Genomic DNA, 45,327 nt, shown 5'->3' on the forward strand with positions numbered 1-45,327 from the left:
CAGGCGGTAGAGCGGTGTGCCGTCGACGTATTTGTGAACGAGCGCAAAGGCCAGCGTCGAAGCCGTGGCGATGCTGCCCGGCAAGGGTTGCGCGGGCATCGGCACGGTCACGACCGGCGTGTTGATGCCGGTGCGCTCACAATGGCGGCAAGCATACTTGAACCGCACATTCTGCAGGACCTTCGCCTTCACCTCGATATGAAGTTGCTCGGTAACGGCCTCGCCCATGCGATGCATCTGGTGACGGCAGCAGGGACAAGCCTTCTGGTCGTCGGGAAGGTCATACTCGACGCGCTCGCGCGGCAGGTTTTCCGGCAAGGCCTTGCGGCCGCGCTTCTTTCCCGTCGCCCCTTCGCTCGCCGGCAAGCCCGTGTCCGGCAGGACAACGACATCGCCATCTTCGCTGTCGGCGGCGTCCTCCTCCGCGGCCTGTTCGGCTTCATTGAAGAGACGGTCAATGTGCTTTTCGCTCTTCGGCGCAAAACGATGCAGCCGCGCAAGCGCCAGCTCTTCCTCGAGTTTGACGACGCGTTCGGCGAGTTGATCATCCTCGCCGGGCGAGCCTTGGATGCAATCATCGAGTTCGGGCAATCTCATCCCAATGTGACCGTCAGCTTGACTGAGAGTCCTTACCCTTCGCCTGAGGCTGCTCTGGGTGCCACCCAGGTCGACGTGGTCGTGACCTCCTCCTCCCGGTTTACCGGCGGCGCGTTCGAACTGACGCTGTGGAAAGACACTCTGGCTGTCGTTCTTGCCTCAAATCATTCTCTCGCAAGCCGTTCCGTGATCGAGTGGCACGAGTTGCACCAAGAGACGTTGCTGGTGCGCAGGGGCGAAGCATTTCAGCTCGCCGACGCTGTCGGACGCGGCGTGCAGCTTCCTCCAATCGTCGAACATCACGTCAGTGCCGGCATCCTTTTGCGCCTTGTCGGCAACGGGCTTGGAGTCGCTCTGATCCATGATCGAGATGCCGACAGTGTTCCTCACGATGCGGTCTGTCGCAAGCTGCGGCTCGGCGGCAAACCAATCCAGATCTCCAGTTTGGCCCGTTGGCGCCCCGACAACGCCAATCCTGCCCTGCCGACCTTCATCTCATTCCTGCGTGATCGGTATTCGTGCTGACAGTCATCCGACCGGCATAACCCGAACAGTCACCCGGCTTCAGAGTGTGTTGGGTCTGGCGAACGCACTGTAAGTTGTCATGGCTCAGCGATTGGCGCTTCAGCTTTGCCGGATCGGCAACTATCTGTCCGGTCTCGCGAGCCGAGAAATTCAACATAGGCGACCAGATCGCGATGAACGGCCGCGGCAGTTCATCCGTGATCTTGACCGGACGGTCATCGGGAATGGCGGAGTGTTTCAGCTTTGTCGTGACGAGTCGTTTGGCGCCGCACCCATTCAGCACCAAGGCTTTCGGCGATGCGTACCAGATCATTGAGCGCCGAGCGGATTTGCGGCCAAGGAAATTCGGAGCATTCCTTCCAGGCTTCGCCCTCGCGCAACAAGGCATCGAGCTTGCCCGCCACACCGGCGAGAGTCGTAGCGGGGGTGGTTGAGAAGGCTTCCAGAAGATGCTTTGTCTGGTCGCCAGCTTCGCGCTCGGCTCTGAGCGCAGCAATGTAACCGGTCTTCTCGGCAGCCAAATCCCAGCGTGCCTGATGCGCAGCAAAGTCAGCTTCGGCCTTTCCTCGGAGAGCGGCGGTATCCGGCCCGTTGCCGAGCACCTGATCGAGCGCCTCGATCGAATAGACCGTCAGTTCGTCCCCATCCGGCAGGCGGACGTCCACACAAGGAAAGCCGACGCTCTCGACAAGCTTTGTTTCCAGCCGCTGCTGCTTCCGACATAGCCGCTCGGCCTGTTTATGGGATCTCACCCATTCCTGCCAAAGCGCCAGTGCTGGGTCAGAACGCACCTTAGTCCTTCCGACGTCGCCTCCGGACGCGTTACCTTCAAGCGTCCACGCGGTAGTAGCCACCACTGTTCCTGCAAGCATTCGCCTGCGGGTGACGAATGGCAGACTCATGATATTGTCGGAATCAGTCACGATCCGAGCTCCTCAAAAGCTTAGGGTTGGGGTCAGGCCGGGTAAGGTGTTGCACCACTTTATTCGGCCGTTTCACACAGGCTCGTTCTGCCACCGGTCGAATATCGTCTGGGGCTGAGCGAGCGCAGCATCCACTCTACGGTCTTAAACGAAACCGTCGGCATGGTCAAGACTTTTAGCATCAAATGATGCGTTAGGTATAACAATGATAACGAGTGAGCAGTTGCGAGCAGCCCGCGCACTTTTGCAATGGGATCAAAAAGTCCTCGCAGCCAAGTCAAAAGTGTCCGTCGCGACCATTAAGCGGCTTGAGCCACTCGCTGGCATGTTGAAGGCCAACCAGGTGACGATCGAAGCACTGAAGCGCGCATTGGAGGCCGGTGGCGTCGAATTCATTCCCGAAAATGGCGGCGGGCCTGGCGTTCGGCTGGCGCGCCCTCTTCAAGTCAAATGACTTGCAGCAAACGGGGCAGCAAAGCATTCGTTCATCCATCTCCGGCCTATTGTCTTCGATGATAGTTGCGTGCGTCGAAGCCGAATTGGCGAGCACGCATGCGATGGCTGAGGTCAGAACCAGCCGACGGCCCGGCCGACCAGTTGGCTGGCACGTTTCCGGCCCCTGCCCACGCTCGACCGCCACGGACCGACCAGCCAAATGCTGGCCGTCGTATCGTAGACCGGCAGGCACCCTCTTCTTCAATCTAATCGAAAAAGGACCGACGAGGCTCGTTACCGTTGATCTTGCTGATGCGGAGCGGCTCGCTGCCGACAAGTTCGGCAGCTGAGGCCGAAATTGGCAGACCCACGGCAGCGGATTCTGGACCTTCTCCGCCGCTCTGCGTTTCAGCGCGATTGTTCAGCGTAATGACGTTTCTAGCCCGGGCCAGGCAGTCAGGCTGCTTGTTGTGATAACGGGCCCGAATTCCCTGACAGGACGGACCTGTCGCTGCAACCTCGTGCCGAAGGGAGGTTCGATAGAGACGCTGCGGGCGCCCGAAGGAATCATGGACATGCAGGTGCTCCACGGTCGGCGCCATAGCACGCCGTTGCTCGGGGAAGTTCAGGCCGCGATAGGTGGATTCAATATATGCGTCACTGAAATCGATAAGAAGTTCGCAACACGTTGGATTTTCGGCGACACGCAGACGTTACAGCCCGCCTTTATGTACGCCGCAACGGCTCAGATCTGTCTGGGTTCGGTCCACTCGGCGCCCGAGAGGCGAAGATCTCGGGATCGAGGCGCTTGGGCCATTGCTCGCCAGACAGAGCGATCCGATCCATGTCATACTGTCAAAGGCAAGACACTAGCAATTGGGGGCGGCGGCAGATGAAAGAAGAGAACGACGTTCAAAAGTTGGTGCGCACCCTGCGTGCTCGAGCACCTGATGACGCGGCGGAATTGCTTGTCCGAGAGTCTCCTGAGTTCATCCGCGACACACTAAAATTGTTGCCGGACAGGCACGCCCGTAAAGTGGCGGAGCATTTGCCGCCGCATATGCGGCCTGTCAAGCCTGATGCCGGTGGTAAGGGCGTCGCGAGCCCTGAGACGCTCATCGAGCTCATGGACCCGATTCCCGCCAGCGTTCCTGTCGGCACGACGGTAGCCGCTGCAGTGGAGGCCGTCAGACGCACCGAGGTGCCGACCGAGCTCACTTATCTCTATGTCACGGAGGGCGGCGATAAGCTGGTTGGCCTGGTGGTCCTGCGCGATCTGATGCTGAGCGAACCGGACGCGACGGTCGATCAGATCATGCTGCCCAGGCCATTCACCATTAATGTCGATCTCTCTTTGAGCGACGCATGCAGGGCAGCGGTACGCCGTCACTACCCTGTCTATCCCGTGGTGGACGCAAAGAGCCGGCTGCTCGGGCAGGTCCGCGGCTGGCGGCTGTTCGAGCAGCAAATCATCGAGATTTCCGCCCAGTCTGGTCAGATGGTGGGTGTCCAGAAGGAGGAGCGTTCTTTTACGCCGCTGTTTTCAGCCTTCCTGAGGCGTCATCCGTGGCTGCAACTGAACCTGCTGACGGCCTTCATGGCGGCTTTCGTGGTCAGTTCATTCACAGGCACGATCGAGAAGATCGTCGCCTTGGCAGCGTTCCTCCCGGTCTTGGCCGGGCAGAGCGGAAACACCGGCTGCCAGGCACTGGCTATGACGCTGCGTGGCCTTGCCCTGGGCGACGTGGACAAACGACCGAAGCTGCATCTGGTGATGAGGGAGGGCGCGCTCGGGATCGCCAACGGCGTGCTCGTCGGTCTTGTGGCGGCTGCGGCGATGTGGTTCTACGCCTCGAGGCAACCGGAGTCGGCGGCCCAGGCGCCCATGCTGGCACTTGTGATCCTGCTCGCCATGTCCGGATCGTGTCTCATGTCCGGAATCTCCGGCGTGCTGATCCCGCTGGGCCTGCGCCGGGTCGGCGCGGATCCGGCGGTCGCTTCGGCGATCTTCCTCACCACCGTGACCGACATCGTAGGCATGGGCCTGATGCTGGGGCTGGCCACCATGCTCGTGCTGTAGCAAGGCGCCTCCGGTGACGCATCCATGGGGAGATGGGTTCCTATAAGCTGACCTCGTCGCGTTCAACGAAATAGCAAGAGCCGTTCCGCGTCGCGTAGACGTGGTGAGAAGCGCCTCGTGGCAGCTCTCCGATCCCTTGCGCAGTGCCACGGAAGACCCTTGGATGAGCTGCGGGGTGAACTTGATGGCTCATTCAGTGACCAGATACGCGCAGAATCGCGCAAACAATATTAATCTTGCCGGCCGTGCGATCCACGACTGGTGATGATTTGAGTTAGTCGCCTGTCGTTCCGAATACTTCACTTGTTCCTGCAACGGTGAGATGATTTTCTATAACCAGCGCAGCCGCAATACGAATAACCCCGATGGTTTGTTGCGCGGCTGCAACAGCTGTTGAAAACTCGGACCATTTCGTCAAAGTTCAGTCGCCTTTTTTCTTGTGGTCGTGCTAAGTCCTTGGCACTGGTCGGGTTTGGGGTGGGTTCTCGGCATGCAATCTTCGTTTCGAACGATCTTCGGCTGCGCCGCGGCGCTGCTTTGTACCGGCGTATTGCCGGCCGGCGCACAAGGTCTTTTTACGGCCTATGACGATGCGTTTTCGGCCCGCATCGCCAGTCCGGCCGACAACGGAACGCTCGCCCAGTTCGTCACGGTTGCCGTCAACGCCGGGCAGTACGATCAGGCGATCTCCTCAATCGAGCAGTATCTGATCAAATATCCCCGCGATGCGCGCGCCCGGCTTGCGGCCAGCCGGTTGTACTATCATGTCGGCTCCTATGAATTGGCCCGCCGGCAAGTGCAGTACGGCATCGAAGTCGGGGGCCTGACCGCAAGTGAGCAGCAGGAAGCTGCTCGCCTGCTCGCCCGCATCGATCGCGCATTGCGCGGCGTCACCTGGGAACTCGCCCTGACCGGCGGCGTGTTCAGCGCATTTACCGATTTTGAGCCCGGCGGGGCGCAAGATGATGACAGCTTCGTCTCGCCCTATGGGCGGGCGGAAGGCTTTGTCCGGTGGGACCTTGGCACGCCAAGCGCCGACGCTCTCGTCCTTTCGGGGTCGTTGACGGCGACACAGCGTTTTTTCACGGAAGACCTGTCGGTTCCGGGTAGCGAGGAGACCTTCATCCACGGCAACGCCGCGATCACCTGGGACAAGGGGCTGCCCAACAGTGGGATCGATTCGCTGCGCCTGCTGCTTTCCGCCTTCACGGTTACAGATCGTTTCGACAGCGATATCCAGGAAACCGGCATCGGCGTCAGTGGGCGCTTTCTTGTGCGCCCGACAGTCGAGACGACGCTCTTCGCCGGTGGCGGCTACATCGATCTAAGCGCCTCGCAAGGCATTTTCGCCGATAGCAGGGTTTTCTATGAGGCAGGCGGCAGCTACCGCTTCCGCAATGGCCAGGCGCTCGGACTGCGCTTTGTCGGCTCGAATGACTTCGCCTCCGGATCTGAAATCGGCCGCAGCTACACGGGCGAGGTCCGCTATGGCGGCCTGTTGATGAACGTACCGGATCTTTTCGCATGGTCGCACCAGGTCGCCTTCTCGGCCGGCCATAGCGACGCTCCCGATCTGTCCATCGGCATCGGCACAAGTATCAAGAGCGACTTCTGGCGCATTGCCTCGGAAAGCGATTTTCAGCTTACGGAGGCGCAGAAGATCAGCGTCGATCTCGCCTATCGCGAAACCAACTTCGACATCGCCAACCGCGACCGAAAATCGTTCGAAATGCTCATGAGCTACACGTTGACGCTCAATTGAAAGAGGCCGCGATGAGGACCCCGTACCGTCAGATCGCCATTTTTATCGGCTGCCTTGCCTTTGCGGCACCATCCGCCGCTGAAACGGTCGGGTCGATGACGGCCTACCAGACCAACATCGTCCGCAACAACGGCGGGACAATGGACGTCGGTGCCGGCGTCGAGCTCGGCGACCAGCTGCGCAGCGATCCCACCGGTCTTGGAATGCTGGTGTTCCGGGACGAATCGAGCGCCAAGATTGGTCCGAACACCAGCCTGACGATCGATGAATTCGTCTACAATCCGGGCTCCGGATCGGGAAAGATCGACATCGGGATGAACAGCGGCCTGGCCCGTTTTTATGGCGGCCAGGTTTCAAAAGGCGGTGTCATGCAGGTTGCGACGCCGCACATGGTGCTCGGGGCCAGAGGCGGCATCATCGAAGTGCTGGTGGCAGATGGCCAGACCGTGGGCATTCTGCGCGCCGGCCGCATGACCTGCACGATCAATGGCAAACGGGTGGTCATCACAAACCCGGGCTTCGCCTGCACATCGGAAGATGGCAAGCTGCTGACCGGCTACGGCGGAATCGACACCTTCCCGATACTGGACAGCATCGACCGGATAGCCGGCACTGGCCTGCCGGGCGAACCGGGTCCGGGATTGGACGTCAGCGCCCTTTGTGCGTTGGCACTCGGTGGCTCGCTCAAAGTCTGCGATTCCACCGACGGGGCATTGCCAGGGGTGGTCATGGAGTTCCCCGACACACCAACGCCGCCTGTGGGTGGCGGCGTGGATGAGGGTGGTTGTGAGGGTGAGGGTTGCTGCTACGACTGCAATTAAGCCCGCCGGAACGACATGAGCCTCTTGGTCGGTTGGCACTGGGCTGATTGGCGGCAAGCTGGCAGGCGCAAAGTATCCGGCCTTGTGGTCGTGCTCCTGCTGCTCGCTTGCCATTTGGCTTTCGATGGGCCGCTGTCGCGCCTGCGCGAACGCACGTACGACTTCTACGAGTTTCTCGCCCCACGCCAGGCGACGAGCAATCCTGTCGTGATCGTCTCGATAGACGACGCCAGCCTGAAGGCACATGGGCGATGGCCCTGGAACCGTGGCCTTTTGGCCGATCTGGTCGATGGCATCACCAAGTCCGGCGCCGCGGTGGTCGGGCTTGCGCTGGTACTGCCCGAGGCCGACACCTCGCCTGAGGGCATCGCCGGAGACAAGCGCCTGGCAGCGGCGCTGGCCAAAAATCGAACGGCGCTTGCTGTCAGCCTGGGCAATGAGGCGACGGTTTCAGAAGCAGAGCCCAAATCCGGCTGGTCGATCGTTGGGCAAGTACCTGACACACTTCCGGGCTTCACCGGCCTGACCGGCTCGCTTGCCGAATTCTCCAACGCCGCCGCGGGCCTCGGCGTAATCCGCACCTTGCCCGATCCCGACGGCGTACTGCGCCATGTGCCGCTGCTTTGGCTTCGCAATACCGCTCAAGGCGTGCAGCTGTGGCCGTCCTTCGCGCTCGAGCTCCTGCGCCTTTACGCCGGACAGGACGGCTACATAGCCCGGATGAATGCCGCCGGGTTTGACGCACTCAGGATGGCTGGCGCCATCGTGCCGCTCGAGCCGGAGGGGAGTATCCGCCTCTGGGAAACCGCAACGGATACGCCGCGCATATCTGCCAGCACTATCCTTTCGGGCGGCAGTGACCCGCGGCTGCGGGACGCCATCGCCATTGTCGATCTGTCGGCGGTGGGACTGACGCAGTACCTGCCTACCCCGACGCGTCCAGCGCGACCAGGCGCCGACATCCACGCCGATGCAATCGGCCAGTTGCTTGCCGGGCGCTACCTTGAAGAGCCAACGCATGCGCGCATGTTGGAGCGGCTCTGGTTTGTCCTCAGTGCCGTCATCTTCATCGCGCTTTCCGGAGTGCTCGCCGGGCGTGTCGTGCTTGGTGCCCTGGCTCTCGCGCTGGTGGCAGCCACGCCGTTCGTGTTCGGCGCTCTTGAATACAGTATGCAGGGTAAACTCTATGACCCGCTGCAGCCGGCGCTTGCGACGATCCTGATAGCCAGCTTCGAAGGCTATGTCCTCTACAGGCGCAGCGAGCAGCGCCGGTCCACCCTGGCACGGCAGTTCTCCCAGTATCTGTCGCCTTCAGTGGTGCAGCGCCTCGCAAGTTCGGACACCGAAGCGATCCTGTCGGGCGAGAAGCGCGAGATCACCATCCTGCTCAGCGACATACGCGGCTTCACGACGATGAGCGAACAACTCGATACCCAGGAAATCGCAAGGGTGGTCAACCACTTCCTCGGCATTGCGACCGATGAGATCCTCAAGCGCGACGGCACCATCGACAAGTTCATGGGCGATGCGGTGCTTGCCTTCTGGAACGCACCGCTTGATCAGCCGGATCATCGCGAGCGCGCGCTCGACGCGGGCCTTGCCCTGATCGAACGGGTGAAGCGCGAAGACGCCGCATTCACCGCGGATGGCCATCCCTCCATCCAAATCGGCGTCGCCATCGAGACCGGCATCTGTTCGGTGGGCAATTTCGGCTCCGAACGGCGCTTCGACTACACCGCGATCGGCTCGCCGGTGAACCGCACGGCACGCCTCGAGTCGACGACCAAGAAGCTGGGCATCCCCCTGGTGCTTGGTCCCGGCTTTGCGGCAGGAGCATCGATGCCGGTCGTCCAGGCGGGCGCCTTTGAGCTCCAGGGTTTCAAGGGCGAGGTGCCGGTTTTCACCATTCCGGAGCTGCAAGCTGCTCACCAAAGTATGAGCCGCGAAGTAGAAAGCCAACGTGGTGAGCAATCTGGCGCCCCTGCCGTGGTGGTTGGTTCGCCGCCATCCGTGCAAATGGCACCGCCTGATCTTGCACCCCGAACTCGAAGCACACGCTGACCGGATCCAGCGGATCGCAGGGGTGCCGACCTGCTTTGTGAACTAATACTGCTGGGGAGGCCTAGGTGTCATCAGACGGCCCTTTAATTGCGGGTGGCTGTCAATCCGGATCAGCGCGACAGCCGATGAGACGCGGATAGACGGCGAAGGGATCTGTCGAGGTAACCCAGGCAATGATTGTCGAGGCCGCCGAGTTTTCGAGCGAGAAGATAGGCCGTGTTATCCAGTTCACCACGAATGGCAGCACGGCTTCGTTGAGTTAGCCGGCGCCATCATGTGGAGGCAGCGCGTGGTACAGATTGTTTATTTCGGGATGTTCCCAAGAGCATCCAGCCGTAGCACTCCCCGAGCTGCCCTAACGAGAGAGTTCGCTGGGCCGGGATTATGGCCGTTATTAACCTGACGCAATCGAATTCAGCTGGCGCTGGCCTCGTCGGGCGCGTGGGCGGTCTATCGACATCAATCGGTCGCCGCGGATGTTGGGATGCGCATGCGTCGGCGCACGTAGCGTCGATACGCCTTGGGCATGTGGGCGTTGACAATGACATGGCCGGACGTGTTTCAGACGCCGAGCAATTCCAAGGACTGACCACCAGAACCGAACCTCCCGACGGATTTTCGCGAGCTGCATTCCTCCATCCCCTCCTTATCAAAACCGCCGCTCGCGAATTCGCTGGCGAGTATATCTCCGGTATGATATACATATATCACTCATGAGGATATACAAAATGCCGCTCTTCATTCGCGATCCCGACGTCGACGCCATGGCCGTCGAGCTACAGCACATTACCAACGCGCGCAGCAAGACCGAGGCCGTCAGAACCGCCTTGCGCCATGAGATCGAGCGCAACCGCGGCAGCGTCCCGCTGCGCGAGAGACTTGCCAAAGTCAAGGAAATGGCGCGGCGGATCGGGCCGGCCAACCCTGATTTCGATATGAAGAAATTCACCGACCAAATGTGGAGCGACGACTGATGTTCGTCGATGCCTCGGTGATCGTTGCCATCCTGAACGAGGAACCTGGCGCGGAAGAACTGGAAAAGCGGCTCGCGGCCGCGACCAAGCCGCTGTATATCTCCCCGCTCGTCCGGTTCGAGGCAGTCCAGGGTCTCGCGCGAGCGTCGGCCGAAGCCATCAAAAAGAACGCCAAGCCCACGGCCAACATGCTGGCGCAAGCCCGTGATACCGTCGACGCCTTTTTGATCGAGATCGCCGGCAAGGAAATCATGATATCCGGCGACATCGGCGACCGGGCGATCGAAGCCAGCATGAAATACGGCAAAGCAGTCGGGCACAAAGCCGATCTCAATTTCGGCGATTGTTTTGCCTACGCTTGCGCGAAGGCTCATCGGGTTGCCCTGCTTTACAAGGGCAATGACTTTTCACAAACTGATCTGGCGTAAGGCTTTCCTGGCCTTGCATCGCGGCGCGAGAGCCGATGGGCCCTTTTGCCTGCTTTGGGCGAATCGTCGTCTTGTTAAACGCAATATTACGAGGAACGTTCGCTGCAGCACTGGTTTTCTTCGGCACGATCACCGTCCAGGCACAGCGGGCAGACGGCATCTTCTGGGTGCTGCGATCGGGTGCGCCATGCCGCGATCTGCCAGGGGGCGATACGGCCCACGCACCACCTGCTACAATCGCTTCGTTCGATGGCGGAAAGCAGGTGTGTGGGACCGCCTCATGCATGGCATCACCAAAGCCCATGATGCAACGGTGCAGATGATCGATACCTCCATTGTTCGCGTCCATCAGCAAGGCGCGACAGCAAAAAGATCCTATGGGCTGGTGGATAGCGACCTGCCGTCGGCAGAATGGCGTTGCTAGACCCACTCATTCTGGAGACGACAATGCAACAGGTTGCAAATCGGCCGGAACCGGCCGCTATCCGCATTGATCTTGGCGCGATCTTTGTTTCGATGGAACTGTCTCGATCAAGTTGGCTGATCACTTCACTGTCGCCGGGTGGCTGGGAGAAGATGTCCAAGCATTCTCTGCGGGGCGGGCACGTTGCGGGACTCCTGGAGCTGTTTGCGACGCTCCAGGAAAAGGCTCGGGCACGAACCGGCGAGCGCTTCCGGATTATTGTCATTCAGGAAGCTGGACTAGACGGCTTCTGGATCCATCGGGTGCTTCAGGGCGAAGCGATCGAGAGCCACGTGGTCGACGCCGCCTCGATCCTGGTGTCACGGCGGCGCCGACGGGCGAAGACCGATAAGATCGACGGCGAGACCCTGGTACGGACCTTGCTGGCCTACAAGCGTGGCGAGCCGCGGGTCTGCTCCATGGTCAGGCCGCCGACCCCCGAGGAAGAGGATCGCCGCCGACTCTGCCGGGAGCGCAAGACGCTGATCGCCGAGCGGGTGGAGCACGTCAACCGGATCAAGGGGCTGCTGTTCGCCCAGGGCGTCGGTGACTATGAGCCGCTGCGTCGCGACCGACGCGCCAGGCTCAAGGATCTGCAAACGGGTGATGGTCGCGCCTTACCTTTCCACCTGAAGGCACAGGTTGTGCGTGAGCTCGACCGGCTTGAGCTGATCCTGGAGCAGTTGCAAAAGGTCGAGGCGGCGCGCGACGATCTGCTGTTGGATCGGGCCAAGGCGAACGACCCGGCGCCGGTGGTGAGACTGCTGCAGCTGAAGGGGGTGGGCGCTGAGTTCGCCAACGTACTCTGGTCTGAAGGTCTTTATCGTCATTTCGACAATCGAAGGCAGCTTGCGGCCTATGCCGGGCTTGCGCCAACGCCCTGGCAGAGCGGTTCTGTCGATCATGAGCAAGGCGTCTCAAAAGCGGGCAATCCGCGGCTGAGAGGAACGATGGTGCAGATGGCCTGGCTGTGGCTGCGACACCAACCAGACTCGGCCCTCAGCCAGTGGTTCAAACAGCGGGTCGAGCGCCACGGTGGGCGGCTGCGTAAGCCGCTAATCGTCGCCTTGGCACGTAAACTGCTGGTCGCACTGTGGCAGTATGCGACCGCCGGAGTGGTGATGGAGGGCGCCATCATAAAGCCGACCTGATCTGAAGCCAACCAAACCTCTTTCGCCATCTGACGGGGCCTGATCAGCCCCGGCGGATCCAGGTGGACGAACCGGCCTGGCATATGGTCTCAACAACCGCCCCTAAGAATGGTCACGTCCTCCTGAGCCTAGCCGCCGTATGCGGGATAAGGGTGCAGCCGCCCTGGGGCGGCGACCGTATGTGAGTTTCAACCGAGCCAGAAATGCTCGTATTGGAAACAGGCTCAACCTCGGATCCGTAGCAACTCCAGGAGATAATCCATGAAGCCGTAAGCCGTACACAATCCGGTTGACCCGAGTCCGCCCATGTGAGGGGGATCGAGATTATTGTCTCGGTCGTTCCCGATGCGGGCTGACGACCAAAATCCATGCTCTTGTCGACGCCGAAGGCAGGCCGATCAAGCTGACGCTCACGGCAGGTCAAATGAGTGACATTGCCTACGCAGCGGACTTGATCAAGGATTTGCCCGAGGGTGCCATGCTGCTCGCCGACAAGGGCTATGATGCCAACGCCTTGCGCAATGCCGTCACCGAGCAAAAGGCATGGGCCAACATCCCGCCCAAGGCCAACCGCAAGGACCCGATGTGCTTCAGCCCCTTTCTCTACAAGGCCCGCAACCTCGTCGAACGTTCTTCAACAAGGCCAAGCAGTTCCGTCGCATCGCAACTCGATATGACAAGCTGGCAGAAAACTACCTTGCTGCCCTGAAACTCGTGTCAACTCGCATCTGGCTACGCGGTGATGAGTCTACGTCCTAGCGTTTTGCGTGCCCTGCCCGGTTGTCATTCGCCGCGCATGGTCGCCTGGAACGTCGGCAGGTGCTTCTTCTGCGCCTCGAGCATTTTCTCGCGATAGACGCCATAGATGACGTCGGTGTCGTGCAGCGTGACGCCGGCAATTGTCGGCGAGGCAAAAACCGGCAGTTCGATGCCGCGTTTCGAAAGCGCCTCGGCGGTGCGGGCGATCAGCTCATGCGCCAGGATCATGGCAAGCACGGTCGACGAACCGGAGACCGGCCGGCTCCAGCCCTCGACCGGCACGATGGCATCCTCGATCGGCGAGCAGGTGTCGATGACAAGGTCGGCGGCATCGGCAAGCCGTTTGCCGGAAGAGTGCGTCGCCGGCTTGTCGAGATTGTTCTTGCTAGTTATCGCAACGACGAAGATGCCGCGTTTTTTCGCATAAAGCGCGGTGTCGATGCCGGACGAATTGCGGCCGCTGTGGCCAAAGATGATGATCGAATCGCCTTTGTTCAGCGGCTGGTGGTCAAGGAATTTCTCGGCGTATTTCTCGGTCCGCTCCAGCCACAGAAGTTCGCGCACGCCGCCGGCGCCGAGCACGTTATGCCACATGACACGCGGGTCGGTCAGCGGATTGAAGCCGACATAGCTGCCGTAGCGCGGAAACACTTCCTGGACCGGCAACACCGAGTGGCCCGAGCCGTAAAGATGAACCAACCCGCCGCTCTCGAGCGTGTCGGCAAAGCGGCTGGCCGCCTCGCCAAAGGCTTCGGCATTGGCTTTCGAGGCCTGCTCAATGAGGGCGGCAAGGCGGGGTATGTAAAGGTCGGACACGTCGGTACTCCTATTATGTGTCGGCTTGGGTATGGCTCAGTTTCTTGCGTTTGGCAGGGCGCGACCGGCGCGCAGCGTCGAGCGGATTTCGTAGCGGTCGCCACGCATGACGGACACGGTGAATTCGAATGGGCCACGCTCGTCGGTGGTGATGCGCTCGACCACGAAAGCGGGACTTCCCGCCGGCAGATCGAGCAACTCGGCATCCGCCGCCCCGACAGCGCCGACACGGTAGTTTTCGCGCGCCGCGACCGGCACGATGCCGTAGTGGCGTTCCAGCGCTTCATAAAGCGATCCCTGCAGCAGGCCGGCATCGAGAAAGCCGGGCACGCGCGCGGCCGAGAGCTGCGCCGTCTGGATGCCGATCGGCTCGTTGTTGCCGAGCCTGAGCCGCCGGATGCGCACCACCGGGTCGCCCTCCTCGATCTCCAGCGCTCCGGCCGCCGCTGTATTGGCTGTGGTCAGGCTGCAGTCGAGCAAGCGAGAGCCAGCGACCACGCCCATGTTGCCCATTTCCTGCGTGAAGCTGGTGAGTTCGCGGGTGCCGGCGACCAGCGTGGTGGAGCGCACGAAGGTGCCGCGGCCATGTTCGCGCCTGAGCAGCCCGTGCTCCTCAAGATTGCGCAGTGCGTGACGCAGCGTGATACGGCTCACCCCGAACAGCGCGCACAGTCTGTCTTCGGCCGGAATCTGGTCGCCGGTCGCCCACTCGCCACTCTTGACGATGGCGCGGATGGCCTCTTCCACCTGATACCACAGCGGCTCGGGCCTTCGGCGGTCGGGTTGCTGAAAGCTCGGCTCGCTCATCTTATCTGCCTCCACTGCGCTCCGGCGAGGCCGGCCAGCGAGGCGCCGACGAGACCGGCGCGGGAACCGAATTCGCCTGAGCGCAGAACGATGTCGCGCAGATGCGGCGGCAGCTGACGCCGCAATGCCGAAAGCAGCGGCGGCCCTATCACGTCCAGCGCATCGGCAAGGCCGCCGGAAATCAGGATCGCCTGCGGATCGAGCAGCGCGACCGCACCCGCAAGGGCAGTGCCCAGCCGGCGCGCCGGCAGCTCCAACGTGTCAAGTGCGGCCGTCTTACCAGCCCGGGCGGCCTCGACCAACCTGCCGCCATTGGCCAACCCGATCTGGCGCGCCGCGGCATCGAACGCACGCCCGGAAGCGAAGCGCTCCAGCCAGCCGCTACGGTCCTCGCCTTCATCCTTGACGTCGGCGCACGCCCAGCCGAATGAGCAAGCGCCGCCACATGCGCCGGCAACGATGCGGTTATTGACGAGAACGGCGGAGCCGATACCGGTGCCGATCGCCAGCAGGATGGCATCGGACAGGCCCTTTGCGGCACCTTCGATCGCTTCGGCCAGCATGGCGATCTGTGCGTCATTGCCAACGGCAACGCGCAGACGAGGAAACAAGGCCGCGATGTCGACACCGTCGAGATAGGGCAGGTTCGGAATCCAGCGGCAGACCGAGCCTTCGACAAGCCCCGGCACCGCCAGGCCGAGTGCCTCGACCGGGCCTGCCTCGGCTCGCAAGGCACCGATACGGGCGACAAAGGCATCAAGGCTTGCCGGCGCAGGCTCGCGGCTCAGCATCTCCAGCCAGCGAACATCGCCGGTATGGATTGCGGCGCGCAAATTGGTGCCGCCAAGATCGATGGCCAGAACGCGTGTCATCGAGAGCGGCTCCGATTGGCAGCCGGCGCGAACAGCCCGCTGCCGGCATGCCAGGACTGCGATCCGGCTGCAAAACCCTGCGCGTAGCGCGTACCGCGCAGGCAGCCGCGCAGCCGATAGAGTGCGCTGTAATAATCGACATAGGGGAAACTGCTCAGGCCACGTGCCAGTTCGTATTCCTGCACCGCCTCGCTCCAGGCGTCGAAGCCGCTGCTGACGTCGACGAGATGTTCGGCGCGAAAGCCTTCGTCGTCCTCCCAGTTCTCGCCAAACAACAGCAGTTGCGGCGAGTGCGCGGCATGGACGCGCTTCAGCGTCGGCAGTGCCGCAAAGAAAATGCCGGTCTGCGTCAGTCGGGCCGCGGCGCGATGGTCCTTGTGCCAGCTGCCATGCCAGTGGGTGATGACGATTTCGGGCTTCAACTCGCGGACAACGTCGCAAACTTCGAGCGCCGTCTCGTCGTCGCAAGGCAAGAAGGCATCGTGCAGCCCGAGACTGCGCATGGTAACGCCGAGCCTGGCTGCGGCCTTTGCGGCTTCCTGCTCCTTCTGGACGCAATAGTGCTCGGGGATGAGGCTTGGATGGCCCTGCTCGCCCATGCTGAGATGCAGGAAGGTGACTGCGGCACCGCCTTGGGCTGCCACGGCCGCCAGCGGACCCGCAATCACCTCGGCGTCGAAGGCATGCGCCCCGACGACCAGGATCGAGCGCGCGGCATAGACCTTGTCCTCGATCATTTCGCGCCTCCCCCGGAGCCGACGCCTTCGCGAATCTGGCGGGCAAGCAGACAGTACATGATCAGGATGGGCGCCATGGAGATGGCAAGCGAGGCGAACACCAGGCCCCATTCCGTGCGGAACTGGCCGACAAACACGCTGATGGCCAACGGCACGGTCTTGTAGCGGTCGTCGAAAATGAAGATCAGCGGGAAGAAGAAGTCGTTCCAGACGGCGATAGCGGTGAAGATGGCAACGATTGATATAGCTGGCTTCACCATCGGCAGCACGATCTGGAACAGGATGCGCACCTCGCCGGCCCCGTCCATGCGCGCCGCCTCGTCAAGCTCGGACGGCAGGACCCGCATGAAGTTTGCGAAGATGAAGACGGCGAAGGGAATGCGGATCGCCGAATAAACGAGGATCAGGCCAGTCAGCGAGTCGAGGAGGCCAAGGTTGCGCATCAGCGTGAACAGCTCGACCGAGGCAAGCCGGATCGGCAGCATGATGCCGGCCAGGAACAGGCCAAGCATGATGCCATTCCAGCCCAGCCGATAACGGCTCAGCGGATAGGCGGCCATTGCCGATACAACAATCGTCAGGAGCACCGCGCCGGCGGTGACGATCAGGCTGTTGACGAAATTCTGGCCGAGATCGGCGCGCATCCAGGCCGCGGCGAAATTGTCGAATGCCCAGCTTTTCGGCAGGCCAAGCCTGTTGTCGTAGATTTCCGCCGTGGTCTTGAAACAGGAGACGACGAGAATGTAGAGCGGCACCAGCACCGCTGCAGTCCACACGACCAGCGCCGTCCAGCCGGGCAGCCGTGCAAGCTGTTGAGGGATGGCGAACATGCTCACAGTTGCACCGTGCGACGGTCGAAGAAGCGCAACATCAAAAGCGTGCCGACGCTGAGGATCAGGAACAGCAGCGTGCCGAGCGCCAACGCCAGGCCTATATCCGTGATACCGACGGCGCCTTCGGCGCCGAAAGCGAGGCGGTAGAAATAGGTCACCAGCGTGTCTGTGGAATAGCTTGGATTGCCCTGCACGCCTTGCATGACATAGACGATGTCGAACTGGTTGAAGGTGTTGATGAACGACAGCGTCGTCAACGTGCCGATGGCCGGCATCAGCAAAGGCAGGGCAACCGAGACCAGCATGCGGCCGCTGCCGGCGCCGTCCAGCCTGGCAGCCTCGAATATATGGGACGAAATCTGCCTGAGGCCGGCGGTGTAGATCAGCACCGGCAGGCCCATCCAGTTCCAGGCGTCGACGGCGATCAGCATCACTAGTGCCGTGTGGCTGTTGCCGAGAACGGTCAGGCTGCCTTGATGCAGACCAGAGCCGTTGAGCATCCATTCGATGGTGCCGCCGGGCGCCAGCAGCAGCCGCCACAGGGCACCGACGATGACGGGGCTCAGCACCGCCGGGAAGAAGAATACCGACTGGAAGAAGGCCGCCCCCTTTTCGCGCAGAAACAGCAGCCAGGCAAACAGCAGACCAAGGCCGTTCTGGAACAGCATGATGCCGAAGAACCAGGCGACGTTGTGCCAGAGCGCCCCGTAGAGCCGTCCACCGCTCGGGAAAACGAACAGCCGGGTAAAATTCGACAGGCCGGCGAACTCCAGCATGCGCAGGCCCCTCCAGACGAAGAAGCTGCCCCACAGCGACATCACCAGGGGATAAAGGACGAACAGCGCATAAACGGCCAGTGCCGGCACGATGAACAGCACGGCCATGCGCTGCTGGGTGCGTTGAAGGCTGCTTTTGCGGCGACGGGCGATCATGTGCTGTTTCGCGCAGGGTGTGAAGGCCTACTGCTTCGGCTTGAACCAGCTGCTGACGCCGGCCTGCATATCCGCCGCCAGCTTCTGCGGCGTAATGTTGCCTTCGACCATGTCGATGATCTCGGACTGGAGGATCGAGGAGGCCGTCGGCGTCTGCCAGCGGAAGCCGACAAGCGTCAGATAGGGTGTGGAATTCTTCGACATCTCCATCATCGTGGCGAGTACCGGATCTTTCACGGTAACGTCGGTACGGGCCGGCGGCCAGCCCAACTCGTCGGCGAAGAGCTGCGCGAACTCGGCCGAAGCCATGAAGTTGAGCACCTTGATCGCAGCTTCCTTGTTGGTGCTTTCAGAGACGAGACCATAGGAGCCGTCCGAAAAGGCCGAGGTGTAGAGCTTGGTGGCAGGATCGTCGGCGGGGAACGGGAAAATCGAGAATTTCAGCTTCGGGTTCTGCGCCTTGAAGCTGCCGTTCTCGAACGAGCCGCCGAAGAACATGGCCGCCTTGCCGCCGATGAATTGCTGTGTGGAAGTGGTGTAATCGACACCGGCAAAGCCGTCGGAGAAATAAGGCTTCAAGTCGGCATAGCGTTTCAGGGCAGCCACGTAGCGCGGATCCTCGAAGGTCGCTTTGCCGCTCATCATTTCGTCGTAGAAGCCCGGGCCATAGATGGTCGGACCGACAACACCCACGCCGATCTCCAGCGCCCAGGCGGAGCCGTTGGCACCGCCAGCGGCGATTGGCGTCATCCCCGCCCCCTTCAGCTTCTCGCAGACGGCGACGAAATCGTTGTAGGTCTTGGGAATCTCGATGCCCTGGGCGGCGAAGATGTCTTGATTGTAGAAGACACCCATCATCGGCACCGAATAGGGCACGCCATAGATCTTACCGTCGGCAACGCCACGAGCGCCGCCGAGCGCGCTATCGGGCATGTTCTTCAGCTCCGGCACGCTGTCGTCGAGCGGGTCGAGATAGCCACCCTCGATGAATGGTTGCAGTTCGCCGTAAGCCTTGAGCTGAGCGATATCAGGCCCGCGGCCGCCACGCAGCGCCGTACTCAGCCGGTTCTGGTAGTCGGCGTCGGGGGTGAACTGGATGTTGACCTTGATGCCGGGAGTCTTGGCCTCGAAGGCGTCGAAGATGCGGCGCATCGCAGCCTCGTCCTCGGTGCGCCAGCTCCACAGGGTCACGGTGTCGTCGGCCTTGGCCGGCAGTGCGGTGAAGACCGCAGTGCAGACTGCGGCAAAGCCGCCGATCAGGCCGAGTGCGGCGCGTCGATGAATTGAAAGCATGCTCAGTCTCCCATTCTTGTCGATATTGTCATCCCCACGGCGGTTCAAAAGCCGCAAGGCCGTCATAGCTTTTCTCATGTCATTATAACGACATGACTTCGACTGCAAGTGCCTTGCAGTATGTTCGGGCATGGCCGGCAGCGGAGAATCATCTCGAACTGCATCAGATAATTTCTTGTTTTCACGATGTAATCTTGCATGCTTTGTTGACCGCAGTAAGAAAACGCCGCAACACCGGCAGGAGCTCTCCACGAAGATAGCGCTTGCATCGTTGCTTCAAGTTGTCATAACGTCAGGACGCTGTGTGGCTATGCGGAGGGTCGGATGTCTTTGGCTTGGATTTCGAAACTGGCGCTGGCTGCAGGGTTGTTGGCCTCGCCCACCATTGGTTGCGCCCAATCGGTCAACATCTCCTATCTGACCCACTGGTCGCCCGAAACGGTCGCTTTGCTGGACGCCGCGGCCAAGGACTACGCCAGGACCAATCCGGGTGTGACGGTCACCGTGCGCGCTGTCCCCTTCGGCGATCTCCTGACGACACTGCGTTCCCAGGGCGGCAGTTCCGAAGGACCGACGATCGGCGGCATCTACGATTTGTGGCTGCCCGAACTGGCGCGAGACAAACTGGTCGCGCCGGCCCCCGATGCGGTTGCCGGCGAGGTCAAGAGCGCATGGCCGGCCGGTGTCGTCAGCGCGGCCTCCGTTGGTGGCACGCTCTACGGCATTCCAAACGAGATCGACGTCTACGCGTTGAACTACAACAAGGAGCTGTTCAAGCAGGCAGGCATTACGGCCGCGCCGAAGACCTGGTCCGAGTTGAAGGATGCGGCTAAGAAGCTGACCAGGAAAGATGCCGGCCAGCAAGGTTTCGGCATGATCAATTCCTGGGCGGCGGGCGTCGTCCACCCCTTCGCCTCGCTGCTGGTTTCCAATGGCGGCGAGCTGGTCAAGGACGGCAAACCGATGCTCGACAGTCCTCAAGCCGGCGAGACTTTTCAGCTCTACGAGGACCTGATCAAGTCCGGCGCCAGCGATCCGGCGATGGCCACCGCCGACGCCAACACCACCGGCCCCTTCCTCGACAATTTCGTCTCCGGCAAGACCGGGATGATCATCATGGCCAACTGGTGGGAAAGCGCACTGAAGAACGGCATGGGCGACAAGTTCTCCAATATCGCTACCGCACCCATCCCGGTCGGTCCGAGCGGCGACAAGCCGCACTCGATCTCCTATTCGTGGATGACTGTCGTCAACGCCAATGCCAGTGAGGCCGAGCAAAAAGCGGCATGGGATTTCCTGGCGTGGCTGAACAGTCCGAAGTCCGGCAAAAATGGCGCTTCGGCAATGTCGGATATTTTGATGTCGATGGGCATCCTGCCGACGCGGACCTCCGACATCGAAGCCCATAAGGACAAGCTCAGCTCCGAGTTCCTGTCCGGCTATGTCAGCGTGCTTGCCGACGCCAAGCCCTTCCCTGTCGTCCCGGGCGGCCAGGAGTTCAGCGAATCGTTGCAGCAGACGCTCGAAGCGTTGCAGTATGGTCAGCTCTCGGCCAAGGATGCGCAGGCGAACGCGCAGGCCGATGCCGCCTCGATCCTGGAGCGTGCCGCCAAATAGCGAAGGGCGCTGTTTCGAGAGCCCGACGCTTCGGAAGCAGAGCGATGATCAAGACCTATCGTGCCTCGGCGGGCATCATGCTGGCGCCCGCCGTGACATTGATCGGCGTTTTCATCCTGCTGCCGATGCTGCTCACCCTCTGGCTGTCATTCCAAGACTGGTCGACGCAAACGTCTTTTTCCAATGCGAGCTTCATTGGCTTCGACAATTTTCGCGAAATATTCGGACCGACTTCGGTCGGGCGGGATTTCAAGCGAGCGCTGCTCAACACCGCGATCTACACGGCGCTGTCGGTGATGCTCATCCTGCCCCTTTCGGTAGCGTTCGGCTTGATGGTCTACCAGCGCGATGTCGCAGGCTGCACGGCGCTGCGGACCGTGTTGTTTTCCACCTACATGGTGCCGATGATCGCCGTGACGCTGGTCTGGTCAAAGCTCTATTCGCCGAGCGAAGGACCGCTCAACCAGATGCTCGGCCTTGCCGGCATCGGCCCGCAACCCTGGCTGTCCTCGCCAAGATCGGCGTTGATCTCGATCGTCGTGCTCAATGTCTGGCAGCAAATCGGCTATTTTACGGTGCTGGCGGTTGCCGGGCTGACCCAGATTCCAGGCAGTCTATACGAGGCGGCGACGCTTGACGGCGCCAACCGGCGCGAACAGTTCCGCTTCATCACCTTGCCGCTGCTGCGCCGCACGCTCCTGTTCAGCGCCGTCATTGCCATCATCAACGCCGTGCAAGTGTTCGAGCCGGTGGCGCTGATCACCCAAGGCGGACCGGTCGGTTCGACCAACGTGCTGACTTACCATATCCGCCGGGTCGGCATCGAGCGCGCACAAGGCGGGCTGGGCTCGGCCATGGCAGTGATGCTCATGCTGGCGCTGATCGTCGTTGTGTGTGCACTGTTCGCATTTGCCAACCGGAAGGATGACGAATGAGCGCGCCGGGCCGCTCTGCATCAAGCCGGTTGGCGCGCAAACGCCTGGTGGGTCGCAGAGCGCTGCTCGCCACGCTGATGCTGCTGGTTGCCGTAGCCTCCGCCTTCCCGCTGTTGTGGATGGTGCTCTCCAGCCTGAAGACGCCGGCCGAAACCATGCAGGTGCCGCCCGTATGGATACCGCGGACGCCGAGCTTCGAAGCCTATGAGAAAGTGTCCGGCGTCATCAATGTCGGCCGCTCGATGTGGAATTCGCTGGTGATCGCCACGATCACCACCGCCGGCATTCTGGTCACCAGCATGATGGCTGGCTATGCCTTCGCCAAGCATCACTTTCCCGGCCGCTCACTGCTGTTTTCGGTGCTGATCGCCACCATGTTCCTGCCGCCGATCGTCACGCTGATCCCACTTTATCGTCTCGTCGGATCGATCGGCCTGAACGCAAGTCTCGCCGGCATCATCATACCCAACCTCGCCAATGCATTCGGCATTTTCCTGATGCGCCAGTTCATCGCCGGCGTGCCGGACGATCTGATCGACGCCGCGCGGATGGATGGGGCATCGGAACTCCTGATCCTGTTCAAGATCGTCGCGCCGAGCGTGGCGCCGGCAATCGCGGCACTGGCGCTGTTTGCCTTCGTCTATCACTGGAACAGCTATCTCTGGCCGCTGACGGTTCTACAGGGCAATGCGGAGGACTATCCCATCGTTATCAGCCTTAGCCGCCTGCTCAGCTACAACAGAGGCGCCCTCAATACGGGACTCGTAATGGCCGGCGCCACGCTTGCTGTGCTGCCGCCGTTGGTGCTCTTCGTCTTCCTGCAGCGCTTCTTCGTGGATTCGATCGTCGGCTCGGCGGTCAAGGGATAGCCCCGACGGCACGGCCGACACATCCGCCCGGCTGTCGTCTGAACGCGATCTGAAGGCTAACAGGCCATCAGCGAATTTGGACGCCAATGCCTACAGCTTAGCTGCAGCTATGATGCCAGTTGTCGTTGATACATATGCAACCATGCCCATCATCCCACGAGCGGGATACCATGGCACTCACCCATGAGACTATTGACTGTGGGGTTTTGCGTCCTCACCAGAAGGCCAAAGGACGTTGGTGACCGACTTGATCGCCCAACTGCGGACCTGGTCATAGCAGTAACGGTCGAGCATGGGAGTGAACCTGCTGTGCGCAGCCTCGCGGTCGGCGCGCTGGCGCTGCTGGCGCTCGCGTCGCCGAGGGCCCCGTTCTGGCGCTGTTTTGGCAGGAGCGCATTGGTCATTCGGCCCATCGCGCGTTTGTTGCGGCTGCAATGACGGCCGGGCCATATTGCCAGCGCTCATCACTGATAGAGGAACCGCGACACCCCGTTTCGCGACATCAGGGAACGATATCGGCCCCCATGTGTTGAGTTTCATGGACACTATGGAACCCCAGGGCCACGGGATGGCGGCCGATATTTCGAGGTCGGAAGTTGCCAATGCCAGGCGGCGCATCCGTCGGACCGAGTTGGTGCTTCAACGCACTGAAGGAATAGTGGCCGAGAATCTCGCGCTGGCAAGCAGGATACGAACTGCGGTCGAGGCCGCGGACCGTCTGGTCAAGATCGATCGCCTCAGCGTTGAAGGACGTCGCGGGGGTTGAACTGAGCCTGCGTCTTATTCGGCGCGACCCTTCAGGCCACCGGCGCCATCACTCTCGCTCCAGAACTGTGCCAGGCGCATCGGACCGTCTGGGTTGCACATTTGCGAACAGCCGGAACCCACGGCGACCACAAGCGGTTTACCAATCGAAGGGACCGCCACGGATCGGAATGATGGAACTTTTGGATTTGGAACTGGCGCGAGCCCGACAGCGGCTTAACCGGGCCGAGCGCTCCCTCGAACGTGCAAATGAAATGCTGGATGAAGGCTGCGGTGTCGGCATCAATATGGCGCTGTGCAGCAGGATCCGGGCTGCGAAACGACGCGTGGCCGAGGCGAAATTGCGGTTGACGAAGATCAAGCCTGATCAGCTGGCCGCACGGACCAGCTCACAAGGTTTGAGCCTGCTGGCCGATAGCCTCGCAGCGAACGAAGTTCATCTGGTTGCCGAAAGGATCGAAGTCCGCTCCGAGCCCGGCCGCCTTGGCTACCGCGCAAAGCCCGCATCGAAATCGATCGCCGGTCGGTCGACCGCTTCGGCTCCAAGTGTCTTGCGATAGAACCTGACATGGGCAAGTTCGTTTTCAGCGACCTCACGCATGAACTCGCCGATTGCAGGCGTGTCAAAGCTGACCTGTTTGCCGCCAACCACAGCGCCGGCCTTCGGGCCAGCATCTGAGTCTTCGATCCCTTTTCCGGTTGTACCGCGCAGGTAATATTCGGCTTCCATATATTCGAGGTTGAGGGCGAACCGGAAAATGTAGATGGGCGGGAAACCGGGGCAAGGCCGGTGGCCGAAGCAAGCGTTGCTCCCAGGCCAAATTGCAACGCGCGGCGGCGCGAAACACCAAATGCAGGCGTGACGCAGATCATGGCTTCCTCCCAAAAGCCCGCCGGCATCAAACGTTTTGGCACCTCCGCTCCCAACTTCACCAAGGGTGGAATGTTCCTCAAGCTCTGCAACTTAAATGATCTCGCGCGATGGCCACAAAGCAAGATTTCAGCGACCAAATGTCATGGCAGATGACGAGGCAGAATATTTGATTCGCGAGAACAGCAAGTCTCCCGCCGCTCAATTCGGAACGGCGGGTTTCTCGTCCCCAACGTTATGGTCATTCGATCACTTTGACGATCTTATGTGTGCCCGGGTCAACGACAACGGTCCGGTTGTCGATGACGGTGTAGCGATATTTCACGTTGGGGACTTCATGAAGCTCGACGGTGTCGGGGAGCGTCGAGCCGACATTCAGCTCTACCCCGGGGACTTTCACCGATGCGAGCGGCTGCTTTTTCACGTATTCCTTAATGACGGTTTCCTGCTGCGGTTCAATGACCACGTCCTGAGCGGCGGCGGCACCGACACCAGCCAGCAGCAGAAATCCCGCCGCTGCGGTGGAAAGATGCATTCTCATGGTTATCTCCTTGTGGGCTCGTGGGCGCGAAACATTGCGCCAGGCTCGCCCAAACCTGCAGCCTCCCTAGACGTTCCAAACTGAGCCTTAAGGCTCGCCGTGCATAGGACCTAAGTCTGAGTCGCTGCGCGCAATGGCCCCCACGTGTAGCCGTCCGGAACTGCGTCTGTTCGAACTCGTTGCGGTCCCTCAAGGGAGGAGCCTATGGAGAACAGTGTTCACGAAGCTCGCTGGCTGCTTGCACCAGTTTTCGCCATCTCCATCACCTTTTTGGTGATTGGAATAATCGCGAGCTGATGCTCGTTAGCCAGAAATGACGCTCCAACAATCCCCAGAAATTGGATCTGCGCAGCTAGAGTCCCTTCCTGCGCTGATGGGATCCGCCCCCCAAATCGAGGAGTGGCGGGCGGATTCTCATTGCAGCTGCTGAGCGAGTAGGAAAACGGAAATGAACGAGAACAAGAGCACCCAAGACTACTACGTCGACCGGCTGTCGATCGATGCGTTTTTATGAGGTGGAACGTTTCGCGCGGGAAAATCGCATTTCGCCAAGTCAAGTAAGCAAGCTGATCAAGAAGAAGGGTAATGACCGCCTGACCCTCACCAAGGCTGTCAAAGAGCTGCGCGATCGACATTGAAAAACCCGCCGCACTCTGCAGCACGGCGGGTCGATCAAGCGTCACGCCGAGCACGGGGCGTGGGCCCTGGGGTTGGGCGGCGTCCGCCCGCCCGGCTGTCGTCGCAACGCGCTCTGAAGGCTGCCGGGCCATCAACGAACTTGGACGCCAATGCCTACAGCTTAGCTGCAGCTGTGACGGTTGTTGCGCTATATATGCAACCATGCTCATCACCCCACGAGCGGGATACTCATGGCACTTACCCACGAGACTATTGAACTGTCGGGATTTGGCGTCCTTAGCGGAAGGCCGAAAGGGTTTGGTGACCGACTTGATCGCCTAACTGCGGAGCTGGTCATAGCGGTAGCGGACGAACATGGAAGTGAACCTGCTGTGCGCGGCCTCGCAGACACGCTCGTCAGTATTGCGCCTCTGGTCTGTACGATCCTGATAGTCGCCAGCGCGAAGCCATAAGCACGATAATCGAGGCCCTGGTCCCTCAGGTACTGCCTCCGCAACACATGCACATAGAAGCGCGGATGGCGGCCGAGGCGAGAAGAGAAGTATTGGAAAGCGGCAATTGGCTGACCGCTCCTCAAATCGCGACAATGGCAGGGTTCAGCACGGTCTCCGTTCAGATCGTGCGTTCGACGACCTTTTTTGATGGGGCCTTCGCGACTTGAGGAGTTGCCGGTTTATCGGCCAGTTTTGCCTGTTTCTCAAAAGGCTGGGGGGCGGAAAATATTGGCGTCACGATCCTTTCATCGCTGCGTTCAAACGCCGAATGGTCGGCCAACTGGTGAGCATGGGCCGACCCTGGACAACTCGATCCCGTAGGCACACATCAACGTGAGCACGCGTAGTGACGCTTCTCAAAACCGGACTTCCCGAATTTCATCCCCACGGCGGCCAGCTTGTAGGATGGGGACAAGAAAATTTCCGCTTCCGCACGCGGGCTCCAGGAAGCGGGAGTCGATGCGCTCGGTCTCGCCTTTGACGAGATCGACCATTTTTCGAGTGGCCACGGGGGCGTGAAAACCTCCCCGTGATCGGCAACACGTTTCTTGGATTTGATGAGAGTCACGGGCGGCCCTACACGTTCTGCGGCGTGCTAAGGCCGGCGGTTTCACGCCGCACCGGCAGCTTGGCGATTTCCCTGCCGGCCTTCTCTTCCGCGACGCGGATGTCATAGGCACTCTGGAGATTGAGCCAGAACTGGGCGCTGCTGCCAAACCAGTGACCAAGCCGAAGGGCGGTGTCGCCGGTGACGCGGCGCCGACCATGGATTATCTGCGTCACCCGATTGGGCGGGACGTTGATAAGGCGCGAAAGCTCGGTCGGCGAAACGCCAAGCTCCTGAAGCTCGTCGGCGAGAATTTCGCCGGGATGGATGGCAGATCGGGACATGAGTCATCTCCTAATGGTAATCGACTATTTCCACGTTTGACGGGCCGGTAGCGTCCTTGGGCCATTCGAAGCAAATCCGCCATTGCATGTTGATGCGGATGCTGAATTGGCCGCTCCGGTCGCCCCTCAGGGCCTCAAGACGATGGCTGGGCAAAGCCCGCAAGTCCCCGACGCCGGTCGCGGCGTCCAGAATTTCAAGGCGCGTCCAAGCCTGCCTGTCGAATCCCTGAAACTCCCGGACGAACGTGCCATTGCCAAAGCCTTCGGTCCGTTTGTCGCGGTAGCTTAGAATCATAGCGTCAGGAATACCTCGTTTTGACGATTTACGTCAAGAGTAAATTTCCTCGATCCCGTAGGTCAACATTATGAAATCAGGGCCGCATAGCCTGAACTGGAAGTTCTGACCGTTGCCGCCCTACTTCCGAAACACGGGATATCGGCTTCGCGCCCACGCTTCGGCTGTGGCGGTCAGCATTGCCACCGCCTGGAAGCTGACATAGCCGGCGACTCTGGAACTCGCGGTCGCGTTACATGAGCAGAAATTGAGAACATTTTCCCCAGTGGACATTCGGTTGATACGTTAGGCGCCGAAGTAAGGAGGCTCGTGCATTGGGGACGCGCCTCTCTTTAAAGCCGTCACCAGGCTTGCAATTCGGTGGCGCATTGCGACATTGGCTACATGAGCACGTCCGCACAACCAGTGCGTCTGGCCCGCCCCGAAAAGAAGCGGCGGCGCATCCCCATTGCAGTCATCATGGCGTTGAGTTTCGGCAGTCTCGTATTCCTGTCGGTCGGCGGCGTGCTCGCATTGTCGGTCGGTGCCAATTTTCGCAACACGTTCGACTTGCTCGGCGCCCAGTCGACACTCCTCATCGACGCGATGGAGGACTCGCTGCGCGCAGAGATGGGAGACGCCGAGAACGCGGTGGACGGCATCGCGCAGTTGTATGCCCAGGGCGAGTTCCAGATCGACGACAAGGCGATGTCCGCAGCTGTTGCCGGTGCTCTGGCTGCCGCTTCAGGGATCGAGGCGACCCTAATCTGCACCCCCGATCTGGTCTGCCGCGGAGCCGCGCGCTCCGTTGAAAACAACGTTGCAACGGGCGCGATCGAGCATTTTCCGGCCGAGCCCGAGAAGTCGCCCCAAGTCCGCGCCGCCCTCGAGCAACGCCGACAGGTCGGCGGCCGGCAGTGGGGGGCGTTCGTGGCCAACGAGTTCGGCCTGTACGCACATGTCTCCGTGCCGCTGGTACGTGATGGCGTGACACAGGCCTGGGTTATCGCGGCGGTCGAATTGCAGAAACTGTCCGGCATCACGCGGAAATTGTCATCGCGATTTGGCACGCATGCCTTCATTCTTGATGGCGAAGATCGCGTGGTCGCCGACCAAAGGCTGGCCGATCCCGACGCTCTGAAGAATGGCGTCCTCCCGCTGACGCCGCTGGCCACGTATGGCGATCCGGTATTGGCCGCATATAGCGCGCGCAAGGTAGAGCGGGAGTTCGATACGCGACACGCCCGCGACATAGAAATCGGCGAGATCGACCCAAGCGTGGACAATGCGTCAGAGTGGAGCGGCGACACCACCTACATCGCCATCACCCGCAAGATCGCAGGCTATGGCGACGAGCCCTGGACGCTCGGCGCGTATTTCGAGACCAGCCAGATCAGCGACGAGATCGAGCGTGTCATAGGATCGGCTATGCTTGGACTTGTCGCGATGGCGGTGGCGGTCATCGTCGCGATTCTTCTCGGCAGGCGCCTGGCGCGCCCGATCCAGGCGATTGCCGGCCAGGCCACGCGCGTCGCCGATTTCGATCTCGACGGTGTCGCCCCCCTGCCGCGCAGCAGAGTGCTGGAGTTGGACAATCAGGCTTCGGCGTTCAATGCCATGCTGATCGGTTTGCGTGCATTTTCGACCTATATTCCGCGCTCGCTGGTGGCCAAGCTGGTGCGCACCGGAGAGATCGGCATCGCCGAACCGCGCGAAGCGGTTGTCACTGTGATGTTCACTGACATCGCCGGCTTCACCACGCTGTCGGAGCAGATGGAAGCCGCCGCCGCGGCCAGGCTGCTGAACCACCACTTCGCGATCTTGTGCGGCGCGGTCGATGCACATGGCGGTACTGTCGACAAGTTCCTGGGCGACGGCATGCTGGCGTTCTTCGGCGCGCCGGATCGGCTGGAGGGCCATGCCGCCGCGGCCGTCCGCGCCGCCGCGGCGATCCGCGAGGAGCTGGAGAAGGACAATATGGAAGCGCCCAGCGAAGGCCGGCCTCCGCTTCATGTCCGCATCGGCATCCACACGGGCTCTGTCATTGTCGGCAACATTGGCGCATCCGACCGCGTGAACTATACGATCGTCGGCGACACCGTGAACGTCAGCCAGCGACTGCAGGACCTCGGCAAGCAGCTCGAACCGGGCGCCATCGCCGCAATCGCCATTTCCGGCGAGACTGCGTCGCGGCTCGACGAAAGGTTCGAAAGGATCCCGGCGGGCAAACACCGGCTGCGCGGCCGCGGCGAGGCGACGGAAGTCTTCCAGCTTGGCAAAGTCGCGTCGTCAGAATCGCCCCGTCTGAACGTTCACCGCGCTCAAGCAGGCTAAGGGACATGCCACTTCCATCGTCACGCGGTACGCGACGTGCTCGTATGCGCCTGGCCTGTCGCGATGGCGACAAACCGGCGCTTGACTGCTGCAAACAACGCCGGTGGCAGCGGCCCGTAGTAGCCGCTCTCCGTCTCCAGCGGCCGGATGTCAGGCCCCGGCCAGGCGAATCGGTTACTTTCCGTCAAAACGATCCACGACCGTTCACCGTCAAGGCGCAAACGCAGCTTGACCGCAGCCGGAATCTCGATGGCATCATCGGGATCGGACGGCGGCGTATGGGTGATCGGCAGGACCCGGACGACCGGCGAGCCGTCCTCCTGCATGGCGACCAGCGCGAGCACCAGGCAGGGCCGGTCCTTGTCGCCTTCCTCGCGGCCTTCGCGGTGTTGCCAATGCCAGAGGTAGGAGTAACGGAAGACGTGGCCGACCTTGATTTCAGCCGGTAGCATTTTTGCAGTCAGGCCTTTTGCTCCGAGGGGTTTCGCCCCGATGGTTTTGACCCAGAGAGCTCGTCGTTGAGATGGTCGAGATGCGGCTCCATTTCAGAGGCTTCGACCGCGGCGATCTCGTCCGAGCCGAGCTCCGCTGTCAGATCGACCCGCCGGTCGCGCTTCGACAGCCGGACAAAATCCTCATAGGCCAGCAGCACCGTGCGCGGGCGACCGTTCTTTGTGATGATGACCGGGTCGCGGACCGCGGCGTCCTGATAGGCGCCAAAATTTTTCGAGACGGCGGCGGCGGTGACGGTGGTGCTCATCGGCGAGACTCCTTTATTCCGGAATATACGGGCTTTCCGGGCTTTCCGCAATTGTGTCGCCCGCCAAACAGGGCAGCTTCCAAAGTCCCTCGTCCGTTCGCCTGAGTTCGTTCTGCGAGTGCGCCACCGATATTGTGCAAAACCACCTCCAGAACACCTCCACTTGCTGTAGGCAGCCGCAACTGGAAGCGATGCCGGACCTTGCTGTGACGAGCAGGAATAAGGCTGTCTGTGGCGGCAAGGCTGGTTGAGGAAAGCCCAGACCGTTATGAAGCCAATGACCGAAGAGCATCCCGCGGCACTAGCACAATACGTCCCTCGGCAGCTCTCGACTAGCGAAAGACTGACGACAACGTCTGTTTGGGGTCGAACTTGCCTATTGGCCGCTTGCCAGAGAGTGGACATTCGCGGACCGCCACACTGCTATAGCCAATGCTGTGGATCGACTCCAGCACCTGGTGCCCGCGTGCGGCGGCTTGATAAGTTTGTCGGGATCGTCGGTCCAGACGAAGGGCTACGACTGCAGCTTGTGCTCGATGACGAAGCGGTTGATGGCGGAAACCCAATGCCCTCAACACGGGACTGGTGATGGCTGGCGCAGCGCCTGCCGTGCTGCCGCCATTGGTGCTCTGGGCTCCTGACACGACCACGCCAGAACCGCACGGCACGAGCTTCCAGCGCCGTTGCCCTGCGGCAGGAGGTTGGGGTGGCACCAAGAGGCGGGGAGGATGATCGCCAGTAAACACGGATTATGCGGCAAATCTTGGCTCCGGAACTCCCGTTACGCCGAGGCCGGCGATGGCAAAAAGGCTGCCCCGTAAAACTCCGTCGCCCGGAAAACGCGGCAGCGGCGGCTTGGCCATCGACGTGACGTACAGGGTATCGAGCTTCGGCCCGCCGAACATGACGCTGGTGATCTTCTTGACGGGCATGTCGATAATGCGATCAACGCTGCCGTCGGGCGCGTAACGCACCAGCCTGCCGTCATAGACCAGCGCGTTCCAGAGGAATCCTTCCGCATCGACGGTCGAGCCGTCGGCCGCCCCACCCCGGCTGGTATCGACGCGCGTGAAAGTGCGCCGGTTGGTGGCGGCACCGGTTTCGATATCATAGTCGTAGGCCCAGATCTCCCCTGTCCAGGTGTCGGAGAAATAGAAGGTGCGGTCGTCGGGACTCCAGCACGGGCCGTTGGAGCAGATGATGCCGGAATCGATCCTGGTGACGGAGAAATCGGGATCGAGCCGGTAGAGCCCGCCGGAGGGTCCCTCTTCCATGGTGTCCATTGAGCCGGCGAAGAAGCGGCCGCGCCGATCGACCTTGCCATCATTGAGCCGGTTCATCGGCCTGTCCGGCTCTGGATCGTGGATCAGCGTCACCTCGCCGGTGGCGAAATCAAGCAGATGGAAACCGCGCTGCAGCGACACCACCGCGCCACCGCCGTCCTTGCGCAATGCCATCGAACCGATCTTCATCGGCACGTCCCAGCAACGGATCTCGCGGCCGTCGGCGGTCGCGCGAAACACACGCCCGTCGAAACTGTCGATCCAGTAGAGGCGCTCCTGTTCAACGTCCCACAGCGGTCCCTCGCCCAGCGTGGTCTTCACGTCCACCACGACTTCGATCTTCATGCCGTCCTCCTCTGTTCGAACCTTGCAGAAACCGGTTAGAACGCGACCTGGTCGCCGCCCTTCAATGACAGGATCTCGCGGGCGTCGTCGGGCGTCGCCACTTCCATGCCAAGTCCTTCTATGATCTTGCGGGCAAGCACCACCTGCTCGGCATTTGACTTGGCAAGCTTGCCCTTGCCGGCCCAAAGACTGTCTTCAAGCCCAACGCGGATATTGCCGCCAAGCGCTGCCGATTGCGCGGCAATGCGCAACTGGCTGGCGCCCGCACCCAGCACCGACCAGCGGTAATGCTCGCCGAACAGGCGATCGGCGGTGCGCTTCATATGGGCGACATCTTCGGGGTGCGAACCGATGCCGCCGAGCAGGCCGAATACGGACTGCACGAAGAACGGCGGTTTCACCAGCCCGCGATCTGCGAAATGGGAGAGGTTATAGAGATGGGCGATGTCGTAGCACTCGAACTCGAAGCGCGTGCCGTTGTCGTAGCAGGTCTCGAGTATGTACTCGATGTCCTTGAACGAGTTGCGGAATACCAGGTCACGCGTCGCTTCCAGATGCGGCCTTTCCCAGTCGAACTTGAAGGCCTCGTATTTGGCGACGAGGTGATAGAGCCCGAAATTGATCGACCCCATGTTGAGCGAGGCGACTTCCGGCTTGAACTGGGCGGCGGGGCGCACACGCTCCTCCACCTTCATGTAGGGGCTGCCGCCGGTGGTGATGTTGATGGCGGCATTTGTGCCTTGCTTGATGCGCGGCAGGAAACGCGCGAATGCCTCCGGCGTCTGGTCGGGCTTGCCGGTCTCGGGGTCGCGGGCATGCAGATGCAGGATCGCCGCGCCAGCCTCGGCCGCCGCAATCGCCTCCGAGGCGATCTGGTCCGGCGTGATCGGCAGATAGGGCGACATGGTCGGCGTATGGATCGCCCCCGTCACCGCACAGGTGATGATGACCTTGCCCTTGGCTTGCTGAGCGCCGTGCTTGCGGCTTGTTTCCGTCATCGTCCAAACTCCTGATCCGATTTTTTCTTATGCGCCGCCAGCGCCATCAGCCGACGGTCGCGCCAGACCTGCCGTTCGCCGAGTTCTTCCTGCGGCAGGCGCTTGCGGCGCTCGGCCTCGATCGTCTCCATGACCTCGCCGGCCCAGTCGACGCGGCGCAGCATCTGCGGGAAGATGTTGGAATAGATCCTCTGATAGCGCTCCACATAGTCGCGCACACCACCGGGCGCGTTGAGGTCGATGGTTTCGAAGGGACCCATGAACGACCAGCGCAGCGCCAGCCCGTCGCGCAGGCTCGTATCGACGTCCTCGACGCTGGCATAGCCGTCAGCGACAAGCCGGAACGCCTCCTCCAACAGCGCGCCCTGCAAGCGGTTCATGATGAAGCCGTCGAGTTCGCGCTTCATCACCAGCGGCGCATGGCCCGCTTCGACAAGAAAGGCGCGGGTCCTTTCCACCGTTTCGGCGGAGGTCCATGGCGCCGGCACGACTTCCGCGGCCGGGATGAGATAGGGCGGATTGATCGGATGCACGACGAGGCAGCGATGGCGCCCCTGCAGATGATCAGTAAATTTCGACGGCAACAGCGCCGAGGTGGAACTGGCGAGCACCGCCTGCGGACCGGCCAGGGCGTCGATCCGGGAGAACACGTCACGCTTCACCTCCAGGTTTTCGGGTGTGTTCTCCTGGACATGGACGGCATCGGTCAGGGCCTCGCCAAGCTCCGCCACAATGGTGATGCGGCCGAGCAAGGCATCCACCGCCTGTCCCCGCAGCAAATCGTTTGCGGCGAGGTCGCCGAGCACGCCGGCGATATAGTCGCGCGCAGCACTGGTCGCGGCCGGCGCCTGGTCCCACATGCGCACATCATGCCCGGCTCGGGCGAAGCTGATCGCCCACGCCCGTCCGATAAAGCCGCTTCCTACAATTGCTACCTTCGCCATGCTCGCCCTCCTCAGAGTGTCTCGACGTTGCCGTCGACGCCCAGCGACTGGCCGGAAATGTTGACGCCCGCATCGGAAAGCAGGAAAGCCACCATCGCCGCGACATCGTATGGGCTCGTCATGCGGCGCAGGGAGATGTTCTGCAGATAGCGTTGTGTCATCTCCTCGTTTGAGACGCCTAATTGCTTTGCCCGGTCGGCAATGACCTTGTCGATGCGCGGCCCTTCGATAATGCCGGGCAAGATGGCATTGACCCTGATCCCATGCGGTCCGAGTTCCTTGGCAAGACTCTGGGTCAGGCCGACAACGCCGAACTTGGCAGCCGAATACGGCGTGCGGAACGCGTAGCCATGGCGGCCGGCGGCCGAAGACATCGAGACGATCGAGCCGCCGCCCGCCGCCTTGATCAGCGGCACGGCACGCCGCGCGCACAGGAACTGGCCGGTCAGGCAGATATCTATGCAACGCCGCCAGTCTGCCGGATCGATCTCATCGACGCCGCCGGTCGGGCCGGCAATGCCGGCATTGTTGATCAGGGCGTCGAGCCCGCCGAGCTTCTCCTTGACCGTCTCGAACAGCCGGTCGACATCCTCGTCGCGCGAAACGTCGGCTTTAACTGCGGCAGCGAGCGTCATCCTCTCTGGAGCGGCAGCCAGCGCCTCGTCGGAAATATCGCAGATCACGACGCGCGCGCCGAGCCGCGAGAGCGTCTCTGCAATGGCAAAGCCGATGCCGCCAGCGCCCGCCGTGACCAGCACGCGTTGGCCTTTGAGCCCGGTCAGGAATTCGTCCGCCGATGCCGGTGCGCTTGAGCTCATTGTTCCATTCCTTTCACTCAAATCCGCCTTTCGCGCAGCGCCATGACGGCACCGAGCACCACCAGCCCGAACAGTATCGCCCGCGTCGCGTAAGGCAGCGTCGTGCCGGCAAGCAGCATCTGCAACGCGGTCAGGAGCAGCACCCCGCCCAGCATGCCGAGATAATGGCCGCGCCCGCCGGTGATCAGCGCACCGCCGACCACGACGACGGCGATGGAGGGCAGCAGATAGTCGTCGCCCATGCCGAGACTGGCCTGGCCGGAAAAGCCGGTCAGCATGATGCCGACCAGCGCCGCGCAGACCGCCGACAGCACATAGACGAGGACGAGCGTGCGACCGACCGCGATGCCGGAGAGCTGGGCTGCGCGCAGGCTGTTGCCGATGCCGTAGACGCGGCGGCCGAAAGCGGTGCGGCCAAGCAGCAGCACGGCAAAGACGACGAAGGCGATCATGAACAACACCACCGGGGTGATGGCGAATATTTTGCTCGTCATGAACCAGCGCAGCATCGGCGAGGAGAAGCCGGCCGGCGTGCCTTGCGAGTAGAGCAAAGCGAAACCTTGCAGAATGCCGTTGGTGGCGAGCGTCATGACGATCGGCGAGATGCCCAGAAAGACGATGCCGATCCCGTTGGCGAGACCGATGAGGCAAGCGACGACGAGCACCGCCGGCAGCGCATAGGAAAGTGCAGCATCCGACCCATTGACCATGCCGGCAAGCAGGATTCCCGACAGACCGATCGTCCATGGCACTGAGAGGTCAAGCCCGCCGGTAAGAATCACGCTGCCTTGCCCAAGCGCCAGGATGGCAAGGAAGCTCGACAGCACGAACAGCGAATTCCAGTAGCCAAAATTGACGATGGCGCGTCCGAGCCAGATCTGGGTGACGATCACGACGATGGCAAGACAGACATAGGCCGGCAGCGCATAGCGCAGCGTCTCGGCGTTACGGACATGGAAGGCAGGCTGCGGCGCCTGCTGGTCGCCGGCGCTGCCCCGCGCAATTCGCAGCCGCCGGTCGGTGCGATCGATCTGCGAGGGCAGCATTCCGGCGCGCCACGCGGCCAGCCGAGCTCGCAGGCCACGCAGTTGGCGGGCAAGCACGGAGCCATGCGACAGCGAGCCGGCAAGCACGGCAAGGATCAGGATCGTGCCCTCGGCGATCGTCGAATAGTAGGCCGAGACGTTGAGCACGAGCAGGATGTTGACGACCATCATGAGGATGTAGGCGCCGAAGACGGTGCCGACCGGCCCACCTTGGCCGCCGCCCAGCCTTGTACCGCCGACCACGACCGCCGCGAACATCGACAGCAACAACGGGTTGCCGACCAGCGGATCACCGCTGCCGGTCTGGGCGCTGATGAAAACGCCGGCAAGCCCATAGCAGCCGCCGGCGATGACATAGACCAGGAAGCGTACGAGAACGACGCGCACACCGACCGCGGCGGCGGCATCCGGATCACTGCCGAGCGCATAGAGAGCTGTCCCGAAGCGTGTGCCTTTGAGCCAGAACCAGCCGAGCAGGACGACACCGATGACCACCAGCGGCATCGGTAACCAGCCGGCAATAGCATCGCCGAGATAGAAGGCGCCAAGATCGGGCGAGACGAAGCCGCCCGGCTTGTCCATGACCAGCAGCGTTACTCCCTGCAGGATGAACATGGTCGACAGCGTGACGACGATAGGCTGCATGCGCAGGACGGCAATGAAGAAGCCGTTGAAGGCGCCGACCAGCATGCCGACCCCAATTCCGGCCAAAGTCCACCACGCGACACTCGTGCCGATTGCCATGGGATCCATGCCGTTTGCCAGGACGACATTGACCAGCGAGATCACCGCGCCCGCGGACAGGTCGAAACCGCCGGACAGAATGACCAGAGTCTGGCCGATCGCCGCCAGTGCCGAAGTAGCGCCGCCGCTCGACAGGAACGAAATGTCGAAATAAGTGAGCCGCCCGGCACTGACCAGATCGACGATCAGCAGGAGCAGGGCAAAGACGATCGCCGCGACGATTGCGCCGCGATGCCGCGCGAGGAGCCGCGACAATACCGCCGTCGGTGCCGCGTCGGCCAAGCTCGTCACACTCATTCCGCCGCCTCCCGGACCAACTCGCCATGGCCGAGCGCCGGCCGCATGATCGCGCCTTCGGTGATCTCGCCGCCGGCAAGCTCCGCCACCAGATGGCCGTCATAGAGGACGAGCACCCGGTCGCATTGATGGACCAGTTCGGGAATTTCGGTTGAATGCAGGAGGATCGAGCCGCCGGCCGCCACATAGTCGCGCATCATCACGTAGAGCTCGTGCTTGGTGCCGACATCGATGCCGCGGGTCGGATCGAAGAGCAGCAGGATCCGGCTTTCGGCGACGAGCCATTTGGCAATGGCAATCTTCTGCTGGTTGCCTCCAGAGAACGCCCCTGCCCTCGTCCATAGGGCACTGCGGTCGACCTCCACGGTCGAAAAAGCGGACTGTACGGCCTTTGCCTCTTCGTCTGTTCTGATCAGGCCAAACTGGGTGAAGCGTGCGACGACCGGCAGCGATGCATTCTGCCGTCCAGAGAGCTTCAGGAACAGGCCCTCGGTCTTGCGGTCCTCCGGCACCAGCCCGATTGCCATGTTGGGCTTGAGCGCATCGGCGGGCGAGCCGAGCCACACTTGGCGCCCGTCGACCAGGATGTGGCCGCGCTCGATCTCGGACATGCCGAAACAGGCGAGGAACAGGTCGAGCTGACCCATGCCCTGCAATCCGGCAATGCCGAGGATCTCTCCCTTGCGCAGATCGAAACCGACGCCGTCGAGCTTCCTCCCGGCTTTGAGATCGCGTACGCCGAGCACCGGCGGACCGAAGGCGGCCTCGCTTTCTGGCTTCGGCGGGAAGGTCTGGGCGATGCTGCGGCCGATGATCTTTTCGATCACCTCACCATCCGAAACATCGGCAACCGGCGCGGTCACGATGTGGCGGCCGTTCCTGAGAATGGTCAGCGTGTCGCAGAAAGCCCGCACCTCGCGCATGCGATGGGTGATGAACACGACCGTAGTGCCGGCCGCCTTCAACTGTGCGATGATGGCGCCCAGCCACTCGACATCGCCACCCGACAGCGTCGAAGTCGGCTCGTCGAGCAGAAGGATGCGCGGCTTGCGATAAAGCGCGCGCGCGATTTCGATCTTCTGGCGGATCGCGAGATCGAGCGTCGCTACCTCGGCATCGAGATCGACCGTGAACCCCAGATCGGAGATGTGCTTGCGGACTGCCTTACGCGCGCTCAACCGCCTGATCAGGCCGATCGGGCCAACGGGTGCGTAAGGCAGCAACATGTTATCGAGTACGCTGAGATCGCGTACCAGGGTCATTTCCTGGAAGGCTGTCTGCACGCCTTTGGCGTGCGCGGCGCGTGGCGAACCGAGTGGCGCCGGTTCGCCAAACACGGTGATTTGCCCGTCGTCGGGCCGAACCAGTCCCGACAACAGCTTGACGAGTGTTGACTTGCCCGCACCGTTCTCGCCAAGCAAGGCATGCACGCTGCCGGAAGCGATCTCGAAGGATACGCCATCGAGGGCGACTGTCGCGCCAAACGCCTTGCGGACGCCCTCTATGCCGACAGCTGTCGAATGCGCTGACATCATGATCCCAGTCCGGGCCTGCATGAGGGTGCGTGCGTGGAGTGCCTCGAAAGCACCCCACGGCCCACTTCGGAGGGCCTACTGCTCGGGCTGGCCGACAAGGGCGGCCGCGAGACCGATTTCGGGTGTCTGATCGGAGAAGATCGAGGCGAACCAGCCTGGGTTCGAGACCAGCGACGGTTTGAACGCGTTGCAACCAGCCTTCATCTCCGCCCAGGTGCCCTCGTCGCAAAGCTTTATCGTCTCGCTGGTGACGATCGGCAGCGGCAGGATCGTCTTCTTGGCAACGTCCTTGCCTTCAAGCGCCTCGACGGCAAGCTTGAGAGCGAGTGCCCCGGAATAAGGCGGCGAGGCGTAGGAAATGCGCGAGGCGCCGAGCGGCGCATAGGGAGACGTCGCGCCCTCGACCTCCGTGCCCTCCGGCAGCATCTGGATACGCCCGCCATTGGAACCCTCGCCGGCGCAAGGCAGGAGTTCGCTGGTCTTCTTGCCAGCCTCGAGCTGCATGGAATTGGCGGTGAAGCAGCCGACCTGCATCCAAAGCCCGTTGATGTCGTCCCAACTGCGCGTCGCCAATATCTTGGAAAGTTCGGTACGGGCCACCGCCTGGCTCCACATGCCGACAGCCTCGCCGACGATCTTGATGTCGGGATGCTTGGCAAACACCTCCTTCGCGGCCTTGGTGCGCAGATCATCGACCGAGGTGCCGGGAACGCCGGTCACCGCGATGATGTTGCCCTTGCCATTGAGCTTCTTGACCAGCCACTCCGCCGTTACGCGGCCAGCCTCTTCCTGGTCGATATGGACGTTGTAGGCGCAAGGCTCCGTGATCTCGGCATCATAGGCAAACACCTTCACGCCCTTATCGCAGGCGTTCTTCACCACCTGGTTGAGCGCGGTCGGCGAGATCGGGAAAATCACGATGGCTTCAGCGCCGGCCTGGACCATGGCATTGATCTGCTGGATCTGGCGCTGTGCGTTCGGCCCCGCGACCTGGACCTGGAGGTCCACCTTGTCGGCCATGCTCTTGTGCGACGCCATCGCCTTGACCATGTTGGCGGCCTCGGCCTGCCAATCATTGCCGATGAAGCTCATGCTGAGAAATATCTTGTGCTTTCCGGCCGCTTCGGCGGCGGACATCCCAAAAGCGCAAACAGCCATGCCGGCAAGCAGCGCAAGCCGCCGGGCCTTCGATCCGATACCCATACGAAACTCCTCCCAGTTCAGACGACCGAATGCCTCCCAAGGATACAAACGTACGCCTTGTCATTCGATGCGGCTGACCGTATCATGATTTGATCAAAGATCAATGATGAAATGGCCGAGAAGCAAAAAGGCCAGACACGCGGGCGCTTGACGCGGCAATTCGAACCTTGCATTCCGGGCACAGGCGCCGGGGGTGACAAGAGCGTCGCCCGAATGGGGGAAGGTTGGCAGAAATGGCTGGGGCGGCATTCAGGAAGGCAGGCGTCGAAATCACGCCGCTGTCCAGGGAAACCCTGCAGGACAGGGTTTACCGGCACGTTACCGAGTTGATCCTCGACGGCAGCATCGTTCCAGGTGAGATGGTAACGGTGCAGAGCCTCGCCGATGCTTTCGGCGTCAGCCCGATGCCGGTTCGCGAGGCACTGCGGCGTCTGAGCGCCGCCAACGCCCTGATGGTGGTTTCCGGCCGTTCGATCGGCATCCCGGCATTAAGCCGTGCGCGGCTTATCGATCTCAGGAACGTCAGGTTCGAGATCGAGGCGATCGCCGCCGCATGGGCCGCAGAACGCATTGACGATCGCGGCGTGATGCTGCTGGGCCAGCATCTGGAGGCACTCGAGCAGGCCAATGCCGCCGGCGACGTCAAATCCTATCTCAGGGCCAATTACGCGTTTCACTTTTCCATCTACCGGGTCGCGGGCTCGGAAAACATGCTCAGCATCATCGAGAACCTGTGGCTGCAGATCAGCCCCTATTTCAACATGCTGCACGATTCTGGAAACTATTCGACCGCCAACCAGCACCATCAGCAGATGTTTGCAGCGCTGCGAGACCGCAATGCGGAAGCGGTCCGGGCGGCGGTTCGCGCCGACATCGACGCGGCCTTCACAGTGCTGATCAAACTGCTGAAGTAACATTCCTCGAAGTCGCTCCGGTACAGCGGCGAGCCGCCGCTAGGCACGAATATGTCCGTCTGAGGCATAGCGGCCGCCGGCCAGATCGGCTTTTGCGCCCACTCACTTCCATCCAGGTGATAATCCTGACTGCACGGCTTTCGAACCGCTCGATTTCCTCGCGAGTCTTGGGGGACGGCGTTCAGATAGTCGATGAGGATATTGGTGTCGAAAATCGCGCCTACCATTCGCGGCGCACTGTCTCCTGATGAGCCAGCCCATCAACCTTGCGCTTACCCCACAGGCCGAAGCCATCCTCGACCTGTTCGCGATGATGGCGGTCGAGATAATCGTCTATTGCTGCTCGGATCAGGGCCGCACGGGATTGGCGCGCCCGTTTGGCAAGACTGTCGAGGGCTTCAACCTGGGCATAGTTCAAGTCGATAAGGGCTCGCATCGCACACTCCAATGATATGCCTCGCAAGCTGATGACTACCATGCGCGGCCGGCTCTACACGCACATGGCTGGCGCGCTCGATCTCGGCAGCCTGGATAAGACGGTTCCCGATTTTACCGATGCGCCTCCTTTTCCTGGCTGTTCTGTTCCTCACCACCGTCCGTGCGGTTGATTGTCACCGTGCACGTGATCAGGGTATTCCAGTCCGGTCCGTGTTCAATGACGTTATGAAGCTCGGAAATCTCTTCTAGAAAATGCTCAATCGCAATGGGGCCGTTCTGGTGGGCGTAGACTAGAACCACCTTCCAGCGCTTGTCACCATGAAGCGTTACGACGTTACTCATGCCGAGTGTCTCCTGGGTCACGAACAAAATCCCGCCGGATGCCCGCGGGGCCAATGGCTTGACCACAGCTCATATAGCACGCGTCGAATGCAAACCTCAGTGGAACGACGCCGCGAAAGTCTGGGCAACAATCGCCGGCGCGGCGCTCAATTTTCGCCAAGCAACCTCGCACCAGCCTCAGGCGGCGGATCGCGACCGACAACGTGACGCAGAAGGAAACGCCAAGGTCACGCAGATCGTCATTGCTCGCCCGACGATGCGCATACGCCGGCCTTGACGATTGCCAGACGGGCGCCACATGGGCCACATGAAACGCGTCAGGATTGACAACCCAAGCATTTCATCCATTGCCCGGTGTGCGGGCAGAATTTCGACGCGCACGACTTCTGACAGATGCCTCACCACGCCGAGCCGCTGCATCAGCCGCTAACAGTCGAGCGGTAGCTGTTTTACGCGCGCTAAAGAGGTGGACCAATGGCCAGACCGATCATCCACTTTGAAATAATTGGGCGCAATCCAGCGAATCTGCGGCGCTTTTACGCGCAACTCTTCGGATGGGAATTCGAGGTCGGCGGAGCGGTGTCGCCGCTTGTTTCCGACGCAGGCGACTATGGCTTCCTCGCCCCGCCCGGGGCTCAACCGGTGGCAGGGGGTGTTGGAGGCGGGAGGAATTTTGATCCACACACCATCATTTACGTCAGCGTAAGCGATATCGAGACATACTTGGCCAAAGCAGAGCAGTTGGGCGGGTCACGAGTTCTTGGGCCGGAACGCTCGCCCGGCACCCCGCTGACGATTGGCCAGTTCCGAGATCCGGAGGGTACCCTCGTCGGTCTGGCACAAATTGACGAAAACACCTGATCTCTTCAACAATCGATCCGGTGGCAGCACGGCGGCCAACTCGTGCGAGGGGCCATCGAACTCACCTGTTTCTGCCGAGCGAGGATGCGTTCACTTGCTTTATCGACCCACGGGTGCATGAAGGCGAGGCGTTTGCAGGCGATAATCGAAACTCTCGAGCGGCTGACCCGGACTATTGACGATTGCTATCCGGGCCAGCGCTCCCAAGATCAGCTCAGTCGTAGACCTTGATGATCTTGCGCGTGCTCGGATCCACCAGAACGGTCCGGTTGTCGACCACCACATAACGGTATTTGACGTTCGGCACTTCATGAAGCTCGACTGTATCCGGCAGAGGCGAGCCGATATTGAGCTCCACTCCAGGAATTTTCACCGAAGCGAGCGGCTGCTTCTTCACGTATTCCTTGATGACGGTTTCCTGCTGCGGTTCGATGATCACATCCTGGGCGGCAGCAGCACCAATGCCGGCCAACAACAGAAATCCCGCAGCTGCGGTGGAAAGATGCATTCTCATTAGCCGTCTCCTTGTTGAGATTTTGCTTGGACGCAGCTTCATCCCGCCAAGCCCACCTCAACGCGGGCCAACCAACGAATGTTCCTCGACGGGGGTTAAACGACTAGACCGTAAGACTTAAGTCTGACCCGCCTGCGCAATGGTCCGTGCACAGGACGCGGCGGGAACAACCGTAGCCATTGCTTGTCGGTAGCGTCATCTCCGGAGGAGATTCGGCGCGTAAAAAGTCCCTTCATGCGCTGATAGGGTCCGCCGGCCATTGCTGGAGTTGGCAGGCGGACCCTTAGTTCCCAAGAAGCCCCGGATTGTCGTCGAGGCCTAGCAGCGAAGCGTTTAGCCACGAGGAAACGCCAAAGCCCGCCGCCTGTTGGGCGCGGTCGGACCGATCAAGCGCTGAATGCACCTCGTCGAGAAGCGTGATCTTCACCGTCGGCTTGCAGCGGCTGCAATCGAACTTCAGCTTTAGGGGATCGACGCCAAACTGCACTCTGCCTTCACAAGCATGTTGTGCCGGGTCGCCTTGCCCAGCGTGTCGATCGGATCGTGCGCCATGAGAACAAAAAAGGAACATTTTCCTTGATCGTCAAGGCCGGCTGTGGAATCTTTCGACGGATCTGAGCCGAGGAACTACCCATGAGCGATGAACTGATCCGCCTTCCAGGTGCCTTCGAGCCAGTCACACGCCCGGGCATTCAGCATCACCGATGCGAACACCCCGACTGCGGCAAGGATGCAGGATGGGGTTTCGCCAAACCTAAGCAGGCGTCGCATTGGTTTTGTTTCGCGCATCGCGCTGAGGGCGAAGCATTTCTCTAAGGAGCGGATGATCAGAGCGCCGAAACGACCGGCGCAGGAAAGCGCGTCAACACTCTACGCCACGATTGCTGGCTGCCCGTCGTCACGGCGCATATACGACGTTCCGTTAGCCGCCGACCGCGTTCCTATCCACGACAATCGCGTGGTGATACATTCGCTCGATTTGGCGAATGTTTTTGTCGTCAAACTCACCGGGAAACCGGGGAGGTGGTCATGAGAATTATTACCACTCTAGCATGTGTCGCGTTGCTTGCAGGTTGCGCAACGGCGGGCCCCCCAGGGCCCCAAGGGCCTGTCGGTCCACCAGGTCTGCCCGGCAAGCAGGGTCCTAAAGGTGCAATGGGGGCTGAGGGTCCAGCGGGGAAGGACGGCGTCAGCGGTTGGGAAATCACCCACTATGCAAGCGCGAGTGATACAAGCCCAGACAAATCCGCACAGGCTTGGTGTCCCAAGCCAAAAGTCGTGATAGGTGGCGGTGCCAGCGCGTCAAATTCAAATGCTCTAATTTCTAGGAGCTTGCCGGTTACTTCCCCAGCTCCGGGGTGGGTAGCACAAGCGCATGTAGCCACTACGCTCCCAACAGCTTGGACGCTGACAGCATATGCCATTTGCGCGCTTGTCAAATAGTCGGCGCTTGGCCGGGCCAGGTGAACTTTGCGTTGTCGCGCCTCTGAAGGTGAAAACCTAGCGAGTTGCGTACCCGTGAGCGCGACAGGCGCGTCCCGGTGCTTAGGATCGGATCAATCTACCTGATCTGGTGGTCGAGCAAGCAACACCCCCACGACAATTAGCTGGCTTTCTAGCTGGCAGCGATGTCTACCCCCTGAGGGAGAAGCGCTTTCTAGGGAGGAAGCATGCGAGGCAAGCGTCGCACCGCTATGGTGGCGGGGGTTCTTGGGTCGTTCTTTGGGTTTTTTCTGTTGATGCTAGTCCTGCAGACCGTAGGCAGATTGCCCCCTGAGGTTGAGCTTTTCGGGAAATTGACATCCGCCGTCCGCGATAGGGCTTGGCTGACTCGGTGGTGCTCGTAACGCTCGTTGAGCGGGGCGTGGTGGCGGTGGTGGTCATGGGGATCTCCCATATTTATGGTCAGTTTTGAGATAAAAGAGCTGTACGAAGTTCCTAATCTTGCCCTTTCGTGGGAGGGCTGGGTGGTGTCGGAAACAGGGGAGCAGGAATACTATCGGCAGCTTGGCGGCATGAATAAATCTTAAGAAATGCATTCCGAGATAAGTTTCTGGATGCGAAGCTAACGACAATCTTCAATTTGGTTCGTATAGAAACACGTATTGTGGAAGCGTGGTTGAGAAATCCATTTGCTTCGGGCTGGTGAAACTTTGGGCAGGGGTAGAAAATGACTCTGATCGATAGACACACTGAAGCTGCAGCTGGCAACCGATACATTGTGATGAGGACCAAGTATGACCGTGAGGCGCGTACGAAGGGGCCCTCTTATTCCTATTCAGATCGTCCATCAGATCGACTGCGCGCAGGGGTCGGGGAGCCAAGAGCACGCAGCCTGGAATCCATAACCGGCATGCTTGATCGCATCGGCTGCGGCTATCTCGTGCTGAACCGCGAGAGGAAGGTGGTCGAATGGAACGCTGCCGCTCAAACCACGCTGGAGCGCCAGGGCGAAGTGGCAGATACGGCCAGCGGGCTTTCCGTGGCCTTGAGGCGGCTGATCGCGAATGTTCCGGCCCATTTCCTGCCGGGCTCGTTATCTTGGGTGGTGATCCGCAGCGGCGGCGACAGGCCGGTGATATTGGACGAGAACGGGTTTATCGCTCCTGACGGAACGAGCATTGTGGCGTTGCTGGACCGCGAGAACAGGTCGGGGCCAAATCCTCAGACACTGCAAAAGAGAAAGCGCTCATTTCCCCGCACGTCGACGCCGCCTTTCAACGACGGTCGCTTTCAGATGGACGCGTCCGGGCGGATCAGGCTGCGGCGGTTTTGGCGAAGTTGAA

General features: G+C 61.2%; 44 protein-coding genes and 4 pseudogenes. 20 read left to right on the top strand and 28 right to left on the bottom strand.

Translation table 11 applies throughout. The features are described from left to right. Positions 1 to 540 (bottom strand): annotated as a pseudogene (locus tag NKI19_RS29870) (transposase); the annotation flags it as partial. Here NKI19_RS29870 and NKI19_RS29875 point away from each other — a divergent pair. Then, complete coding sequence (locus tag NKI19_RS29875; RefSeq protein ID WP_352951268.1) at positions 487 to 1,122, top strand: LysR substrate-binding domain-containing protein; 636 nt, start codon at positions 487 to 489, stop codon at positions 1,120 to 1,122. The pseudogene NKI19_RS29870 and the gene NKI19_RS29875 overlap by 54 nt on opposite strands. 215 nt (positions 1,123 to 1,337) lie before the next feature. On the opposite strand, the gene NKI19_RS29880 is transcribed toward NKI19_RS29875, so the two are convergent. Next, complete coding sequence (locus tag NKI19_RS29880; RefSeq protein ID WP_352567270.1) at positions 1,338 to 2,045, bottom strand: hypothetical protein; 708 nt, start codon at positions 2,043 to 2,045, stop codon at positions 1,338 to 1,340. Positions 2,046 to 2,250: 205 nt separating this feature from the next. Here NKI19_RS29880 and NKI19_RS29885 point away from each other — a divergent pair, with 205 nt between their 5' ends. The 10 genes and pseudogenes from NKI19_RS29885 to NKI19_RS29930 all read left to right on the top strand — a co-directional run. Continuing rightward, positions 2,251 to 2,499: a helix-turn-helix domain-containing protein gene (locus tag NKI19_RS29885; protein ID WP_352567268.1), complete on the top strand. Its 249-nt coding sequence runs from the start codon at positions 2,251 to 2,253 to the stop codon at positions 2,497 to 2,499. An 873-nt stretch (positions 2,500 to 3,372) separates the two neighbouring features. Beyond that, the gene (locus NKI19_RS29890; protein ID WP_352567266.1) at positions 3,373 to 4,560 is read left to right on the top strand and encodes a magnesium transporter; all 1,188 of its coding nucleotides are present in this window, start codon (positions 3,373 to 3,375) and stop codon (positions 4,558 to 4,560) included. Between the two features lie 490 nt (positions 4,561 to 5,050). After that, the gene (locus NKI19_RS29895) at positions 5,051 to 6,322 is read left to right on the top strand and encodes a tetratricopeptide repeat protein (RefSeq protein ID WP_352567264.1); all 1,272 of its coding nucleotides are present in this window, start codon (positions 5,051 to 5,053) and stop codon (positions 6,320 to 6,322) included. Then, on the top strand, positions 6,319 to 7,143 hold the full coding sequence (locus NKI19_RS29900; RefSeq protein ID WP_352567262.1) for a FecR family protein: 825 nt from the start codon (positions 6,319 to 6,321) through the stop codon (positions 7,141 to 7,143). Before NKI19_RS29895 ends, NKI19_RS29900 begins: the two co-directional genes overlap by 4 nt. A gap of 15 nt (positions 7,144 to 7,158) precedes the next feature. After that, positions 7,159 to 9,204 carry a CHASE2 domain-containing protein gene (locus NKI19_RS29905; protein WP_352567260.1) on the top strand — a complete coding sequence of 682 codons (2,046 nt, stop codon included), beginning with the start codon at positions 7,159 to 7,161 and terminating at the stop codon, positions 9,202 to 9,204. A 728-nt stretch (positions 9,205 to 9,932) separates the two neighbouring features. Continuing rightward, a complete protein-coding gene (locus NKI19_RS29910) occupies positions 9,933 to 10,178 on the top strand; it encodes a type II toxin-antitoxin system VapB family antitoxin (protein ID WP_023678723.1) in 246 nt (81 codons plus the stop codon). Next, a complete protein-coding gene (locus tag NKI19_RS29915) occupies positions 10,178 to 10,606 on the top strand; it encodes a type II toxin-antitoxin system VapC family toxin (protein WP_352567258.1) in 429 nt (142 codons plus the stop codon). The genes NKI19_RS29910 and NKI19_RS29915 overlap by 1 nt, the downstream gene beginning before the upstream one ends. Positions 10,607 to 10,758: 152 nt before the next feature. Beyond that, positions 10,759 to 10,979 (top strand): annotated as a pseudogene (locus NKI19_RS29920) (transposase); the annotation flags it as partial. Positions 10,980 to 11,053: 74 nt separating this feature from the next. Next, positions 11,054 to 12,220, top strand: a complete 1,167-nt coding sequence (locus NKI19_RS29925; RefSeq protein WP_352567257.1) for an IS110 family RNA-guided transposase — start codon at positions 11,054 to 11,056, stop codon at positions 12,218 to 12,220. A gap of 310 nt (positions 12,221 to 12,530) precedes the next feature. Then, positions 12,531 to 12,979 (top strand): annotated as a pseudogene (locus NKI19_RS29930) (IS5 family transposase); the annotation flags it as partial. A gap of 24 nt (positions 12,980 to 13,003) precedes the next feature. On the opposite strand, the gene NKI19_RS29935 reads toward NKI19_RS29930, so the two are convergent. From NKI19_RS29935 to NKI19_RS29965, 7 genes are read right to left on the bottom strand one after another with little or no spacing between them, the layout of a single operon-like run. Next, positions 13,004 to 13,795, bottom strand: coding sequence for a sugar isomerase domain-containing protein (locus tag NKI19_RS29935; RefSeq protein WP_023722251.1), 792 nt, complete (start codon positions 13,793 to 13,795; stop codon positions 13,004 to 13,006). Positions 13,796 to 13,831: 36 nt separating this feature from the next. Further along, entirely contained in the window at positions 13,832 to 14,602 is a 771-nt protein-coding gene (locus tag NKI19_RS29940; protein ID WP_352567255.1) for a GntR family transcriptional regulator, read from the bottom strand. Beyond that, a complete protein-coding gene (locus NKI19_RS29945) occupies positions 14,599 to 15,474 on the bottom strand; it encodes an ROK family protein (RefSeq protein ID WP_352567253.1) in 876 nt (291 codons plus the stop codon). Before NKI19_RS29945 ends, NKI19_RS29940 begins: the two co-directional genes overlap by 4 nt. Next, positions 15,471 to 16,211, bottom strand: a complete 741-nt coding sequence (locus tag NKI19_RS29950) for a PIG-L deacetylase family protein (RefSeq protein WP_352567252.1) — start codon at positions 16,209 to 16,211, stop codon at positions 15,471 to 15,473. Before NKI19_RS29950 ends, NKI19_RS29945 begins: the two co-directional genes overlap by 4 nt. Further along, a complete protein-coding gene (locus NKI19_RS29955) occupies positions 16,208 to 17,041 on the bottom strand; it encodes a carbohydrate ABC transporter permease (RefSeq protein ID WP_352567250.1) in 834 nt (277 codons plus the stop codon). The genes NKI19_RS29950 and NKI19_RS29955 overlap by 4 nt, the downstream gene beginning before the upstream one ends. A 2-nt stretch (positions 17,042 to 17,043) precedes the next feature. Next, positions 17,044 to 17,976, bottom strand: coding sequence for a carbohydrate ABC transporter permease (locus NKI19_RS29960; protein ID WP_352567248.1), 933 nt, complete (start codon positions 17,974 to 17,976; stop codon positions 17,044 to 17,046). 27 nt (positions 17,977 to 18,003) lie between these two features. Further along, positions 18,004 to 19,269: an extracellular solute-binding protein gene (locus NKI19_RS29965; protein ID WP_352567246.1), complete on the bottom strand. Its 1,266-nt coding sequence runs from the start codon at positions 19,267 to 19,269 to the stop codon at positions 18,004 to 18,006. A gap of 324 nt (positions 19,270 to 19,593) precedes the next feature. Between NKI19_RS29965 and NKI19_RS29970 the strand changes: the two genes are divergently transcribed. The 3 genes from NKI19_RS29970 to NKI19_RS29980 are packed head-to-tail and all read left to right on the top strand — an operon-like array spanning position 19,594 to position 22,690. Beyond that, entirely contained in the window at positions 19,594 to 20,886 is a 1,293-nt protein-coding gene (locus NKI19_RS29970) for an ABC transporter substrate-binding protein (RefSeq protein ID WP_352567244.1), read from the top strand. A 44-nt stretch (positions 20,887 to 20,930) separates the two neighbouring features. Next, entirely contained in the window at positions 20,931 to 21,821 is an 891-nt protein-coding gene (locus NKI19_RS29975; protein ID WP_352567242.1) for a carbohydrate ABC transporter permease, read from the top strand. Next, positions 21,818 to 22,690: a carbohydrate ABC transporter permease gene (locus NKI19_RS29980; RefSeq protein ID WP_352567240.1), complete on the top strand. Its 873-nt coding sequence runs from the start codon at positions 21,818 to 21,820 to the stop codon at positions 22,688 to 22,690. Before NKI19_RS29975 ends, NKI19_RS29980 begins: the two co-directional genes overlap by 4 nt. A 1,193-nt stretch (positions 22,691 to 23,883) precedes the next feature. Here NKI19_RS29980 and NKI19_RS29985 read toward each other — a convergent pair. Beyond that, a pseudogene (locus tag NKI19_RS29985) lies at positions 23,884 to 24,328 on the bottom strand (ferritin-like domain-containing protein); the annotation flags it as partial. On the opposite strand from NKI19_RS29985, the gene NKI19_RS29990 reads away from it, so the two are divergent. Beyond that, positions 24,246 to 24,482, top strand: a complete 237-nt coding sequence (locus NKI19_RS29990; protein WP_352567275.1) for a hypothetical protein — start codon at positions 24,246 to 24,248, stop codon at positions 24,480 to 24,482. The pseudogene NKI19_RS29985 and the gene NKI19_RS29990 overlap by 83 nt on opposite strands. 85 nt (positions 24,483 to 24,567) lie before the next feature. Here the strand turns inward: NKI19_RS29990 and NKI19_RS29995 are convergent, their stop codons facing one another. The 5 genes from NKI19_RS29995 to NKI19_RS30015 all read right to left on the bottom strand — a co-directional run bounded on the left by NKI19_RS29995 (position 24,568) and on the right by NKI19_RS30015 (position 27,186). Beyond that, positions 24,568 to 24,867: a DUF1236 domain-containing protein gene (locus tag NKI19_RS29995; RefSeq protein WP_352492810.1), complete on the bottom strand. Its 300-nt coding sequence runs from the start codon at positions 24,865 to 24,867 to the stop codon at positions 24,568 to 24,570. Positions 24,868 to 25,085: 218 nt separating this feature from the next. Then, positions 25,086 to 25,559, bottom strand: a complete 474-nt coding sequence (locus NKI19_RS30000) for a hypothetical protein (RefSeq protein WP_352567239.1) — start codon at positions 25,557 to 25,559, stop codon at positions 25,086 to 25,088. A gap of 559 nt (positions 25,560 to 26,118) precedes the next feature. Then, positions 26,119 to 26,280, bottom strand: a complete 162-nt coding sequence (locus tag NKI19_RS30005) for a hypothetical protein (RefSeq protein ID WP_352567237.1) — start codon at positions 26,278 to 26,280, stop codon at positions 26,119 to 26,121. A gap of 296 nt (positions 26,281 to 26,576) precedes the next feature. Then, positions 26,577 to 26,891 carry a HigA family addiction module antitoxin gene (locus NKI19_RS30010; RefSeq protein ID WP_352567235.1) on the bottom strand — a complete coding sequence of 105 codons (315 nt, stop codon included), beginning with the start codon at positions 26,889 to 26,891 and terminating at the stop codon, positions 26,577 to 26,579. A gap of 10 nt (positions 26,892 to 26,901) precedes the next feature. Then, positions 26,902 to 27,186 (bottom strand): type II toxin-antitoxin system RelE/ParE family toxin, encoded by a 285-nt coding sequence (locus NKI19_RS30015; protein WP_352567233.1) that lies wholly within the window; start codon positions 27,184 to 27,186, stop codon positions 26,902 to 26,904. A 360-nt stretch (positions 27,187 to 27,546) separates the two neighbouring features. On the opposite strand from NKI19_RS30015, the gene NKI19_RS30020 reads away from it, so the two are divergent. Next, on the top strand, positions 27,547 to 29,499 hold the full coding sequence (locus NKI19_RS30020; RefSeq protein ID WP_352567231.1) for an adenylate/guanylate cyclase domain-containing protein: 1,953 nt from the start codon (positions 27,547 to 27,549) through the stop codon (positions 29,497 to 29,499). A 20-nt stretch (positions 29,500 to 29,519) separates the two neighbouring features. Here NKI19_RS30020 and NKI19_RS30025 read toward each other — a convergent pair whose 3' ends face one another. The 9 genes from NKI19_RS30025 to NKI19_RS30065 all read right to left on the bottom strand — a co-directional run bounded on the left by NKI19_RS30025 (position 29,520) and on the right by NKI19_RS30065 (position 39,472). After that, a complete protein-coding gene (locus NKI19_RS30025; RefSeq protein ID WP_352492805.1) occupies positions 29,520 to 29,951 on the bottom strand; it encodes a plasmid maintenance toxin (PemK-like) in 432 nt (143 codons plus the stop codon). Positions 29,952 to 29,959: 8 nt separating this feature from the next. After that, entirely contained in the window at positions 29,960 to 30,259 is a 300-nt protein-coding gene (locus NKI19_RS30030) for a type II toxin-antitoxin system Phd/YefM family antitoxin (RefSeq protein ID WP_352492804.1), read from the bottom strand. Positions 30,260 to 31,008: 749 nt separating this feature from the next. Continuing rightward, positions 31,009 to 31,887, bottom strand: a complete 879-nt coding sequence (locus tag NKI19_RS30035; RefSeq protein WP_352492803.1) for an SMP-30/gluconolactonase/LRE family protein — start codon at positions 31,885 to 31,887, stop codon at positions 31,009 to 31,011. Between the two features lie 35 nt (positions 31,888 to 31,922). Then, positions 31,923 to 32,885 carry a 3,5-dioxohexanoate:acetyl-CoA acetone transferase gene (gene kce, locus NKI19_RS30040; RefSeq protein WP_352567229.1) on the bottom strand — a complete coding sequence of 321 codons (963 nt, stop codon included), beginning with the start codon at positions 32,883 to 32,885 and terminating at the stop codon, positions 31,923 to 31,925. Beyond that, entirely contained in the window at positions 32,882 to 33,829 is a 948-nt protein-coding gene (locus NKI19_RS30045; RefSeq protein ID WP_352567227.1) for a 3-hydroxyacyl-CoA dehydrogenase, read from the bottom strand. The genes kce and NKI19_RS30045 overlap by 4 nt, the downstream gene beginning before the upstream one ends. Before the next feature lie 11 nt (positions 33,830 to 33,840). Continuing rightward, positions 33,841 to 34,647 (bottom strand): SDR family oxidoreductase, encoded by an 807-nt coding sequence (locus NKI19_RS30050; RefSeq protein ID WP_352567225.1) that lies wholly within the window; start codon positions 34,645 to 34,647, stop codon positions 33,841 to 33,843. A gap of 17 nt (positions 34,648 to 34,664) precedes the next feature. Next, positions 34,665 to 36,734, bottom strand: a complete 2,070-nt coding sequence (locus NKI19_RS30055; RefSeq protein WP_352567223.1) for an ABC transporter permease — start codon at positions 36,732 to 36,734, stop codon at positions 34,665 to 34,667. Continuing rightward, positions 36,731 to 38,269, bottom strand: a complete 1,539-nt coding sequence (locus NKI19_RS30060) for a sugar ABC transporter ATP-binding protein (protein ID WP_502899356.1) — start codon at positions 38,267 to 38,269, stop codon at positions 36,731 to 36,733. The genes NKI19_RS30055 and NKI19_RS30060 overlap by 4 nt, the downstream gene beginning before the upstream one ends. A 75-nt stretch (positions 38,270 to 38,344) precedes the next feature. Continuing rightward, on the bottom strand, positions 38,345 to 39,472 hold the full coding sequence (locus NKI19_RS30065) for a sugar ABC transporter substrate-binding protein (protein WP_352492798.1): 1,128 nt from the start codon (positions 39,470 to 39,472) through the stop codon (positions 38,345 to 38,347). 233 nt (positions 39,473 to 39,705) lie between these two features. On the opposite strand from NKI19_RS30065, the gene NKI19_RS30070 reads away from it, so the two are divergent. Next, on the top strand, positions 39,706 to 40,386 hold the full coding sequence (locus NKI19_RS30070; RefSeq protein ID WP_352492797.1) for a GntR family transcriptional regulator: 681 nt from the start codon (positions 39,706 to 39,708) through the stop codon (positions 40,384 to 40,386). A gap of 220 nt (positions 40,387 to 40,606) precedes the next feature. Here the strand turns inward: NKI19_RS30070 and NKI19_RS30075 are convergent, their stop codons facing one another. After that, a complete protein-coding gene (locus tag NKI19_RS30075; RefSeq protein ID WP_352492796.1) occupies positions 40,607 to 40,822 on the bottom strand; it encodes a ribbon-helix-helix domain-containing protein in 216 nt (71 codons plus the stop codon). A 113-nt stretch (positions 40,823 to 40,935) separates the two neighbouring features. After that, positions 40,936 to 41,166 (bottom strand): hypothetical protein, encoded by a 231-nt coding sequence (locus tag NKI19_RS30080; RefSeq protein ID WP_352492795.1) that lies wholly within the window; start codon positions 41,164 to 41,166, stop codon positions 40,936 to 40,938. Between the two features lie 474 nt (positions 41,167 to 41,640). On the opposite strand from NKI19_RS30080, the gene NKI19_RS30085 reads away from it, so the two are divergent. Continuing rightward, positions 41,641 to 42,027 carry a VOC family protein gene (locus NKI19_RS30085; protein ID WP_352492794.1) on the top strand — a complete coding sequence of 129 codons (387 nt, stop codon included), beginning with the start codon at positions 41,641 to 41,643 and terminating at the stop codon, positions 42,025 to 42,027. 214 nt (positions 42,028 to 42,241) lie between these two features. On the opposite strand, the gene NKI19_RS30090 is transcribed toward NKI19_RS30085, so the two are convergent. Together NKI19_RS30090 and NKI19_RS30095 are read right to left on the bottom strand one after the other, a co-directional pair. Continuing rightward, on the bottom strand, positions 42,242 to 42,541 hold the full coding sequence (locus NKI19_RS30090; RefSeq protein WP_352509916.1) for a DUF1236 domain-containing protein: 300 nt from the start codon (positions 42,539 to 42,541) through the stop codon (positions 42,242 to 42,244). A gap of 283 nt (positions 42,542 to 42,824) precedes the next feature. Continuing rightward, positions 42,825 to 43,028 (bottom strand): hypothetical protein, encoded by a 204-nt coding sequence (locus NKI19_RS30095; protein ID WP_352492792.1) that lies wholly within the window; start codon positions 43,026 to 43,028, stop codon positions 42,825 to 42,827. Between the two features lie 146 nt (positions 43,029 to 43,174). On the opposite strand from NKI19_RS30095, the gene NKI19_RS30100 reads away from it, so the two are divergent. Then, positions 43,175 to 43,357, top strand: coding sequence for a hypothetical protein (locus NKI19_RS30100; protein ID WP_352492791.1), 183 nt, complete (start codon positions 43,175 to 43,177; stop codon positions 43,355 to 43,357). 1,537 nt (positions 43,358 to 44,894) lie between these two features. Continuing rightward, positions 44,895 to 45,326, top strand: a complete 432-nt coding sequence (locus NKI19_RS30105; protein WP_352711239.1) for a hypothetical protein — start codon at positions 44,895 to 44,897, stop codon at positions 45,324 to 45,326. The last annotated feature ends 1 nt before the right edge of the window (position 45,327 follow it).

Source organism: Mesorhizobium sp. M0751 (assembly GCF_040320265.1).
GTDB lineage: Bacteria > Pseudomonadota > Alphaproteobacteria > Rhizobiales > Rhizobiaceae > Mesorhizobium.

What these genes read in the sequence shown, in the direction of transcription:
- NKI19_RS30060 (WP_502899356.1), bottom strand. Translation starts at nt 38,269, where the DNA reads ATGATGTCAGCGCATTCGACAGCTGTCGGCATAGAGGGCGTCCGCAAG.
- NKI19_RS30010 (WP_352567235.1), bottom strand. Translation starts at nt 26,891, where the DNA reads ATGTCCCGATCTGCCATCCATCCCGGCGAAATTCTCGCCGACGAGCTT.
- NKI19_RS30045 (WP_352567227.1), bottom strand. Translation starts at nt 33,829, where the DNA reads ATGGCGAAGGTAGCAATTGTAGGAAGCGGCTTTATCGGACGGGCGTGG.
- NKI19_RS30070 (WP_352492797.1), top strand. Translation starts at nt 39,706, where the DNA reads ATGGCTGGGGCGGCATTCAGGAAGGCAGGCGTCGAAATCACGCCGCTG.
- NKI19_RS30090 (WP_352509916.1), bottom strand. Translation starts at nt 42,541, where the DNA reads ATGAGAATGCATCTTTCCACCGCAGCTGCGGGATTTCTGTTGTTGGCC.
- NKI19_RS30075 (WP_352492796.1), bottom strand. Translation starts at nt 40,822, where the DNA reads ATGCGAGCCCTTATCGACTTGAACTATGCCCAGGTTGAAGCCCTCGAC.
- NKI19_RS30035 (WP_352492803.1), bottom strand. Translation starts at nt 31,887, where the DNA reads ATGAAGATCGAAGTCGTGGTGGACGTGAAGACCACGCTGGGCGAGGGA.
- NKI19_RS29970 (WP_352567244.1), top strand. Translation starts at nt 19,594, where the DNA reads ATGTCTTTGGCTTGGATTTCGAAACTGGCGCTGGCTGCAGGGTTGTTG.
- NKI19_RS29975 (WP_352567242.1), top strand. Translation starts at nt 20,931, where the DNA reads ATGATCAAGACCTATCGTGCCTCGGCGGGCATCATGCTGGCGCCCGCC.
- NKI19_RS29995 (WP_352492810.1), bottom strand. Translation starts at nt 24,867, where the DNA reads ATGAGAATGCATCTTTCCACCGCAGCGGCGGGATTTCTGCTGCTGGCT.
- NKI19_RS29955 (WP_352567250.1), bottom strand. Translation starts at nt 17,041, where the DNA reads ATGTTCGCCATCCCTCAACAGCTTGCACGGCTGCCCGGCTGGACGGCG.
- NKI19_RS30100 (WP_352492791.1), top strand. Translation starts at nt 43,175, where the DNA reads ATGAGCGATGAACTGATCCGCCTTCCAGGTGCCTTCGAGCCAGTCACA.
- NKI19_RS29950 (WP_352567252.1), bottom strand. Translation starts at nt 16,211, where the DNA reads ATGATCGAGGACAAGGTCTATGCCGCGCGCTCGATCCTGGTCGTCGGG.
- NKI19_RS29910 (WP_023678723.1), top strand. Translation starts at nt 9,933, where the DNA reads ATGCCGCTCTTCATTCGCGATCCCGACGTCGACGCCATGGCCGTCGAG.
- NKI19_RS29940 (WP_352567255.1), bottom strand. Translation starts at nt 14,602, where the DNA reads ATGAGCGAGCCGAGCTTTCAGCAACCCGACCGCCGAAGGCCCGAGCCG.
- NKI19_RS30085 (WP_352492794.1), top strand. Translation starts at nt 41,641, where the DNA reads ATGGCCAGACCGATCATCCACTTTGAAATAATTGGGCGCAATCCAGCG.
- NKI19_RS30050 (WP_352567225.1), bottom strand. Translation starts at nt 34,647, where the DNA reads ATGAGCTCAAGCGCACCGGCATCGGCGGACGAATTCCTGACCGGGCTC.
- NKI19_RS29965 (WP_352567246.1), bottom strand. Translation starts at nt 19,269, where the DNA reads ATGCTTTCAATTCATCGACGCGCCGCACTCGGCCTGATCGGCGGCTTT.
- NKI19_RS30055 (WP_352567223.1), bottom strand. Translation starts at nt 36,734, where the DNA reads ATGAGTGTGACGAGCTTGGCCGACGCGGCACCGACGGCGGTATTGTCG.
- NKI19_RS29875 (WP_352951268.1), top strand. Translation starts at nt 487, where the DNA reads ATGCAGCCGCGCAAGCGCCAGCTCTTCCTCGAGTTTGACGACGCGTTC.
- NKI19_RS30065 (WP_352492798.1), bottom strand. Translation starts at nt 39,472, where the DNA reads ATGGGTATCGGATCGAAGGCCCGGCGGCTTGCGCTGCTTGCCGGCATG.
- NKI19_RS29980 (WP_352567240.1), top strand. Translation starts at nt 21,818, where the DNA reads ATGAGCGCGCCGGGCCGCTCTGCATCAAGCCGGTTGGCGCGCAAACGC.
- NKI19_RS30030 (WP_352492804.1), bottom strand. Translation starts at nt 30,259, where the DNA reads ATGAGCACCACCGTCACCGCCGCCGCCGTCTCGAAAAATTTTGGCGCC.
- NKI19_RS30025 (WP_352492805.1), bottom strand. Translation starts at nt 29,951, where the DNA reads ATGCTACCGGCTGAAATCAAGGTCGGCCACGTCTTCCGTTACTCCTAC.
- NKI19_RS29890 (WP_352567266.1), top strand. Translation starts at nt 3,373, where the DNA reads ATGAAAGAAGAGAACGACGTTCAAAAGTTGGTGCGCACCCTGCGTGCT.
- NKI19_RS29885 (WP_352567268.1), top strand. Translation starts at nt 2,251, where the DNA reads ATGATAACGAGTGAGCAGTTGCGAGCAGCCCGCGCACTTTTGCAATGG.
- NKI19_RS29960 (WP_352567248.1), bottom strand. Translation starts at nt 17,976, where the DNA reads ATGATCGCCCGTCGCCGCAAAAGCAGCCTTCAACGCACCCAGCAGCGC.
- NKI19_RS29895 (WP_352567264.1), top strand. Translation starts at nt 5,051, where the DNA reads ATGCAATCTTCGTTTCGAACGATCTTCGGCTGCGCCGCGGCGCTGCTT.
- NKI19_RS30015 (WP_352567233.1), bottom strand. Translation starts at nt 27,186, where the DNA reads ATGATTCTAAGCTACCGCGACAAACGGACCGAAGGCTTTGGCAATGGC.
- kce (WP_352567229.1), bottom strand. Translation starts at nt 32,885, where the DNA reads ATGACGGAAACAAGCCGCAAGCACGGCGCTCAGCAAGCCAAGGGCAAG.
- NKI19_RS29945 (WP_352567253.1), bottom strand. Translation starts at nt 15,474, where the DNA reads ATGACACGCGTTCTGGCCATCGATCTTGGCGGCACCAATTTGCGCGCC.
- NKI19_RS29925 (WP_352567257.1), top strand. Translation starts at nt 11,054, where the DNA reads ATGCAACAGGTTGCAAATCGGCCGGAACCGGCCGCTATCCGCATTGAT.
- NKI19_RS29905 (WP_352567260.1), top strand. Translation starts at nt 7,159, where the DNA reads ATGAGCCTCTTGGTCGGTTGGCACTGGGCTGATTGGCGGCAAGCTGGC.
- NKI19_RS30080 (WP_352492795.1), bottom strand. Translation starts at nt 41,166, where the DNA reads ATGAGTAACGTCGTAACGCTTCATGGTGACAAGCGCTGGAAGGTGGTT.
- NKI19_RS30105 (WP_352711239.1), top strand. Translation starts at nt 44,895, where the DNA reads ATGCTTGATCGCATCGGCTGCGGCTATCTCGTGCTGAACCGCGAGAGG.
- NKI19_RS29915 (WP_352567258.1), top strand. Translation starts at nt 10,178, where the DNA reads ATGTTCGTCGATGCCTCGGTGATCGTTGCCATCCTGAACGAGGAACCT.